General features: G+C 62.2%; 52 protein-coding genes, 1 tRNA gene and 2 pseudogenes (2 of these 55 only partly in view). 42 read left to right on the top strand and 13 right to left on the bottom strand.

Annotated elements, in window-relative coordinates; translation table 11 throughout:
• From smc to def, 4 genes are all read left to right on the top strand, one after another.
• A protein-coding gene (gene smc / locus RBRH_RS06400; protein ID WP_041753478.1) for a chromosome segregation protein SMC crosses the window boundary here: on the top strand, positions 1–2,902 show its 3' portion. The gene continues 617 nt to the left of window position 1, outside the view; 2,902 of the gene's 3,519 nt are visible here — the last part of the coding sequence; its start codon lies off the left edge, out of view; its stop codon occupies positions 2,900–2,902.
• Positions 2,903–2,941: 39 nt separating this feature from the next.
• Entirely contained in the window at positions 2,942–4,165 is a 1,224-nt protein-coding gene (locus tag RBRH_RS06405; protein ID WP_013435244.1) for a cell division protein ZipA C-terminal FtsZ-binding domain-containing protein, read from the top strand.
• A gap of 192 nt (positions 4,166–4,357) precedes the next feature.
• Positions 4,358–6,403 carry an NAD-dependent DNA ligase LigA gene (gene ligA, locus RBRH_RS06410; RefSeq protein ID WP_013435245.1) on the top strand — a complete coding sequence of 682 codons (2,046 nt, stop codon included), beginning with the start codon at positions 4,358–4,360 and terminating at the stop codon, positions 6,401–6,403.
• Complete coding sequence (def, locus tag RBRH_RS06415; RefSeq protein ID WP_013435246.1) at positions 6,400–6,933, top strand: peptide deformylase; 534 nt, start codon at positions 6,400–6,402, stop codon at positions 6,931–6,933. Before ligA ends, def begins: the two co-directional genes overlap by 4 nt.
• Before the next feature lie 34 nt (positions 6,934–6,967).
• On the opposite strand, the gene RBRH_RS17140 is transcribed toward def, so the two are convergent.
• The 3 genes from RBRH_RS17140 to map all read right to left on the bottom strand — a co-directional run bounded on the left by RBRH_RS17140 (position 6,968) and on the right by map (position 12,061).
• Positions 6,968–8,479, bottom strand: coding sequence for a pseudouridine synthase (locus RBRH_RS17140; protein ID WP_332414908.1), 1,512 nt, complete (start codon positions 8,477–8,479; stop codon positions 6,968–6,970).
• 62 nt (positions 8,480–8,541) lie between these two features.
• Complete coding sequence (locus RBRH_RS06425; protein ID WP_041754253.1) at positions 8,542–11,115, bottom strand: [protein-PII] uridylyltransferase; 2,574 nt, start codon at positions 11,113–11,115, stop codon at positions 8,542–8,544.
• 139 nt (positions 11,116–11,254) lie between these two features.
• Positions 11,255–12,061: a type I methionyl aminopeptidase gene (map, locus tag RBRH_RS06430; protein WP_041753480.1), complete on the bottom strand. Its 807-nt coding sequence runs from the start codon at positions 12,059–12,061 to the stop codon at positions 11,255–11,257.
• A 451-nt stretch (positions 12,062–12,512) separates the two neighbouring features.
• Between map and RBRH_RS06435 the strand changes: the two genes are divergently transcribed.
• From RBRH_RS06435 to RBRH_RS06515, 17 genes are all read left to right on the top strand, one after another.
• Positions 12,513–13,745, top strand: a complete 1,233-nt coding sequence (locus tag RBRH_RS06435; RefSeq protein ID WP_157864365.1) for an F-box domain-containing protein — start codon at positions 12,513–12,515, stop codon at positions 13,743–13,745.
• Positions 13,746–13,974: 229 nt separating this feature from the next.
• On the top strand, positions 13,975–14,721 hold the full coding sequence (rpsB, locus tag RBRH_RS06440; RefSeq protein WP_041753484.1) for a 30S ribosomal protein S2: 747 nt from the start codon (positions 13,975–13,977) through the stop codon (positions 14,719–14,721).
• Between the two features lie 196 nt (positions 14,722–14,917).
• Positions 14,918–15,799, top strand: coding sequence for a translation elongation factor Ts (tsf, locus tag RBRH_RS06445; protein ID WP_013435252.1), 882 nt, complete (start codon positions 14,918–14,920; stop codon positions 15,797–15,799).
• Positions 15,800–16,042: 243 nt separating this feature from the next.
• Positions 16,043–16,756, top strand: coding sequence for a UMP kinase (pyrH, locus tag RBRH_RS06450; RefSeq protein ID WP_013435253.1), 714 nt, complete (start codon positions 16,043–16,045; stop codon positions 16,754–16,756).
• Positions 16,757–16,834: 78 nt separating this feature from the next.
• Positions 16,835–17,395 (top strand): ribosome recycling factor, encoded by a 561-nt coding sequence (gene frr / locus RBRH_RS06455; RefSeq protein WP_013435254.1) that lies wholly within the window; start codon positions 16,835–16,837, stop codon positions 17,393–17,395.
• Positions 17,396–17,465: 70 nt separating this feature from the next.
• Positions 17,466–18,248 (top strand): isoprenyl transferase, encoded by a 783-nt coding sequence (locus RBRH_RS06460; protein ID WP_041753486.1) that lies wholly within the window; start codon positions 17,466–17,468, stop codon positions 18,246–18,248.
• Complete coding sequence (locus tag RBRH_RS06465; protein WP_013435256.1) at positions 18,242–19,057, top strand: phosphatidate cytidylyltransferase; 816 nt, start codon at positions 18,242–18,244, stop codon at positions 19,055–19,057. Before RBRH_RS06460 ends, RBRH_RS06465 begins: the two co-directional genes overlap by 7 nt.
• 8 nt (positions 19,058–19,065) lie before the next feature.
• Positions 19,066–20,292 carry a 1-deoxy-D-xylulose-5-phosphate reductoisomerase gene (locus RBRH_RS06470; RefSeq protein WP_041753488.1) on the top strand — a complete coding sequence of 409 codons (1,227 nt, stop codon included), beginning with the start codon at positions 19,066–19,068 and terminating at the stop codon, positions 20,290–20,292.
• 54 nt (positions 20,293–20,346) lie between these two features.
• Positions 20,347–21,711 (top strand): RIP metalloprotease RseP, encoded by a 1,365-nt coding sequence (gene rseP / locus RBRH_RS06475; RefSeq protein WP_013435258.1) that lies wholly within the window; start codon positions 20,347–20,349, stop codon positions 21,709–21,711.
• 66 nt (positions 21,712–21,777) lie between these two features.
• Positions 21,778–24,081, top strand: coding sequence for an outer membrane protein assembly factor BamA (bamA, locus tag RBRH_RS06480; protein ID WP_041754255.1), 2,304 nt, complete (start codon positions 21,778–21,780; stop codon positions 24,079–24,081).
• 22 nt (positions 24,082–24,103) lie between these two features.
• Positions 24,104–24,637 carry an OmpH/Skp family outer membrane protein gene (locus RBRH_RS06485; protein ID WP_013435260.1) on the top strand — a complete coding sequence of 178 codons (534 nt, stop codon included), beginning with the start codon at positions 24,104–24,106 and terminating at the stop codon, positions 24,635–24,637.
• Between the two features lie 17 nt (positions 24,638–24,654).
• Positions 24,655–25,770, top strand: coding sequence for a UDP-3-O-(3-hydroxymyristoyl)glucosamine N-acyltransferase (lpxD, locus tag RBRH_RS06490; RefSeq protein ID WP_041753492.1), 1,116 nt, complete (start codon positions 24,655–24,657; stop codon positions 25,768–25,770).
• A gap of 41 nt (positions 25,771–25,811) precedes the next feature.
• A complete protein-coding gene (gene fabZ / locus RBRH_RS06495) occupies positions 25,812–26,276 on the top strand; it encodes a 3-hydroxyacyl-ACP dehydratase FabZ (protein ID WP_013435262.1) in 465 nt (154 codons plus the stop codon).
• A 43-nt stretch (positions 26,277–26,319) separates the two neighbouring features.
• Positions 26,320–27,108 carry an acyl-ACP--UDP-N-acetylglucosamine O-acyltransferase gene (gene lpxA / locus RBRH_RS06500; protein ID WP_013435263.1) on the top strand — a complete coding sequence of 263 codons (789 nt, stop codon included), beginning with the start codon at positions 26,320–26,322 and terminating at the stop codon, positions 27,106–27,108.
• A 10-nt stretch (positions 27,109–27,118) separates the two neighbouring features.
• Positions 27,119–28,297, top strand: a complete 1,179-nt coding sequence (gene lpxB, locus RBRH_RS06505; RefSeq protein WP_041753494.1) for a lipid-A-disaccharide synthase — start codon at positions 27,119–27,121, stop codon at positions 28,295–28,297.
• Positions 28,294–28,992, top strand: coding sequence for a ribonuclease HII (gene rnhB / locus RBRH_RS06510; protein WP_013435265.1), 699 nt, complete (start codon positions 28,294–28,296; stop codon positions 28,990–28,992). Before lpxB ends, rnhB begins: the two co-directional genes overlap by 4 nt.
• Positions 28,993–29,022: 30 nt before the next feature.
• Complete coding sequence (locus RBRH_RS06515; RefSeq protein ID WP_041753496.1) at positions 29,023–29,802, top strand: TrmH family RNA methyltransferase; 780 nt, start codon at positions 29,023–29,025, stop codon at positions 29,800–29,802.
• Positions 29,803–29,812: 10 nt separating this feature from the next.
• Here the strand turns inward: RBRH_RS06515 and ppsR are convergent, their stop codons facing one another.
• Positions 29,813–30,631, bottom strand: a complete 819-nt coding sequence (ppsR, locus tag RBRH_RS06520; RefSeq protein WP_013435268.1) for a posphoenolpyruvate synthetase regulatory kinase/phosphorylase PpsR — start codon at positions 30,629–30,631, stop codon at positions 29,813–29,815.
• Between the two features lie 372 nt (positions 30,632–31,003).
• On the opposite strand from ppsR, the gene ppsA reads away from it, so the two are divergent.
• The 3 genes and pseudogenes from ppsA (at position 31,004) to RBRH_RS06535 (ending at position 34,951) form a co-directional block, all read left to right on the top strand.
• The gene (ppsA, locus tag RBRH_RS06525) at positions 31,004–33,409 is read left to right on the top strand and encodes a phosphoenolpyruvate synthase (protein WP_041754258.1); all 2,406 of its coding nucleotides are present in this window, start codon (positions 31,004–31,006) and stop codon (positions 33,407–33,409) included.
• A gap of 145 nt (positions 33,410–33,554) precedes the next feature.
• A complete protein-coding gene (locus tag RBRH_RS06530) occupies positions 33,555–34,016 on the top strand; it encodes an NfeD family protein (protein ID WP_013435270.1) in 462 nt (153 codons plus the stop codon).
• Positions 34,017–34,030: 14 nt separating this feature from the next.
• Positions 34,031–34,951, top strand: a pseudogene (locus tag RBRH_RS06535) (SPFH domain-containing protein).
• Between the two features lie 131 nt (positions 34,952–35,082).
• Here RBRH_RS06535 and RBRH_RS19815 read toward each other — a convergent pair.
• On the bottom strand, positions 35,083–35,427 hold the full coding sequence (locus RBRH_RS19815) for a hypothetical protein (RefSeq protein ID WP_013435273.1): 345 nt from the start codon (positions 35,425–35,427) through the stop codon (positions 35,083–35,085).
• Between the two features lie 187 nt (positions 35,428–35,614).
• Here RBRH_RS19815 and RBRH_RS06545 point away from each other — a divergent pair, with 187 nt between their 5' ends.
• Positions 35,615–35,887 carry a type II toxin-antitoxin system Phd/YefM family antitoxin gene (locus RBRH_RS06545; RefSeq protein WP_013435274.1) on the top strand — a complete coding sequence of 91 codons (273 nt, stop codon included), beginning with the start codon at positions 35,615–35,617 and terminating at the stop codon, positions 35,885–35,887.
• On the top strand, positions 35,884–36,210 hold the full coding sequence (locus tag RBRH_RS06550) for a type II toxin-antitoxin system RelE/ParE family toxin (RefSeq protein ID WP_013435275.1): 327 nt from the start codon (positions 35,884–35,886) through the stop codon (positions 36,208–36,210). The genes RBRH_RS06545 and RBRH_RS06550 overlap by 4 nt, the downstream gene beginning before the upstream one ends.
• Positions 36,211–36,339: 129 nt before the next feature.
• Here the strand turns inward: RBRH_RS06550 and RBRH_RS16725 are convergent.
• Both RBRH_RS16725 and smpB read right to left on the bottom strand, forming a co-directional pair.
• Positions 36,340–36,768, bottom strand: a pseudogene (locus RBRH_RS16725) (transposase).
• Between the two features lie 226 nt (positions 36,769–36,994).
• Positions 36,995–37,444 (bottom strand): SsrA-binding protein SmpB, encoded by a 450-nt coding sequence (gene smpB, locus RBRH_RS06560; protein WP_013435278.1) that lies wholly within the window; start codon positions 37,442–37,444, stop codon positions 36,995–36,997.
• 135 nt (positions 37,445–37,579) lie between these two features.
• Here smpB and RBRH_RS06565 point away from each other — a divergent pair, with 135 nt between their 5' ends.
• Together RBRH_RS06565 and RBRH_RS06570 are read left to right on the top strand one after the other, a co-directional pair.
• A complete protein-coding gene (locus RBRH_RS06565) occupies positions 37,580–38,017 on the top strand; it encodes a type II toxin-antitoxin system RatA family toxin (RefSeq protein WP_041753499.1) in 438 nt (145 codons plus the stop codon).
• A 31-nt stretch (positions 38,018–38,048) separates the two neighbouring features.
• Entirely contained in the window at positions 38,049–38,372 is a 324-nt protein-coding gene (locus tag RBRH_RS06570; protein WP_041754260.1) for an RnfH family protein, read from the top strand.
• 44 nt (positions 38,373–38,416) lie between these two features.
• Here RBRH_RS06570 and RBRH_RS06575 read toward each other — a convergent pair whose 3' ends face one another.
• The gene (locus RBRH_RS06575) at positions 38,417–39,406 is read right to left on the bottom strand and encodes a DMT family transporter (RefSeq protein ID WP_041754262.1); all 990 of its coding nucleotides are present in this window, start codon (positions 39,404–39,406) and stop codon (positions 38,417–38,419) included.
• Between the two features lie 296 nt (positions 39,407–39,702).
• Here RBRH_RS06575 and guaB point away from each other — a divergent pair, with 296 nt between their 5' ends.
• From guaB to RBRH_RS18775, 4 genes are all read left to right on the top strand, one after another.
• Positions 39,703–41,166 carry an IMP dehydrogenase gene (gene guaB, locus RBRH_RS06580; protein WP_013435282.1) on the top strand — a complete coding sequence of 488 codons (1,464 nt, stop codon included), beginning with the start codon at positions 39,703–39,705 and terminating at the stop codon, positions 41,164–41,166.
• A gap of 8 nt (positions 41,167–41,174) precedes the next feature.
• On the top strand, positions 41,175–41,843 hold the full coding sequence (locus tag RBRH_RS06585) for a hypothetical protein (RefSeq protein ID WP_065757420.1): 669 nt from the start codon (positions 41,175–41,177) through the stop codon (positions 41,841–41,843).
• A gap of 119 nt (positions 41,844–41,962) precedes the next feature.
• A complete protein-coding gene (gene guaA, locus RBRH_RS06590; RefSeq protein ID WP_013435284.1) occupies positions 41,963–43,546 on the top strand; it encodes a glutamine-hydrolyzing GMP synthase in 1,584 nt (527 codons plus the stop codon).
• The gene (locus tag RBRH_RS18775; protein WP_041753501.1) at positions 43,543–43,833 is read left to right on the top strand and encodes a hypothetical protein; all 291 of its coding nucleotides are present in this window, start codon (positions 43,543–43,545) and stop codon (positions 43,831–43,833) included. The genes guaA and RBRH_RS18775 overlap by 4 nt, the downstream gene beginning before the upstream one ends.
• An 86-nt stretch (positions 43,834–43,919) precedes the next feature.
• On the opposite strand, the gene RBRH_RS06600 is transcribed toward RBRH_RS18775, so the two are convergent.
• Positions 43,920–44,828, bottom strand: coding sequence for an AraC family transcriptional regulator (locus tag RBRH_RS06600; RefSeq protein WP_041753502.1), 909 nt, complete (start codon positions 44,826–44,828; stop codon positions 43,920–43,922).
• Between the two features lie 298 nt (positions 44,829–45,126).
• Between RBRH_RS06600 and RBRH_RS06605 the strand changes: the two genes are divergently transcribed.
• Positions 45,127–45,888 (top strand): SDR family NAD(P)-dependent oxidoreductase, encoded by a 762-nt coding sequence (locus tag RBRH_RS06605; protein WP_013435287.1) that lies wholly within the window; start codon positions 45,127–45,129, stop codon positions 45,886–45,888.
• Positions 45,889–46,067: 179 nt separating this feature from the next.
• Positions 46,068–46,217 carry a hypothetical protein gene (locus tag RBRH_RS18780; RefSeq protein ID WP_232509275.1) on the top strand — a complete coding sequence of 50 codons (150 nt, stop codon included), beginning with the start codon at positions 46,068–46,070 and terminating at the stop codon, positions 46,215–46,217.
• Positions 46,218–46,239: 22 nt separating this feature from the next.
• On the opposite strand, the gene RBRH_RS06615 is transcribed toward RBRH_RS18780, so the two are convergent.
• Entirely contained in the window at positions 46,240–47,142 is a 903-nt protein-coding gene (locus RBRH_RS06615) for a LysR family transcriptional regulator (RefSeq protein WP_013435290.1), read from the bottom strand.
• Positions 47,143–47,241: 99 nt separating this feature from the next.
• Between RBRH_RS06615 and RBRH_RS16210 the strand changes: the two genes are divergently transcribed.
• The 5 genes from RBRH_RS16210 (at position 47,242) to RBRH_RS06640 (ending at position 51,801) form a co-directional block, all read left to right on the top strand.
• Entirely contained in the window at positions 47,242–47,796 is a 555-nt protein-coding gene (locus RBRH_RS16210) for a DoxX family membrane protein (RefSeq protein ID WP_049786378.1), read from the top strand.
• A gap of 96 nt (positions 47,797–47,892) precedes the next feature.
• A complete protein-coding gene (gene wrbA / locus RBRH_RS06625) occupies positions 47,893–48,492 on the top strand; it encodes an NAD(P)H:quinone oxidoreductase (RefSeq protein WP_041753503.1) in 600 nt (199 codons plus the stop codon).
• A gap of 231 nt (positions 48,493–48,723) precedes the next feature.
• Positions 48,724–49,122, top strand: a complete 399-nt coding sequence (locus RBRH_RS06630; protein WP_013435293.1) for a nuclear transport factor 2 family protein — start codon at positions 48,724–48,726, stop codon at positions 49,120–49,122.
• Between the two features lie 1,352 nt (positions 49,123–50,474).
• The gene (locus RBRH_RS06635; protein WP_041753504.1) at positions 50,475–50,657 is read left to right on the top strand and encodes a hypothetical protein; all 183 of its coding nucleotides are present in this window, start codon (positions 50,475–50,477) and stop codon (positions 50,655–50,657) included.
• Positions 50,658–50,670: 13 nt separating this feature from the next.
• Entirely contained in the window at positions 50,671–51,801 is a 1,131-nt protein-coding gene (locus RBRH_RS06640) for an NAD(P)-dependent alcohol dehydrogenase (protein WP_013435298.1), read from the top strand.
• 264 nt (positions 51,802–52,065) lie between these two features.
• Here the strand turns inward: RBRH_RS06640 and RBRH_RS06645 are convergent.
• Positions 52,066–52,156 (bottom strand) — tRNA-Ser (locus tag RBRH_RS06645).
• 208 nt (positions 52,157–52,364) lie between these two features.
• Positions 52,365–54,722 (bottom strand): heavy metal translocating P-type ATPase, encoded by a 2,358-nt coding sequence (locus RBRH_RS06650; RefSeq protein WP_157864368.1) that lies wholly within the window; start codon positions 54,720–54,722, stop codon positions 52,365–52,367.
• Between the two features lie 80 nt (positions 54,723–54,802).
• Here RBRH_RS06650 and cadR point away from each other — a divergent pair, with 80 nt between their 5' ends.
• Positions 54,803–55,234: a Cd(II)/Pb(II)-responsive transcriptional regulator gene (cadR, locus tag RBRH_RS06655; protein WP_013435300.1), complete on the top strand. Its 432-nt coding sequence runs from the start codon at positions 54,803–54,805 to the stop codon at positions 55,232–55,234.
• A gap of 177 nt (positions 55,235–55,411) precedes the next feature.
• Here the strand turns inward: cadR and RBRH_RS06660 are convergent, their stop codons facing one another.
• A complete protein-coding gene (locus tag RBRH_RS06660; protein ID WP_041753505.1) occupies positions 55,412–56,086 on the bottom strand; it encodes an HAD family hydrolase in 675 nt (224 codons plus the stop codon).
• A 342-nt stretch (positions 56,087–56,428) separates the two neighbouring features.
• On the opposite strand from RBRH_RS06660, the gene RBRH_RS06665 reads away from it, so the two are divergent.
• Positions 56,429–57,406, top strand: coding sequence for a hypothetical protein (locus RBRH_RS06665; RefSeq protein WP_065757421.1), 978 nt, complete (start codon positions 56,429–56,431; stop codon positions 57,404–57,406).
• Positions 57,403–57,531, top strand: the 5' portion of a protein-coding gene (locus RBRH_RS06670; RefSeq protein WP_013435303.1) for an MFS transporter. The gene runs 1,140 nt beyond the window's last position; 129 of the gene's 1,269 nt are visible here — the first part of the coding sequence; the start codon lies at positions 57,403–57,405; its stop codon lies beyond the right edge, outside the window. The genes RBRH_RS06665 and RBRH_RS06670 overlap by 4 nt, the downstream gene beginning before the upstream one ends.

Below are 57,531 nucleotides of genomic sequence, written 5' to 3' on the forward strand. Positions count from 1 at the left end.
CAAGCTCGAGGGGCAGGCCATGATCGCGCAGCAGTTCAAGGCGTTGCAGGCCGAGGGCGAGGAAAAGCAGCGCCTGCTGTGGCTGCTGCGCAAGAACGAGGCGCAGGCCGAGCAGGAGCGCCAACAGCGGGCGATCGGTGCCGCGCAGGTCGAGCTTGAGGCGCAGATGGCGAGGCTGCGCGAAGTCGAGGCGCAACTGGAGACGATGCGCGTCGCGCACTACGCGGCCAGCGATGCGATGCAGGGCGCGCAAGGGACGCTGTACGAGGCCAATGCCGAGGTCAGCCGGCTGGAAGCGGAGATCAAATTCATCGTCGAGTCGCGCAATCGTGCGCAGAACCAGATTGCGGCGCTCACCGCGCAGCGGGATCAGTGGCAGAGGCAGGCCGAGCAGGCACGCGACGAACTGGCCGACGCGCACGCGTTGCTGGCCGAGGCCGAGGAGCGGGCGGCGCGCACGCAGGACGACGCGGCTGCGCAAAACGATGCGCTGCCGGCGTTGGAAGCGCGGTGGCGCGATGCGCAGGCCAAGCTCAATGACGAGCGGAGCGCGATCGCGCAAACGGAACAAGCGTTGAAGCTGGAGGCGGCGCATCAGCGCAACGCTGACCAGCAGTTGCAGCAGTTGCAGGTGCGGCTGGAGCGCCTGAGGAGTGAGCGGCAGGGGCTGGATGCGCCGGACGAGGCGCAACTTGAAGAACTGCGCATGCAGTTGGCTGAGCATGAGCAGATGCTGGACGATGCGCAGCAACGGCTCGCCGACGCGCAACAGCAGGCGCCGCAGCTAGACGAGGCGCGCCGCGCCGCGCAGGAGCGCGTGCAACAGGAAAACGCACGGATCCACCAGCTTGATGCGCGCTTGGCCGCGCTCAAGCAGTTGCAGCAAAATGTGCAGACGCAGGGCAAGCTTCAGCCGTGGCTGGACAAGCACGAACTGGCTGCGCTGCCGCGCCTGTGGAAGAAGCTGCACATTGAGCCCGGCTGGGAAATGGCGCTGGAATCGGTCTTGCGCGAGCGACTGGCCGCGCTCGAGGTCTCGAATCTGGATTGGGTCAACGCGTTTGCCACCGACGCGCCGCCGGCCAAACTCGCGTTCTATGCGCCCCCGCCGGCCGGCAAGCCGCTGCAGACGCCGGCTGGACTGCGGCCGTTGCTGGCGCTACTGCGCATCGATGACCCGGGACTGCGCGCGGTGCTCGGCGACTGGCTCGCCAATGCGTTCGTAGCCGACGATCTCGGCCAGGCACTGGCCGCGCGTGCCCAGCTGCCAGATGGCGGATGCTTTGTTGTCCAGGCCGGCCATCTGGTCACCCGCGTCGGCGTGCAACTGTATGCAGCCGATTCCGAGCAGGCCGGCATGCTTGCACGGCAACAGGAAATCGACAATCTCGGGCGCGAGGTCCGCGCCCAGGCGCTATTGGCGGATGAAGCGCGCGGCGCCGCGGTGCGCGCCGAGGCCGCGCATACGCAGGCGACGCAGGCGTTGGCCGACGCGCGGGCACAGGTCGAACGCGCGACGCAGCGGGTCCATGCATTGCAACTGGACGTGCTCAAGCTGACCCAGGCGCACGAGCGTTACACGCAACGCAGCGTGCAGATCGGCGAGGAACTCGATGAGATCGCCGCGCAGATCGACGAGCAGCGGGCCCTGCGCAGCGAGTCCGAGAGCAATTTCGAGCGTTTCGACACCGAGCTGGCTGAACTGCAGGCACGCTTCGAAGAAGAGCAGCTGGCGTTCGAGGCGCTCGACGAAACCCTGGCCGACGCACGCCAGAAGGCGCGGGAACTGGAGCGCGCGGCTCAAGATGCGGTCTATGCGCAGCGCGATGTCGCGGCCCGCATCGAGGCGCTCACGCGCAGTATCCAGGTCGCGCTGGAGCAGGACGCGCGCGTCGCCGGCGCGCTGCAAGAGGCGCGCGCGGAACTGGAAACGATCAACGAGCAAACGGCCCATACCGGGCTGCAGCAAGCGCTGGCATGGCGTAGCGAGCGTGAGAACGCGCTGCAGGCCGCGCGTGCCGAACTCGATGCGCTGACCGGCCAATTGCGGCAGGCCGACGAGCAGCGCCTGGCCGCGGAGCGCTCGCTGCAGCCGCTGCGTGACAAGATTACCGAGTTGCAGCTCAAGGAGCAGGCGGCACGGCTCAATCGCGAGCAGTTCGTCGAGCAACTGGAGGCAGCCGGCGTCGATGAGACGGCGCTGCAAGCCAAGCTCGGCGCGGACATGAAGCCATCGTACCTGCAGGGTGAGGTGACGCGAATCAATAACGCCATCACCGCGCTGGGCCCGGTGAACATGGCGGCGTTGGACGAATTGAGCGCGGCCCGCGAACGCAAGCAGTTCCTGGATGCGCAGTCGGCCGACCTGCAGCACGCGATCGAGACGCTCGAGGACGCTATCCGCAAGATCGACGAGGAGACGCGGGCGCTGTTGCAAGGCACCTTCGATGAAGTCAACCGGCATTTCGGCGAACTGTTCCCACGGTTGTTCGGCGGTGGACAGGCCAAACTAATCATGACGGGCGCGGAGATCCTCGATGCCGGCGTACAGGTGATGGCGCAGCCGCCGGGCAAAAAGAATTCGACTATCCACCTGCTGTCCGGCGGCGAGAAGGCGCTGACCGCGACGGCGTTGGTGTTTGCGATGTTCCAGCTCAATCCGGCGCCATTTTGCTTGCTGGATGAGGTCGATGCGCCGCTGGACGACGCCAATACCGAACGCTTCGCGAACCTGGTACGGGCGATGTCGGACAAGACGCAGTTCCTGTTCATCTCGCACAATAAGATCGCGATGGAAATGGCCCAGCAGTTGATCGGCGTGACGATGCAGGAACAAGGCGTGTCGCGAATCGTCGCGGTCGATATGGAAACGGCCGCGGGTTTCGCGCAGAACGCCGGGTAATGGACAGCAACACGAATAAGCATTGCTGATGGAGTCTGCATGGATGAATTGACGCTCGGATTGATAGGTGCGGGCGCAGTGGTGGTGACCGGCGTGGTCGCGTACAACGCGTGGCAGGCAGCCAAGGTACGGCGCAGAATGCCCCGGCCGATGCCGGACGATGCGGCGGCGGAGCTGGCGCGCGCACCCGATGCGAACGAGGAACGGCCGTTCATCGAGCCCGTGGCCCCGGGTTCACGCCATGAGTCCGGTTTTGGCGCGAACCAGGCCGGGGCACGCCGCGAACCGAGTTTCGGACCGTCGGCGGCGCCCGATACGCCGGTCGATTTGCAGGCGGAAGGCGTCGGCGATGGGGTCGGCGTCGCGCAGGCCGAGCCGTGCCCCGCGCATGATGGGCAGCAGGAGCCGATCATGCCGGCTGCGACGACGATCAACGCCGCACCACCGGCGCTCGTGGATCGGCGTATCGACTGCGTCGTGCCGATCCGCATCGCAGCGCCGGTCGCCGCTGAGAAGGTGCTGCCGCTCGCGCAACGGTTGCGGCGTGCTGGTGGCAAGCCGGTGTTCATCGAGGGCAAGGCCGAAGGCGGCGAGCACTGGGAGTGGCTGCAGGCGGGCGGGCGGTACCACGAGTTGCGTGCAGCGGTGCAACTGGCCAACCGCAATGGGCCGCTGAACGAGTTGGAATTTTCGGAGTTCGTGTCCGGCGTGCAGGCTTTCGCCGATGCGCTGGATGGCGCGCCCGAGTTTCCGGACATGATGGAAACGGTGTCGATGGCGCGCGAACTGGACGGGTTCGCCGCGCAATGCGATGCCCAATTGTCGGTCAACGTGTTGTCTGACGGCGCGCCGTGGTCGGCCAATTATGTGCAGGCCGTCGCATCGCAGGACGGATTGTTGCTGTCGCGCGACGGCACGCGGTTCGTCAAGCTCGACGCCAAGCAAAATCCGGTGTTCATGTTGCAGTTCGGCGACACCAATTTCTTGCGTGACGACCTGACATACAAGGGCGGCACGATGATCACGCTGCTGTTAGACGTGCCGGTGGCCGACGAAGACATCTTGCCGTTCCGGCTGATGTGCGACTACGCGAAATCGCTCGCGCAGCGCATCGGCGCTCGGGTCGTCGACGACCAGCGCCGGCCACTGCCCGAGACGGCACTGGCGGCGATCGATACGCAACTGATGACGCTGTACGCGAAGCTGGAGCAGGCGGGTATTCCCGCCGGCTCGCCGGCGACCCGACGGCTGTTTAGCAATTGACCGACCCGGCGCGCCGGCGGCCGTTGGCCGTTGGCGGCCGCCAGTCGATGATGGGGTGCTCGGTGCGGCACCTGCGCGAGCCCGGTGCATGGCGCCGGGTTTTTTTGTGCTGTCCGTCCTGTCATAGCGCTTCCGGCGGATGCCGCCGCATGCGGCTTCCTGCGATAATTTCACCATGAACGACCGATTTGCATGTCACGCATGATGTTTCCGCCATCCGCAGACCGCCCGGCCGAGCGTGCCGCCTGGCTGCGCACGGAGCTTGATCGCGCCAATCACGCGTATTACGTGCTCGATCGACCGGAGATCCCGGATGCCGAGTATGACAAGCTGTTCAAGGAACTCGAGCAGATCGAGGCGGACCATCCAGATCTGATCACGCCCGACTCGCCCACGCAACGTGTCGGTGGTGCGGTCGCCGAAGGCTTTGCGCCCATCGTTCACGACGTGCCGATGCTGTCGCTGAACAATGGGTTCGAGGACAGCGACGTCGACGCGTTCGACAAGCGCGTCAGTGATGTGCTGCAGCACGGTGACGTCGAATACGCATGCGAGCTAAAGTTCGATGGCCTGGCAATCTCGCTGCGGTATGAGAACGGCCGCTTCGTGCAGGCTTCCACGCGTGGCGACGGCACGACTGGCGAGGATGTGACCGCGAACGTGCGCACCATTCGGTCACTGCCATTGACACTCAACGGCAACGCGGTGCCGAAAGTCATCGATGTGCGCGGCGAAGTGCTGATGTTCAAGCGCGATTTTGAGCGACTCAACGCGCGGCAGCGCGAGGCGGGCCAGCGTGAATTCGCGAACCCACGCAACGCGGCAGCCGGCAGTCTTCGGCAGCTTGATTCGAGAATCACCGCGAAGCGTCCATTGTCGTTTTTCGCGTACGGCATCGGCGTACTCGACGGCGTGCCGATGCCGGACACGCATTCGGCGCTGCTCGACTGGTACGTCAACATGGGCTTGCCGGTGAACAAGGAACGGGCGGTGGTCCGCGGTGCAGCAGGCCTGCTCGTGTTCTTCCGCGGCGTGGGCGCGCGCCGCGCGTCGCTGCCATATGACATCGACGGCGTCGTCTACAAAGTCAACCGGCGTGACGAGCAGGACCGGCTCGGTTTCGTGTCTCGTGCGCCGCGCTTTGCGCTGGCGCACAAGTTTCCGGCCGAGGAAGCGCTGACCCGGCTGCTGGCGATCGAGGTGCAGGTCGGCCGTACCGGCGCGATCACGCCCGTTGCGCGGCTCGAGCCGATCTTCGTCGGTGGCGCCACGGTGACCAATGCAACGCTGCACAATGAGGACGAGGTACGTCGCAAGGATATCCTGATCGGGGACACCGTCATCGTGCGCCGCGCCGGCGACGTGATTCCGGAAGTGGTCGGTGCTATCAAGGAGCGCCGGCCGGTCGATGCGCGGCCTTTCACGATGCCAACCCACTGTCCGGTCTGTGGTTCCGCGATCGAACGGCTGCCGGACGAGGCGATCGCGCGATGCACGGGCGGATTGGTCTGCGCCGCGCAGCGCAAGCAGGCGTTGTGGCATTTCGCGCAGCGGCGCGCACTCGACATCGATGGGCTCGGCGAGAAGATCATCGATCAATTAGTCGAGCAGAGCCTGATTCGTACGCCCGCCGACCTGTTCAGCCTCGGCTTTGCGACGGTGGCGCAACTGGACCGTTTCGCGGACAAGTCTGCGCAGAACCTGATCGACTCGTTGGAGCGCGCGCGCCATACGACGTTGCCGCGGTTCATCTATGCGCTGGGCATTCGACACGTAGGCGAGGCGACCGCAAGGGACCTGGCCCGGCATTTCGGCTCGCTCAATGCGTTGATAGACGCCAGCGAGGAGGCGCTGCTCGAGGTCAACGACGTTGGCCCCGTGGTCGCGGAGGCGATCCGCCATTTCTTCTCGGAGCCGCATAACCGGATGGTGATCGAGCAACTGCGTGCAGCCGGCGTGCAGTGGCCCGAAGGGCCGCCGGCACCCCGGAAACCGGCCGGGCCGCTTGCCGGCATGACGGTGGTGCTGACCGGCACGTTGCCGACCCTATCCCGCGAGGCAGCGAAGGAGAGGCTGGAGGCCGCTGGTGCGAAGGTCGCGGGATCGGTGTCGAAGAAGACGAATTACGTGGTGGCCGGAGCCGACGCGGGCAGCAAGCTGACGAAGGCCGAGGAGTTGGGCATTCCGATTGTTGACGAAGAAGGGATGCGTAGGCTTTTAGAGGGTGAACAGCAATGATTCACGAAATTCTCAAAATGGGCGACCCGCGTCTGTTGCGCATGGCGAAACCGGTGGACAGGTTCAATACGCCGGAATTGCATCAACTGATCCAAGACATGTTCGAGACGATGCGCGCAGCCAACGGCGCGGGATTGGCCGCGCCGCAGATCGGCGTGGATCTGCAAGTCGTGATCTTTGGCTTCGGGCAGAACGCGCGCTATCCGGATGCGCCGGCCGTACCGGAGACCGTGCTGATCAACCCGATGATCACCCCCGTTTCGCTGGACATGGAAGAAGGATGGGAGGGCTGCCTGTCGGTGCCGGGACTGCGGGGCATTGTCAGCCGCCTGTCGATGATCCGCTATGAAGGTCATGACCAGTACGGCCAGCCGATCGACCGTATCGCCGAGGGGTTTCATGCGCGGGTAGTGCAGCATGAGTGCGATCATTTGATCGGCAGGCTGTATCCGATGCGCATTACCGATTTTTCGAACTTCGGTTTCACCAAAGTGCTGTTCCCGGACCTGGATCCTTTGTCCGACGATTGACACAGGCCCGCGTCGCCGGCGGGTACCGGCTGCCTCAGAAGTGTTCGTCCGCGCGCAAATAGCGCCATTTACCGGACGGCAGCGCGCCAAGCACGAGTTGGCCTATTCTGACGCGTTTCAGGCCGACGACCTCCAGGCCGACTAATTCGCACATGCGGCGGATCTGGCGTTTGCGGCCCTCGCGCAGCACAAAGCGTAACTGCTCGCCGTTTTGCCAATCGACCTGCGCCGGCTTGAGCCGCACGCCGTCCAGCGACAATCCTTCGCGCAGTTGCGCTAGCTTATCGATGGGGAAATAGCGTTCCACCTGCTGCGTGTGCGTGCCGTAGCGCACGCGCACCAAGTATTCCTTTTCCACCTCGGACTGTTCGCCAATCAACTGCTTGGCGATACGGCCGTCCTGCGTGAGCACGAGTAAGCCGGTCGAATCGATGTCGAGCCGGCCAGCAGGCGCTAGTGAGCGCAGATGGGTAGCGGAAAAGCGCGTAGGCGCGGGATCGTCGCTCCAGCGATTGGCCGGCGTGATGAGCGCGACGGCGGGAGGATAGTCGCCTTCCGGCTGGCCGGAGACGTATCCGACCGGCTTGTTCAGCACGATCGTCACTTGCCGTGCTTGGGCTGCGCGTGCGTTGGGTAGCACGTCGATGTGCTGCGCGGCGGTGACCTTCGCGCCGAGCGTGTCGACAATCTGCCCGTCGACGCGGACCCAGCCCTTCTCAATCCATTCGTCGGCTTCGCGGCGCGAGCACAGGCCGAGTTCGGACATTCGCTTCGACAACCGCATCTGGCCGGGCACATCGGCCTCGATCCCGCGGTGGATGTCGTGGCGCGGCAGGCCCGCATCAGCGCGCGGACGCGACGCACGCGTCCAGTCCATTGGCGCGCGCTTGACCTGTTGTGTGCCGCCGCCACGCTCGCGGGGACTGCGTGCCGGACTCCGCTCGGCAGTGCTTCGCGCACCGATGCGCTCGGCCAGGGCCTGTGCCGGCGATTGGCGCGGCTTGCGACCGGCATGGTCGGGCTTGTCGCGACGTGCCGGCGCTTGTGCCTGCGTACGCTTGCCGGCACTCGCGCCGCGCTCGCGACCGCCGCGATCCGTGCCTTGGAACGGCTCACCGGCGGCTACCTCGTCTTGCCGCTTGGTGCGACGCGCTTGCGTCGGTGCGGTGGCGAGACGGCGCGCTGACGTGCGTCGTCGATCCGGTGAGGGCGAGGTCGATGATGACGTGGAGGTTGGCGTGGGCATCGACGCAGCGCCCGGCAGGCGAGGCGCGCGCCTTGCGTCGCGCGCGTCAGATCGGTCGCCCGAGTCCGCGCGGGCAGGCGCCCCGGCCGCCGTTCGGCGCGGCACGACGGCGTTGCCTGGCGTGTCGGCGCGCACGCTCCCATGGCGCTTGCTGGCTGTAGTGGTGTTACCGCCGGCGGGCGTGGCCGGGTGGGGGGTGGGGCGACGTCCAGCCGGCGCACGCTGGTCGGCGTCGCGGCCTTCCCGCGGTGCCTGCGCGGCGCTGCGCCGGGTTGCGTCGCGCTTCGCGCCGGGTCGCACCGGCTGTCGCGACGGCGAGTCTGGTCGAGGATGTTTCGCGGTAAGCTTTACGCGCATAAGATTTAAACTGCGATCGCGCGCAGTAGTTCGGTTTCAAGTTGGATCTGCTTGCGGCTGTCAGCCAAGCCATTGCCATCAAGCAGGAAAACGTCCTCGACTCGCTCGCCGAGCGTGTTGATCCGGGCGGCCCGCACACCGACGCGATGGTCGGCTAGCACGCGCGCGATCCCATACAGCAGCCCAAGCCGGTCGTTGGCGGAGATCGATAACAAATAGTACTGCCCCCGTTCGTCGGCGCGAAGATCGACGCGCGGCGTGATCGGGAAGGTACGCGACAGGCGTGACAGGCGGCCCTTGGCGGGCTTCGGCAACAAGTCGGGCGAGGTGAGCCATGCGGCGAGTTGTTGCTCGACGAGGTTGACGATGTCGCGGTAGTGCACGCCTTCGTTAGTGCTGACCACCAGGAAGTTGTCTAGCGCGTAGCCATGCCGCGTGGTGTTCACCCGCGCATCGAGCACGGACAGGCCGCTGCGTTCGAAATACGCGCAAATGCCGGCGAACAGGTCGGGCCGGTCCTGCAAGTAGACGAGCACCTGTAATCCGTCGCCGATCGGCGATGGGCGCGCCCGCACAATCGGGGTAGCGCAGTGGACGTGCCGGTAAAGCACGCGGGTCTGCCATGCGATGTCGGCCGCATCATGACGCAGAAAGTAGCCGACGTCGAGTTGGTCCCACAGCGCTTGATGCACGCCGTCCGGCACCGTTTGCAGCCTCAGCAGCGCGAGCGCTTCGTCTTTGCGCGTGCGCAGCTCGGCGTGCTGGTCCGGCCGGGCGCCCCCTAGCACGTTTAGCGTGACCCGGTACAGGTCTTCGAGCAGTTTGCCTTTCCACGCGTTCCAGACCTTTGGGCTGGTGCCGCGGATGTCCGCCACGGTCAGCAGGTACAGTGCGGTGAGCCGGCGCTCGTTACGCACGAGGGCGGCGAAACGGCCGATTACGGCCGGGTCGGACGTGTCTTGCTTCTGGGCAACCTGGCTCATCGTCAGATGATGTTCGACGAGCCATACGACCAGCGCGGTATCTTGCGGGTCAACGCTGTGCTCGCGGCAAAAGCGTTGGGCGTCGGCCATGCCCAGCTTCGAATGATCGCCGCCGCGGCCTTTCGCGATGTCGTGAAATAGCGCGGCGATATACAGCACCCACGGTCGCTCGAAGTTGGCGAACAGCTGGCTACAGAACGGGTACTCGTGCGCATGCTCTGCAATTGAGAAGCGCCGGATATTGCGCAGCACCATCAGGATGTGCTGGTCGACCGTGTACACGTGATACAGATCATGCTGCATTTGGCCGACGATGCGGCGGAAATTGAGCAGGTAGCGCCCGAGCACGCTCGTCTGGTTCATCAGCCGTAGTGCGTGCGTGATACCTTCCGGCTGTTTCAGAATCTCCATGAACAAGCGGCGGTTTTGCGGGTCGCGGCGCCAGTTCCGGTCCATGACCTCCCGCGCGTGGTACAGCGCGCGCAGTGTCCGGGCGGACAGACCTTTGACCCCTCGCACCTGCTCGTACAGTAGGAATGCCTCTAGGATCGCGTTGGGTGCGCGCTGGAACACGTCGTCATCGACGATTTCCAGCATGCCCTGTTTCTCGATGAAGTGCTCGGACAATTGGCGTGTGACACCGCTGGTCCGCGGGAACAGTTGTGCCTCGATGTTCTGAATCAGGATCGTGGCCAGTTGCGTGACTGCCTTGGCGGCCCAGTAGTAGCGCCGCATCAATTGCTCGCTGGCGCGCTTCTCGCGCGTGCACCGGTAGCCGAATGCCTCGGCCAGCGCGGTCTGCAGGTCAAACGCGAGAACGTCCTGGCGTCGTCCGGCGAGCACGTGTAGCCGGGCGCGCAACGTTTTCAGAAATTGTTCGTTGCGCCGCAGCTCGCGGCTTTCGCGCACGGTGATCAGCCCGCGCGCCTCGAGCGCCTGCCAGCTGTGACCGAAGCCGGCGGCGCGCGTGATCCATAGGATCAACTGCAAGTCACGCAGCCCCCCGGGACTTTCCTTGCAGTTCGGCTCGAGACTGTATGGCGAATCTTGGAATTTCGCGTGCCGCTGGCGCATCTCGAGCATTTTTGCAGTAAAGAATGCGCGCGGATCGAGCGTTTCGTAAAAGCGTGCGAGGAACGCCTGCTGCAGCGTGATGTTGCCAACGATCCAGCGAGCTTCGAGCAGCGACGTTTGCACGGTGACGTCCTGACGCGCCTCGTCGATGCACTGCTCGACGGTGCGCACGCTACTGCCTAGTTCAAGCCCCAGGTCCCACGCCAGCCGAATAAAGCGCTCAATACTGGCCCGCAGGTTTGCGTCGGGCTCGTCGTTGAGCAGTACCAGGATGTCGATGTCGGAATGCGGCGCAAGCTCGTCGCGCCCGTAGCCGCCCACAGCAAGCAGCGTCAATGCTGGCGGCATCGCACACGCCTGCCACGCCTCGACGAGCACGCCGTCGACCCGCCGCGCGAGCGAGCGCATCAGCGTGTCGACGTTGCCGGCATGCGCAAACCGTTTAAGCAATTGGGCCTTGGCTGCCTTAAATTCGTTTTTCAGCGACGAGGGGGGCTCGGTGACCATAGCGCAGGCACTCATGGGCAGGCCTGTTTCATCAAATCGGGCGCGGCGGGTGACGCTGCGCGTGGCCGGCATGCCGACGCCGTATGATGACGCGAGGCAGGCAGCGTGTGACGGCACATCGGTGTGGCAGCCGGTGTGGGTCGGTACGCTAAACTCACGCGGTGACGGCAATCGTCGGCTTGGCTGGCGTGCCGGCCGATACGGTTAGTACTTCGTAGCCGGTTTGCGTAACCAGCACCGTGTGCTCCCATTGAGCGGACAAACTGCGATCGCGCGTCTTGACGGTCCACTTGTCCGGCATCGTGCGGACGTCGCGGCGCCCCGCATTAATCATCGGCTCGACCGTAAAGATCATGCCCGGCTGGATTTGCACGCCTGTGCCGGGGCGACCGTAGTGCAGGATCTGCGGATCCTCGTGGAACGCAGTGCCGATGCCATGGCCGCAATATTCGCGCACGACGCTGTAGCCATGCGCTTCGGCGTGACGCTGAATTGCGTGCCCGATGTCGCCCAGATGCGCGCCGGGCTGCACCTGTTCAATGCCGAGCCACATGCATTCATACGTGACCTGCACAAGCCGCTTGGCCAAGATCGATCCTTCGCCGACGATGAACATACGGCTCGTGTCACCAAAGTAACCGTCCTTGATCACCGTGATGTCGATGTTCAACGTGTCGCCGCTCTTTAATGACTTGTCGCCGGGGATACCGTGGCAAATCACATCGTTCACGGAGATGCAGGTTGCTTTCGGATACGGCGGATAGCCGGGCGGCTGGTAGTTCAGCGGCGCGGGCACGGTGTGCTGCTCATTGAGCATGTACTCGTGGCAGAGCCGGTCGAGCTCGCCGGTGGTGATGCCGGGCTGGATGAAAGGCGTGATGTAATCAAGTACCTCACTCGCAAGGCGGCAGGCGACGCGCATCTTTGCGATGTCGTGTTCGGTTTTAATCGTGACGGTCATAGGGGACCACGCTGGATAAATGGCATGAAGTTGCGCCACATTATCGCATTTTCGCTGCGCGCCCACAGGGGCTCGCACGCACGGCGCAGCGTCGTCATCGGCAAAGTGGGGCAGGATGTCGAGAAATGCTGCAGCGCTAAGATCGGCCAAGGGATGTGCTAGCGTATGCGTGATGTTTGGGCGATGGCTATGACGTGGGTCTGAAGCGCCTGGGTAGTCCTTTCCATGCCCGTCCTCAATGCATAACCGAGTGAGCTTGCCAATGGATTACGATTCGAACTCCACGATTAACAGCGTTCAAACCGCTTTATATGCCACGGAAAGTCGGCAAGCCGGTCGTCCTACCACAGCCGCACCGCCTCATCCGCCTGGCCTGACGGTACCTGCGAGCGCAGGTGGGCAGCCAAGCTCGACGACCGGTGCGGCGGCTGGCTCGGCAAGCCGTCCGACGATGCATTGGGCGACGAATCGGACAAGCCGTCCGACGACGTACCACGACCTGCCGCCCGAGATCATTCAGCAGTTGGCCGCCCACCTGCCTTTCAACGATATTGGCAACTTGGCGACGGTGGACAGGCGGACATACCGCGGATTGCAAGAAAGGCGGCTGAGTTGGCTTTGCTGTCGGCGGGCACACTATGCCCGTGAAATGGATCTGGCGTCGATGCAACAACTGCTCGCTGAAATCGAGCGTATTCACGCCGAGCCGATGTTGCGCGCCGAGCCGCTTGACGCATTGTGGCCGCGGTTATCGGATCTGCCGGAAGAGCAGCAGCTAGGCGCGTTTCAACGATTTTTCGAGGCCGCAGGCCGTGTGCCGCGGCAAGGCTTACCAATACAAAAAGACATGATCCGGTCCATACTCAATTTTTCCGACCGGCTGCAGCGTCCTTTATATGAATTTGCGTATGCAGACGCCGAACGACGCAGCCGTGAACAAGGAAGCACTTGGGCCGCTGTGGCATCGTTGCTTAGATGCGGGTCAATTGGTGGGGCGCGGTACGAAAACGAATATCAAGCTTTTCTGGGCCGGCTTCCCGCGTTGGACGCAGCTGGCCAGGCCGATCTGCTCGTGGAATTGACGAAACTACTGCCTGGCCTCCGCCGCGATGCGCATGCGCAGACGAAAACCATCGAGTATTACCGAATATTGCAGCAATGGGTGCAACGCCTACCCGCGTCACACCGAGGTGCAGTGATCGGCATGCTAGCTAACATGATATGGGCGTTGCCCGCCGAGCACAGAGCCGTGCACTATGCCGATCTGCGGCACTTGACGCTATCGCTGCCCGATCACCAATTGGGCGAGGCACTACACTACCTGCCGTCCGCGCTCGCGGTATTGCCGACAGAACAACAAGCGCATGAGTTATCGCTACTCGAGCCGGCCATTCAACGCGCGTTACCCGAGCATCGCATATGGGTGGCACTCGGGCTGCTCGAGAGCACGACGAAGTTGAATGAAGCGCTGTCAAGCCAGTTATGGCAGCGGGGACTGCGTCTGCTTGACGGCGGTGATGAAACGGATGTGCTGCTTGTACTCGAGGAAATGGACGACCGGTTTATCCCGTTCTTGCCTGCGCAGCAATGGGAAAACGCAAAAAACGAGATCCTGGCATTCGTTGAACGCAATCCGCTCAGCGAGGACGCTCGCGCCGAATTGCTGGAATACCTGGAGGAATAACATCGGCATGCGAAGCGGGCTACGGCAAAGCGCGCACATGATCCGAATGCGCTGATTACCGTGCTCGTGCAACCAGTGTGCTTGAGGGGCACCATATACGCGTGCTACAATATCGGGCTAGTCGGCTTGTAATCGGCTAAATCACAAACCGGTGCGTCCAAGGGTGTTCGCGCGATATAGGCGCGGATGCGGCAACCGGTTTCAGACTCAACCCTTCGTGGAGAATTTCATGGCAGTTACGATGCGTCAGATGTTGGAAGCGGGTGTGCACTTCGGTCACCAGACCCGCTTCTGGAACCCGAAGATGGCACCGTTCATCTTCGGTCACCGCAACAAGATCCACATCATCAACCTCGAAAAGACGTTGCCGATGTACAACGACGCGCTGAAGTACGTGCGTCAGTTGGCGGCGAATCGGGGCACGATCCTGTTCGTTGGCACGAAGCGTCAGTCGCGTGACACGATCGCAGAGGAAGCGGCACGCGCTGGCATGCCGTACGTGAACAACCGCTGGCTCGGCGGGATGTTGACGAACTTCAAGACGCTGAAGACGTCGATCAAGAAGCTCAAGGACATGGAAGCGGCGATCGAGTCCGGCGAAGTCGAGAAGATGAGCAAGAAGGAAGCGCTGATGTTTGAGCGCGAAATGGCAAAGCTGCAAAAGTCGATTGGTGGCGTGAAGGACATGGGCGGCATTCCGGACGCGATCTTCGTGATCGACGTCGGCTACCATAAGATCGCCGTCACTGAGGCGAAAAAGCTCGGCGTGCCGGTTATTGCGGTCGTCGACACGAACCACTCGCCAGATGGCGTTGACTATGTGATTCCGGGTAACGACGACGCGAGCAAAGCGGTCGTGTTGTACGCGCAGGGGGTCGCCGATGCGATTCTCGAAGGTCGCGCGAATGCGTTGAACGATGTTGTGCAGTCGACCCGTGGCGACGACGAGTTCGTCGAGGTCAACGAGCAGGCCTAACCCTGCATCAGCGACCAGCCAGACAAGGGGCTTCACTGAGCCCCTTTTTTTTAGCTGGTGCGGTTCCCGGCCCAGGTGCCGCCGCGATGCGCGGCTTGCGCGAGCGGCGTAGTGGGACAACGGATCGTGGCCGCGCGCGGTGTCCGCGCGGCGTGTAGACAACCGGAATAGTCCGACAGATTGACAGGAGCGAACAATGGCGGCAATTACCGCAAGTATGGTTGCAGAACTGCGCGCGAAGACCGATGCGCCGATGATGGAATGCAAGAAGGCGTTGACCGAGGCCGACGGCGACATGGCCCGCGCCGAGGAGTTGCTGCGTGTAAAGCTCGGCAATAAGGCGAGCAAGGCGGCGGCGCGCGTGACCGCGGAAGGCGTGATCGTGTCGTTCATTGGCAATGGCGCCGGCGCGTTGGTCGAGTTGAACTGCGAAACGGACTTCGTCGCAAAGAACGAAGATTTTATCGCTTTCTCAAAAAAGGTCGCGGAACTGGTTGCCACGCAGAATCCGGCCGACGTCACTGCGCTGTCCGCGCTGTCGCTGGACGGCTCGACGGTGGATGCGGTGCGGACTGCACTGGTCGGCAAAATCGGCGAAAACATGACGATCCGCCGCTTTTCGCGCTTTGAGACCGCGCGTAAACTGGCGTCGTACCTACACGGCACGCGCATCGGTGTGCTGGTCGAATACGACGGCGCCGACGAGCAGGTCGGCAAGGACGTTGCGATGCACATCGCCGCGATGAAGCCGGTGTCGCTGTCGTCGGCCGACGTGCCAGCCGAGCTGATCGCGAAAGAGCGCAGCATCGCTGAACAGAAGGCGGCCGAGTCGGGCAAGCCGGCCGAGATCGTCGCGAAGATGGTCGAAGGCAGCGTGCAAAAGTACCTGAAGGAGGTGTCGCTGTTGAACCAGCCGTTTGTGAAGAACGATAAGCAGACCGTCGAGCAGATGCTCAAGGCCGCGAATACGACGGTGCAGCGCTTTGCGCTGTTCGTCGTCGGCGAAGGCATCGAAAAGCGCCAGGATGACTTCGCGGCCGAAGTGGCCGCGCAGGTCGCCGCCGCGCAGAAGCAGTAAGCCGTTGCGGCAACGGTAGCGCGCCCATCCAGGCGTGGCGCCGTGCTTGCAGCGAGGCCGTGTTGCCGGGGCCCCGCCCACGCGGGTGTCCTTCGGCCGGCGAGACGATCCGCTGCCGTGCCGGCGCATCGCATGCGTCCGGGTGAGCGTCGGACGGCGCGATGCGTTTTTGCAGTGCTTGATCCGCAACGCATTTCCCTCATACAGTTCTGAAGTCCTTTTCGGCGCGAACGGATACCTTTCATGTCAACTGTCTACAAACGCCTGCTGCTCAAACTCTCCGGCGAAGCCCTGATGGGCGATGATGCGTTTGGCATCAATCGCATGACGATCGAGCGAATCGTCGCGGATATCGTCGACGTGGTGAATCTGGGTGCCCAGCTCGCCGTCGTGATCGGCGGCGGCAATATCTTTCGGGGCGTAGCGGGTGGCGCGGCAGGCATGGACCGCGCGACGGCGGACTACATGGGGATGCTCGCGACGATGATGAATGCATTAGCGTTGCAGGATGCGATGCGCCATGCAGGCATCGAGGCGCGCGTGCAGTCCGCGTTGCGGATGGATCAAGTGGTCGAGCCCTATATTCGGCCGCGTGCGATTCGGCAGCTGGAGGAAGGACGCGTCGTCATTTTTGCGGCTGGCACTGGCAATCCATTTTTCACCACGGACACCGCCGCCGCGCTGCGCGGCGCGGAGATCGGCGCGGAAGTCGTGCTCAAGGCCACCAAGGTTGATGGCGTCTACTCCGCCGACCCGAAGAAGGACCCGACGGCCACGCGTTATGCGATGATCAGCTTCGATGAGGCGATCAGCCGCAATCTGCAGGTGATGGATGCGACGGCGTTCGCGCTGTGCCGCGACCAGAAGTTGCCGATCCGGGTGTTCTCGATCAATAAGCCCGGCGCCCTGAAGCGCATCGTGCAAGGCGATGACGAGGGCACGCTGGTGCACGTGTAAACTTGCAGGGTGGGCGAATGCCCGGCGTGGCCAATTCGCACACGGCCGGCATCCGACCACATCGTTTCGGAGGTTTGAATGACTGTCGCAGACATCAAGAAGGGCGCGGAGCAGAAGATGCAGCGCTCGTTAGAGGCGTTTAAGAGCGATCTGGCGAAGATCCGCACGGGGCGCGCCCATACCGGCTTGCTTGACCATATCCAGGTCGACTACTACGGCTCGAATGTACCGATCTCGCAGGTCGCAAACCTGACACTGGTCGATGCCCGTACGATTGGCGTGCAGCCGTGGGAGAAGAAGATGGTCGCGGTCGTCGAGAAGGCGATTCGCGAGTCGGATCTTGGTCTGAACCCGGCGACGCAAGGCGACTTGATCCGTGTGCCGATGCCGGCGCTGACCGAAGAGCGTCGCCGCGAGCTGACCAAGGTCGTGAAGTCGGAAGGCGAAAGCGCGAAGGTGGCAGTGCGTAACCTGCGCCGCGACGCGAACGATCAGTTGAAAAAGCTGCTGAAGGACAAGGACATCTCCGAGGATGATGAACGTCGGGCGCAAGACGAAGTTCAGAAGCTGACCGACAAGTTCGTCGCTGAGATCGAGAAGTTGGTTCAGACCAAAGAAACGGAAATCATGACGGTGTGACGCGACGGCGGTGCCTTGGGCGCCGCCGCTTGCTTTGCATCGTCGCTGGCCAAGGCGCAACGACGAGACAATGACCTATACCAGTTCCACTGTGTGCACCCCGAGCGTCACGGACGTGCCGCGGCATATCGCGATCATCATGGATGGCAATGGCCGCTGGGCGCAGCGCAGGCGGCTGCCGCGCGTTGCGGGTCATACGAAGGGGCTCGATGCGGTGCGCACGATCGTCGAGGCGTGCGCGGCGCGTGGCGTCGAGTTCCTGACGCTGTTTGCGTTCAGTTCCGAGAACTGGCGGCGGCCGGTCGACGAGGTATCGTTTCTGATGCGTCTGTTCATCAGCGCGCTCGAGCGTGAAATTGCGCGCTTGCATACGAATGGCATCCGGCTGCATGTGGTTGGCGACTTGTCGATGTTCGAGCCCCGGATTCAGGAACTCGTGCGTCGCGCGCAAGCCAAGACGGCAGCCAATACCGGTTTGACGCTGACCATCGCCGCCAATTATGGCGGCCGGTGGGACATCTTACAGGCCACGCGCAAGATTGCGCAGCAATGCGTGGATGCAGGTGCGATGCAGAATGTGGACGAGGCGAGCTTCACGCAACACTTGGCGATGGCGTATGCGCCGGAGCCGGACTTGTTCATTCGCACCGGCGGGGAGCAGCGCGTCAGCAATTTTCTACTGTGGCAACTAGCTTATACCGAATTGTATTTCACTGACGTGTTCTGGCCGGACTTTAATGACGCGGAATTGAGTAAGGCGATCGCTTCGTACCGCGAGCGCGAACGGCGCTTCGGGCGCACCAGCGCGCAACTCAGCCGGCAGTCGCAAAACGTCGATTCGCTTTCATGCTAAGAACCCGTGTCGTTACGGCGATCGTCCTGCTGGCCGTTTTACTGCCCATTACGCTGTTTGCGCCGTTGGGCGTTTTCGGCGCACTGATCGGCTTTGTGCTGGTGTTTGCCGCATGGGAATGGGCCAGGCTATTGAAGCTGCCGGGCGTCTGGCCGTTCGCCTATGCGGCGCTGGCCGGCGTGGTGCTGCTCGCCTATGTGTTCGCGGGTGCGCCGCGCGGTGACGCGGTATCGCGGGCGGCCGCGGTGTTCTGGGTTGCCGCTGCGCCGTTCGCGCTGCTGCGCAAACCAGCGCTGGCCAGTGGCGCGTGGCGCGGTTTCCTGCTGGCGGCCGGCCTAGTGCTGTTCGTCGCGTGCTGGCATGCGTTGGTAGTCGCGCGCGCGACCGGCGTCGTATTCGTACTGTCGCTGCTGCTGATCGTCTGGCTTGCCGATATCGGCGCATATTTCGTGGGCAGGCGCTTTGGCCGGCACAAGCTGGCGCCGGCGATCAGTCCGGGTAAGACATGGGAAGGAGCGATCGGCGGATGGCTATCGGTCATCGTGGTCGCGGCGTTTGCGCTTGCCGCGCATCTAGGCGAGCCAACCGTGGCTGGCGTGCTGGTTGGGCGCCTCGGCGTGGTGGGCGCGGCGCTCGCGCTGAGCATGCTGGTCGCCTGCAGCGTTGTCGGCGACCTGTTCGAGTCGCTGTTGAAGCGCCAGGCCGGCGTGAAGGATTCGAGCCAGTTGCTGCCCGGCCATGGCGGCGTGCTGGACCGGATCGACGCGCTGCTGCCCGTGCTGCCGCTGGCAATGCTGCTTTTGAGCTGAAATCATTGATGACGCAACATTGTGTGACCCTGCTGGGCTCGACGGGCTCGATCGGCGATAGCACGCTGGACGTGATCGCCCGGCATCCGGATCGATTCTCGATCCACGCGTTGACTGCGCACCGCAACTGGGAAAAACTCGCTGAGCAATGCGTGCGCTTCGCGCCACACGTCGCGGTGGTCGGCGATGCGCGAACGGCCATGCAGTTGCAGGCGCGGCTGCGCGAGGCGGGCTGTGCGACGCGCGTTGACTACGGCCGCGACGCACTGGCCGCCGCCGCGTCGGACGCCGCTTGCAATACGGTGGTCGCCGCTATTGTGGGTGCGGCCGGGCTGGAGCCGACGCTGGCAGCGGCGCGTGCCGGCAAGCGGATCTTGCTCGCGAACAAGGAGGCGCTGGTGATGTCCGGCGCATTGTTCATGGACGCAGTCTATGCCAGTGGCGCTGCGCTGCTACCCGTTGACAGTGAGCACAACGCCATTTTCCAGTGCTTTCCGCGCGAGCCTGGTTTGCGCGGCGCCGTGACCCGGATCCAGCTGACCGCGTCCGGCGGTCCATTCCGGCTGCGTGAACCGGCTACGCTGGTTGACGTGACGCCGGAGCAGGCGTGCAAGCATCCGAACTGGGTCATGGGGCGCAAGATCTCGGTCGATTCGGCCACGATGATGAACAAGGGCCTCGAGGTGATCGAGGCGCGCTGGCTGTTCGATCTGCGGCCCGAGCAGATCGATGTGTTGATCCATCCGCAAAGTGTGATCCATTCGCTGGTGTCGTATGCGGATGGCTCGACACTCGCGCAACTGGGCCATCCCGATATGCGCACGCCGATCGCTTATGCACTGGCGTTTCCGACGCGGATCGTGTCGGGCGTCGAGCCGCTGGATCTGGCGCAGGTGGCGACGTTGACCTTTGAGCCGCCCGACTACGAGCGCTTTCCGTGTCTGGCGCTCGCGCTGCAGGCATTGCGCGACGGCGGCTCGGCGAGCACGGTATTGAACGCGGCGAACGAAGTCGCGGTCGAAGCGTTTCTTGCGCGACACATCGGATTTACCGCGATCGCGGCAGTCGTCAGTGACGTGCTCGAGCAAGTCCAGGCTGATATTGCCACGACGCTGGATGCGGTGCTCGACGTCGATGCGCAGGCGCGCCGTGCGGCACAAGAGGCGCTGGCCCGTCACCGTACGCGTGACCGGTCTAGCGTGCGTGGCGGGGCGGCGGCTAGCCAGCTGGGCTGATACACGCGTTCATTCGGCGGGCCGTCACGTGCGGCATATTGCAGCGAGGGTCGCATGAGTTTGTTGATTCAACTGGTTTCGTTCATTGTCGCGATCGGCATCTTGGTCGTCGTGCATGAATTCGGCCATTATCTGATCGCACGCGCCGCTGGCGTCAAGGTGTTGCGCTTTTCCGTCGGCTTTGGCCGGCCGCTGCTGCGCCGGACCAGCCCGATCACCGGCACCGAGTGGACACTCTGCGCGCTGCCACTGGGCGGCTACGTGAAGATGCTCGACGAGCGCGATACCGATACGCGCATCGCTGCGCAGGATCTACCGCACGCATTCAACCGCAAGCCCGTCGGCTGGCGCTTTGCCATCGTCGCCGGCGGACCGCTCGCCAATTTTCTGCTGGCGATCATGCTGCTGGCGGGTGTCTACGCGGGCGGTGTCGAGGAGCCGGTGGCCACGCTGGCGGCTCCTGCCGTCGATTCGGTCGCGCAGCGCGCCGGCTTCGTCGGCGGCGAGACCGTGGTGGCAGTGCGGGCGCCGGATGGGACCACCGAGTCGGTGCGCTCCTGGAGCGATTTGCGCTGGAAGCTGCTCGATGCGCAGTTCGACCAGCGCAACATCGTGCTGCTGGCCAAGATGGGTAACGATACGCTCGATTACCCAGTCGATTTGTCGCGGGCAACGCGCGCGGAACAGGACGAGGATGTCATCGAGCGCCTGGGTTTCGAGCCGGGCGGCAAGTTGCGGGTGGCCAGTGTGGAGCCGGACAGCGCGGCGCAGCGCGCGGGGCTGGCTGCGGGCGATGTGGTCGTCGCGCTCGACGGCAAGGCAGTGCAGGGCGCACAGGCGTTCATTGCGACGATCCAGGCGCATGCGCTCAAGCATTTAACGATCACGGTCGAGCGCGACGGCGCGCGTCGCAACATCGAGGTAGTGCCCGACGAACGGCTTGATGTGGCCGGCGGCCAGGCGGTCGGCCGCATCGGTGCGGCGATGGCCACGCAGGTGCAGACTGTGGACGTGAAATACGGTTTAACGGAAAGCCTGCAGCTAGGGGCGCGGCGCACGTGGGATATTTCGACCTATTCAGTGCGCATGTTCTGGCGGATGCTCAGCGGCCAGGCTTCGCTGAAGAACCTGTCCGGGCCGGTCACGATCGCCGACTACGCGGGCAAGAGCGCGCAACTGGGCGTTGCGTCGTTTGCGTCGTTTCTGGCGCTGGTGAGTATCAGTCTCGGCGTGCTGAATCTGTTGCCGATTCCGGTATTGGATGGGGGGCATCTGTTATATTATCTGGTTGAAGCCGCGACGGGCAAGGCTGTTTCGGAACGCTGGCAACTGATTTTACAAAGGGCAGGTCTCGTGTGCATCGTTGCATTGTCCGCGATCGCGCTGTTCAACGACTTGTCACGTCTGATTCATTTCTAAGTCGATGCCATGTGCGCGCGGGTGGCGCGGCATGCATCGCAACAGCAAAAACATTGGGGAAGCAAGTTGTTCAAACATCACCGCTTTGTTCCTAAGACGGTTGCGGCTGCGATGCTCGCGGCACACGGGATAGTTGCGCATGCTACGGTGCCGTTTGTCGTCAAGGACATCCGCCTCGAAGGACTGCAGCGGGTGGAGCCGGGCACCGTGTTTGCCTACTTGCCGATCAAGCAAGGCGATACGTTTATCGACGACAAGGGATCGGAAGCCATCCGTGCATTGTATGCGACCGGCTTCTTTAGTGACGTCAAGATCCTGGCGCAAAACGACGTCGTAGTCGTTAACGTGCAGGAGCGTCCGGCCATTGGCTCGATCGACTTCGCCGGCATCCACGAGTTCGACAAGGACAATCTGACCAAGGCGCTGCGCGCGGTCGGCCTGTCCAATGGGCGCTATTACGACAAGGCGCTGGTCGACAAGGCTGAGCAGGAACTGAAGCGGCAATACCTGACGCGCGGCTACTACGCAGCGCAGGTAAAGACGACGGTCACGCCGATCGACCGCAATCGCGTGTCGATCCTGTTCTCGGTCGTCGAGGGGCCAAGTGCGAAAATTCGCCAGATCAATTTCATTGGCAACAAGACGTTCTCGACCAGCACATTGCGCGACGAGATGCAGTTGTCCACGCCGAACTGGTTCTCGTGGTACACAAAGGCCGACCTGTATTCAAAGGAAAAGCTGACAGGCGACCTGGAGAATATCCGCTCGTACTACTTGAACCGCGGCTATCTCGAGTTCAATATCGACTCGACGCAAGTGTCGATCTCGCCGGACAAAAAAGATATGTACCTGACGGTCACGCTGCATGAGGGCGAGCCGTACAAGATATCGAGCATCAAGCTCGCCGGCAACGTGCTCGACAAGGAGGCCGAACTTGCGAAGCTCGTGCAGTTGAAGCCGGGCGACCGGTTTTCCGCAGAGAAGTTGCAGGCGTCGACCAAGGCGATCGTCGATAAGCTGGGTGAGTATGGCTACGCGTTCGCCAGTGTGAACGCGCAGCCGGACATCGATCAGGCGCACCATACGGTCAACCTGATTCTGCAGGTTGATCCGAGCCAGCGCGTCTACGTTCGCCGCGTGAACATCACGGGCAACAACAAGACGCGCGACGAGGTGATCCGCCGCGAGATGCGGCAATTCGAGAGTTCGTGGTTCGACAGCCGCCGGCTCACGTTGTCAAAGGATCGGGTTAACCGGCTAGGCTACTTCACTGACGTGGACGTGACGACGACACCGGTGGAGGGCACGAACGACCAGGTTGATGTCGACGTGAAGGTGACCGAAAAGCCAACCGGCGCGATTACACTTGGCGCAGGCTTCTCGTCGACCGACAAGGTCGTGCTGTCGGCCGGCGTGTCGCAGGACAACGTGTTCGGCTCCGGCACGAGCCTGTCGGTGAACGTGAACACCGCTCGTACGTACCGCACGCTGGCCGTCACGCAGGTTGATCCGTACTTCACGATCGACGGCATCAAGCGGATCACCGATGTTTACTATCGCACGTACCAGCCGCTGTATTATTCGACCAATTCGAGCTTTCGGATCATCACCGCGGGCGGCGATCTAAAATTCGGTATTCCGTTCTCGGAAGCTGACACCGTGTATTTCGGTGCCGGCGTCGAGCAGAACCGCCTGGACATCGACTCGGCAACGCCGCAGAGCTACATCGATTACGTGAACCAGTTCGGCCGCGTGTCGAACAACGTGCCGGTCACCGTCGGTTGGTCGCGTGACGCGCGCGACAGCGCGCTGGTGCCCAGCCGCGGCTACTACACGCAGGCGAACGCTGAATACGGCACGCCGATCGGCAAGGCGCAGTACTACAAGGCCGATCTGCAGGCGCAATACTATTACTCGTTCGCCCGCGGCTTCGTGCTGGGCTTGAACCTGCAAGGCGGCTATGGCAACGGGCTCGGCGGCAAGCCGTATCCGATTTTCAAGAACTACTTTGCCGGCGGTATCGGGTCGGTGCGTGGCTACGAGCCGAGTTCGCTGGGTCCGCGCGACAAGGCGACAACCGATCCGATCGGGGGCTCGAAGATGATCGTGGGCAACATCGAGTTGACGTTCCCACTGCCCGGGACGGGCTACGATCGAACTTTGCGCGTGTTCACGTTCCTCGACGGCGGTAACGTATGGGGGACCGAAGGCAACAGTATCGGCGCGAACGGCTTGCGCTACGGCTACGGCTTGGGCTTGGCGTGGATCTCGCCGATTGGACCGTTGAAACTGAGCCTGGGCTTCCCGCTGGTCAAGCATAACGGCGATCAATACCAGAAATTCCAGTTCCAGATCGGTACGGCATTCTGACGAACATTCATCGGCTTAAGAGGTGACTTTGCTGACTAGAAAATTTTCCCGCTATATCGCAATGGGCGTGCTCGCAATGTCCGCGGGCACCGCCGCAGTGACCGCCTATGCGCAAGAGGCACGCATCGCGGCAGTCGACTCAGACCGCATCCTGCGCGAGTCGGCGCCGGCCAAGTCCGCGCAGTCCAAGCTCGAGCAGGAGTTCTCCAAGCGCGACCGCGACCTGCAGGGGATGGCCCAAAAGCTCAAGGCGATGTCCGACAACCTAGATAAGAATGGTGCGTCGATGTCCACGTCCGAGCGGCAGCAGCGGCAGCGCGACCTCGCGCAGCTCGATACGGACTTCCAACGCAAGCAGCGCGAGTTTCGCGAGGATCTGAACCAGCGTCGCAACGAGGAACTGGCTGGCGTGCTGGATCGGGCCAACAAGGTGATCCGGCAGATCGCCGAGCAGCAGCACTATGATCTGGTGGTGCAGGAGGCAGTCTACGTGAGCCCGCGCATCAACATCACAGACCAGGTGCTGAAGGCGCTCGCCAACGGCACGTCGAATTGACCAGGGTATCGCCGCGCATGTCGATGACGCTAGCCCAGTTGACGCAACGCTACGGCGGCACAGTCGTGGGTGACGCGGGCCGCACGATCGCGGGTCTCGCGCCGCTGGACAGCGCGGGCCCCGGCCAGCTTGCCTTTGTCGCCAATCCGAAGTATTTATCGCAGGCCAGCTCGACGCGTGCGGCGGCGGTATTGATCAGCCAGCCGGATCTGACCAAGCTGCAAGCCGAGCACGAGGGGACCGGCGCCGCGCCTGGGCCGGCCTTCGTCGTGACGCCGAACCCGTACGCGTATTTTGCGCGCGTTGCACAACAGTTCGCAGCGCAGGCGCTGCCGACTGCGCTGGCCGGCATTCATCCGGGTGCGGTGGTGGACCCCGCCGCGAAGGTGGCGGCCAGCGCGACGATCGGCCCCCACGTGACGATCGAGGCGGGCGCGGTAATCGGCGAGCGCGTGCGCATCGACGCGCATGCTTTCGTCGGCCATGGCGCGGTGATCGGTGACGATTCGCGCTTGTACCCGAACGTGACCGTGTACCATGGCTGTCAGCTTGGCGAGCGTGTGGTCGTGCATTCAGGTGCGGTGATCGGCGCGGATGGCTTCGGCTTTGCGCCGGACTTCGTCGGCGAAGAGGACGAGCAGACCGGCGAATGGGTGAAGATACCGCAGGTCGGCGCGGTGACGGTTGGCTCGGACGTCGAGATCGGTGCGAACACGACAATTGATCGCGGCGCGATGGCTGACACGGTCATCGAACAGGGCGTGAAAATCGACAACCTAGTGCAGATCGGGCACAACTGCCGGATCGGCGCCTACACGGTGATCGCCGGTTGCGCGGGTATCGCTGGCAGCACGACGATCGGTCGGCACTGCATGATCGGTGGCGCAGTCGGCGTTGCCGGCCACGTTACGCTCGCCGATCGTGTGATCGTGACCGCGAAGTCCGGGGTCTCCAAATCGCTACTCAAGCCGGGCATCTATACGAGCGCGTTTCCCGCCGTGCCCCACGGTGACTGGAACAAGAGCGCAGCGCTGCTGCGCAACATTGATAAGCTGCGCGAGCGCATTAAGACGCTCGAAGCCGCGCTTGACGCGGGGCATACGCCGCGCGGCGATGCCGGCGAGCGGCCGTAACACACTGCACGCAATGCGCGACCCAGTCGCGCCGAAACACCATGAGCACTGAAACAATAAACCTGGACATCCACAAGATTTTCACGCTGTTGCCGCATCGCTATCCGATTCTGCTCGTTGACCGCGTGCTGGAGCTTGAACCGCATAAGCGCATCAAGGCACTGAAGAACGTGACGATCAACGAACCGTATTTCATCGGCCATTTCCCGACGCGGCCGGTGATGCCAGGCGTGCTGATCCTGGAGGCGCTTGCGCAGACCGCTGGGTTGCTCACGTTTTCCGAGGAGCCACACGATCCGGACACGACGCTATATTACTTTGTCGGCATCGATAACGCGCGTTTCAAGCGTGTCGTTGAACCAGGTGATCAGCTGATTCTGAATATTTCGTTCGAGCGCTACATGCGTGGCATCTGGAAATTTAAGGGGCGCGCGGAGGTCGAAGGGTCGCTGGCGGTCGAAGCTGACTTGATGTGCACGGTCAAGCAGACGGATTCCGCCGCCTAAGTGCGGACGTTTTCGCAACGCAAAACGAAGCAAGGGCGAAGGTATGACTCGTATCCATCCCACCGCGATTATCGAAGCGGGCGCGAGCCTGGACGACACCGTCCAGATTGGCCCGTATGCGGTTATTGGTGCGCACGTACGCATCGGCGCGCGCACGACGGTTGGTTCGCACACGGTCATCGAAGGCCATACGACGATCGGTGAGGACAACCAGATCGGTCATTTTGCGGCGCTCGGCGGTGCGCCGCAGGACATGAAATACGCCGGCGAGCCGACGCGGCTCGAGATCGGCGATCGCAACACGATTCGCGAATTCACGACGATTCACACCGGTACTGCGCAAGACAACGGCGTCACCCATATCGGCGACGACAATTGGATCATGGCGTACGTGCACATTGCTCACGACTGCCGGGTCGGCAACCATACGGTATTTTCGAGCAATGCGCAGATTGCCGGGCACGTCGACGTCGGCGACTGGGCGATTCTTGGCGGCATGTCCGGTGTACACCAGTTCGTGCGCATCGGCGAACACGCGTTTCTCGGTGGCGCGTCGGCGTTAGTGCAGGACTTGCCGCCGTATGTGATTGCGGCCGGTGAAAAGGCCCAGCCGCACGGCATCAACATCGAGGGGCTGCGCCGTCGCGGCTTCACTGCCGATGCGATTTCCGCGTTGCGGGCCGCGTACCGGGCCGTCTATAAAAATGGTTTATCGCTAGACGAGGCGAAAGCGCAGTTGCGTGAGTTGGCGGCGCAGGGCGGTGATGGCGATGAGCCGGTCACAACGTTCCTGCGGTTCATCGAGACCGCCAAGCGCGGCATTATTCGCTGATGCATCGACGATGACGTTACATTCGAGTCCTGTCAAGCTCGCGATGGTGGCGGGTGAGCCGTCCGGCGACCTGTTGGCGGCGTCGTTGCTCGCCGGGCTCGCCGCGCGTCTTCCGGCTGGCACGCAGTACTATGGCATTGGCGGTGCGCGGATGGCCGCCCACGGGTTTGACGCGCACTGGCCGATGGACAAGTTGTCGGTGCGCGGGTATGTCGAGGCACTGCGCCATATTCCGGAAATCCTGCGCATCCGCGGTGAATTGAAACGGCAGCTGTTGGCTGAGCCGCCAAGCGTGTTCATCGGCGTCGATGCGCCGGATTTCAACTTCTCGCTCGAGGAGACGCTGCGGCATGCGGGTATCCCGACGATCCACTTCGTTTGCCCATCGATCTGGGCGTGGCGGGGCGGGCGTATCAAGAAGATCGTCAAGGCGGTGGACCACATGCTGTGCGTGTTTCCGTTTGAAACGGCGATCCTGGACAAGGCCGGCGTGGCGTCTACGTATGTCGGACATCCGCTGGCTGACGCGATTGCGATGCAGCCGGATAGCCTGAGCGCGCGGCGCGCAAGTGGCTTGCCGGATGAGGGGCCCGTTGTCGCGGTGCTGCCGGGCAGCCGCCGTTCCGAAATCGAGTTGATCGGCCCGACGTTCTTTGCGGCGATGGAGCTGATGCACCAGCGCGAGCCATCGTTGCGCTTTGTTGTGCCCGCGCCGAACGCGGCCATCCGCGCACTGCTGCAGCCGCTCGCGGACCGCTACCCGGCATTGCCGCTGACGCTGACCGAGGGCAATGCCCAGTTGGCAATGACGGCAGCCGACGCGGTGCTGGTCAAGAGCGGCACCGTTACGCTGGAAGCCGCGTTGCTGAAAAAGCCAATGGTGATCTCTTACAAGGTGCCATGGTTGACCGGGCAGATTATGCAGCGGCAAGGCTATTTGCCGTACGTTGGTTTGCCGAACATCCTGGCCGGCCGGTTCGTCGTGCCCGAGATCCTGCAGCACTTCGCGACGCCACAGGCGCTTGCCGATGCGACGCTGCTGCAACTGAACGATGAGGCGAACCGTCGCATGTTGGTCGAACTGTTCACCGAGATGCACGAACGTTTGCGCTGCAACACCGCCGAGCGTGCCGCGGAAGTGGTGGTCGATGTCATCGACTCGGGCCCGTCGGGCAGGAGGTTTCGATGACCGGGCGCCGTATGCGCACGCCCGGCTGCGGTGGCACGCCTGCCGTTGTACAGCGCGGGCTGGACTTCGACGATCCGGCTGACCTCGTTTGCGGCGTCGATGAAGCGGGGCGCGGGCCGCTGGCGGGTCCGGTGGTGGCCGCCGCGGTGATTCTCGATCCCGCCGCACCTCGCATTCGTGGGCTCGATGACTCCAAGGCGCTGAGTCCGGCGACGCGCGAAAAGCTGTTCGATCGGATTGTTGAGCGCTCGCTGGCCTATTGCGTCGCGTCGGCGAGCGTCGAGGAAATCGATACGCTCAATATCCTGCACGCGACGATGCTGGCGATGCAGCGCGCGGTGCAGGGCCTTGCGCTCACGCCTGCGTTGGTCAAGGTCGATGGTAACCGCTGCCCGGTGCTGTCGGTGCGATCCGAGGCGGTGATTGGGGGCGATGCACTGGTGCCGTCGATCTCCGCCGCGTCGATTCTGGCGAAGGTCACGCGGGACCGGATGATGCATGCGTTGCATGATGAGTTTCCGCATTATGGGTTTGACGCCCATGTAGGCTATGGCACGCCGCGGCACTTGGCTGCGCTGCGTATCCATGGGCCGTGCGTGCACCACCGGCGCTCGTTTGCGCCGGTGCGCAAAGCCTATTTGAGCTTCGGGCTGGACGCGATGCCTGTGAGCGGGGTGGACGCGCCGCCATGCTGAGCCGTGCGACACTGCCCGCCGGCTGAGCCGATGAAAACCATCACATCGCGGGACAATCCGCTATTCAAGCACCTCAAGGCGCTGACAGTCCCTGCACAGCAGAGAAAGCGTGGCCAGGCACTGCTCGAGGGCCTGCACTTGGCCGAAGCCTATCTCGATTCGGTCGGCCAGCCGGCGCATTGCGTGCTGACCGAGTCGGCACTGGCGCAGGTGCAGACCGCGCAGATCGTCGCGCGGCTCGATCCATCCCGGGTCGTGCGGTTCAGCGACGTGCTGTTCTCGCAGTTGTCGACGCTCGTCAATGGGATTGGCATTGCCTTCGTGGTGGATGTGCGGCCACGGCCACTGCCCGAACGCGTCGAGGCCACTTGCGTGGTGCTCGACGGCGTGCAGGACGCCGGCAATGTCGGCTCGATCCTGCGCAGTGCCGCTGCGGCTGGGATCGGCGACGTGTTCTGCTCGCCTGGCACGGCGCACGCGTGGTCGCCCAAGGTATTGCGTGCCGGCATGGGCGCGCAATTTCTGCTGCGCGTGCACGAGCAGGTGGAGGCCGCCGACTTGTTGGCACGGCTCGCAGTGCCGGTGTTTGTCACCGATTCGCATGACGCACAGGCGCTGTACGATGTCGACCTGAGCGGGCCGCTTGCATGGGTGTTCGGCAACGAGGGCGCCGGCGTGTCGGCCGAGTGGCGTGCCGCGGTGAGCCGGCGCGTGACCATTCCGCAGCCCGGCGGCATGGAGTCGTTGAACGTCGCTGCCGCCGCCGCCGTGTGCTTTTTCGAGCAATGTCGGCAACGGCGTGTCGCGTAGCGGCGCGCGCTCAGTATGATTGCCGCTCGAGCTTGATTTCCTGCAAGATCGTCGTCGCGATCTCCTCGATTGACTTGTGCGTCGACGACAGCCATTTGATGCCTTCGCGGCGCATCAGCGCCTCGGCCTCGTTGACCTCGTAGCGGCAGTTTTCTGGCGCAGCGTACTTGCTGCCTGGGCGGCGTTCGTTGCGGATCTCAGCGAGCCGCTGCGGATCGATCGACAGTCCAAAGATCTTGTTGCGATGGGCACGCAGCGGCGTCGGTAGTTTGCCGCGCTCGAAGTCTTCCGGGATTAACGGGTAATTGGCCGCCTTCACACCGTACTGCATCGCCAGATAGAGGCTGGTAGGCGTCTTGCCGCTGCGCGACACGCCGACCAGGATCACGTCTGCGTCCTGCAAATTGCGGTTGCTCTGGCCATCATCATGCGCGAGCGAGAAATTGATCGCCTCGATCCGGTTCTTGTACTCCTCGGTATCGGCGGCCTGGTGGCCACGGCCGATCGCGTGGGTCGATTGGGTTTGCAATTCCTGCTCTAGCGGCTCGATAAAGGTCTGGAACATGTCCATGACCAGCGCTTTCGAGCGCTTGACGATCTCGTTTGATTGGCTATCGACGAGCGTCGTAAAGACGACCGGGCGGCGCCCGTCCAGCGTGGCCGCTTCATTGATTTTCTGGACCGTGGCGTAAGCCTTCTCCGACGAGTCGATGAATGGCACGCGCACGAGGCGGAATTTTTGGTCGAACTGGGACAGGATCGAATGCGCGAATGTTTCCGCAGTGATGCCGGTGCCATCGGAGACGATGAATACAGTCGGTGCAGGCATGATGCTTGTTTAGTAGAGCGCCGCGCGGGCAGGCTCGGATTTCCGTCGGTCAAAGGGCCTGAGCGGGGATTCTGGGATTTTTTGCAGAGTAGCACGGTAGAATAGCGGCAACTTGTTTGACAAGCAATTGCAGGCGATGTCCGTGAACCGGCGGCAAGCTTTGTCCCATAAAACTTTGCAGGTCAGCGGCGGATGGGTGGGGTGTCGCACGGTGAGCACATGGCCCCCCGCGGCACGGGGCGAGGCGATCCTCGCGGCGCCCGCGATGGCTTGTCAAACAGGTTGTGCGAGGTGCGTTGCGGCTTCCAATGGAGCCGCGCGCACGGGCCCCACTCGCGCATGCCGGAAATTTTCTACCACTTAGGGGCTTTCATGTCTAACGCAGCACATAACGGAGCATACGTCCTACCGTTCGAAGCATTACGAATGACAGATGTCGACTCGGTCGGCGGAAAAAATGCATCGCTGGGCGAGATGATCAGCCAACTGGCTGCGGCAGGCGTTCGCGTGCCGACCGGTTTCGCGACGACCGCGCACGCGTTCCGCGAATTCCTCGCGCACAATGACTTAACCGGGCGGATCGCTAAGCGCCTTGAGACGCTCGATGTCGATGACGTGAAGGCGCTGGCCGAGGCCGGCAAGGACATCCGCCAGTGGATCATCGACGCGCCGTTGCAACCGCGCCTGGATGCGGAGATTCGCGAGCAGTTCGACAAGCTGCAGGCATCCTCGCCCCAGGAGCTGTCGTTTGCAGTGCGCTCGTCAGCCACGGCCGAGGACTTGCCAGACGCGTCGTTTGCCGGCCAGCAGGAGTCGTATCTGAACGTCGTGGGCATCGACGACGTGCTGGATCGCATCAAGCATGTGTTCGCGTCGCTGTATAACGACCGCGCGATTTCATATCGCGTGCACAAGGGCTTCACGCACGCCGAGGTGGCGTTGTCCGCCGGCGTGCAGCGGATGGTGCGCTCGGACGTCGGCGCGGCCGGCGTAATGTTCACGCTGGATACCGAATCGGGTTTTCGCGACGCCGTGTTCATCACCTCCAGCTACGGACTGGGCGAGACCGTGGTGCAGGGCGCGGTGAACCCGGACGAGTTCTATGTGTTCAAGACGACGCTCGCGCAGGGGCGGTATCCGATCATCCGCCGCTCGATTGGCTCCAAGCTGATCAAGATGGAGTTCACGCAGCCGGGCGAGTCGGGCCGCGTGAAGACGGTTGACGTGTCGGCGGAGCAGCGCAATCGCTATTCGATTACCGATGAGGATGTGATCCAGCTTGCCAAGTACGCGGTGATCATCGAGAACCACTACCAGCGTCCGATGGACATCGAGTGGGGCAAGGACGGCCGCGATGGCACGTTGTTCATCCTGCAGGCGCGCCCCGAGACGGTGAAGAGCCAGGCGGCCGGCAAGATTGAGCAGCGCTTCAAGCTGAAGGGCCAGTCGCAGGTGCTTGCGACCGGTCGGGCAATCGGTCAGAAGATTGGTGCCGGTCCGGTGCGCGTGATCCACGATCCTTCCGAGATGGAGCGTGTGCAGCCGGGTGATGTGCTGGTGGCGGACATGACCGATCCGAACTGGGAGCCGGTGATGAAACGCGCGTCGGCGATTGTCACAAACCGGGGCGGCCGTACCTGCCACGCGGCGATCATCGCGCGCGAGCTTGGCGTGCCGGCCGTAGTCGGCTGCGGTGACGCGACTGACGTGCTGAAGGACGGTGCGCTGGTGACGGTATCGTGCGCGGAAGGCGACGAGGGTAAGATCTACGACGGCCTGCTTGAGACCGAGGTGACCGAAGTGCAGCGCGGCGAGTTGCCGAAGATCCCGGTCAAGATCATGATGAATGTGGGCAATCCGCAACTCGCGTTTGATTTCGCGCAGTTGCCGAACGCCGGCGTCGGGCTGGCGCGGCTCGAATTCATCATCAATAACAACATCGGCGTGCATCCGAAGGCGATTCTCGAGTATCCGAATGTTGACCAGGATTTGAAAAAAGCCGTCGAGAGCGTGGCGCGTGGTCACGCGTCGCCTCGTGCGTTCTACGTCGACAAGCTGACCGAGGGCGTCGCGACGATTGCCGCGGCGTTCTATCCGAAGCCGGTGATCGTGCGGCTGTCGGACTTCAAGTCGAACGAGTACAAGAAGCTGATCGGCGGTTCGCGTTACGAGCCGGACGAAGAAAACCCGATGCTCGGCTTCCGGGGCGCGTCACGCTACATCGCCGACGATTTCGCGGCCGCGTTCGAAATGGAGTGCCGTGCGCTCAAGCGCGTGCGTGACGAGATGGGCCTGACCAACGTCGAGATTATGGTGCCATTCGTGCGTACGCTGGGGCAGGCCAAGCGGGTAGTCGAGCTGCTCGCCCAATTCGGGCTCAAGCGCGGCGACAACGGCTTGCGACTGATCATGATGTGCGAAGTGCCGTCCAACGCGATTCTGGCCGAGCAGTTCCTGGCGTATTTCGACGGCTTCTCGATTGGCTCGAACGATTTGACGCAGTTGACGCTAGGCTTGGACCGGGACTCGGGCATGGAATTGCTTGCCCACGACTTCGACGAGCGCGATCCGGCAGTGTGCTTCATGCTGTCGCGCGCGATCGAAACCTGCCTGCGGTTGGGCAAGTATGTCGGCATTTGCGGCCAGGGCCCGTCGGACCATCCGGATTTTGCTGCGTGGCTGACGAAGGAAGGTATTGCCTCGATCTCGCTGAATCCGGATACCGTGATCGACACTTGGCAGGCGCTCGCGCAGGCAGACGACGCGAAGGCGGCATGACACCGCGTCCGTTGGCGGGTCGGACGATACGCCGGCCGCCAGAAACCGGGCGCTGACGCGCGGCCGGTTCGCGGCGCGAGCTGGCTTCGTGCTATAAGACACCTCGGTGACGGCACCGAGGTGTTTTTTTATTTAGGGGATCGCGATGGTGGGTTCGGGACTTATTTGGTGGATCGCGACCGGTGCGCTGTTGGTAGTCGAGCTGACGAGCGGCACGTTCTATCTATTGATGATTGCGCTGGGCTGCGCGGCGGGCGGTATTGCGCACGGAATCGGCATGCCGGTGGCCGCGCAGCTTGCGCTGGCCGCACTGGTCGCGCTGGCCGCCGTGACGGTGCTGCGGCGTTCCCGCTACGGTCATCGGCGGCGCCGCGACGTGCGGGACGTCACGCGGGACGCCGATGTGCTACTAGACATCGGCCAGACGGTGTGCGTTGAACGCTGGGATAACGGCCGGGCACGCATCAACTATCGTGGTGCGCAATGGGATGTCGAGCTTCAGCCCGGCGAGAGCGAGCATGCGCACTGGTATTTGATTCGCCAGGTGCGCGACAACCGGCTCATCGTTGCCGCCCGACCGGCCGCTCGCTCTTCTTCTACAGCCTGATGGGATACTACGCCATGGATCTTTTGATTATTGCACTAGTCTTGTTCGTCGTCGTAGTGGTGATCGCGACACAATGCGTGAAGATTACGCCTCAGCAGCATGCCTGGGTGCTCGAGAGGCTTGGCCGTTATCATGCGACGCTGACGCCGGGCCTGAACATCGTGCTGCCATTCGTCGATCGCGTCGCGTACAAGCATTCGCTGAAGGAGATCCCGCTCGACGTGCCGTCGCAGGTCTGCATCACGCGCGACAACACGCAACTGCAGGTCGATGGCGTCTTGTACTTTCAGGTCACCGATCCGATGAAGGCCTCGTACGGCTCGGCGAACTACGTGATGGCGATCACGCAGCTTGCGCAGACGACGTTACGCTCGGTCATTGGCAAGATGGAACTGGACAAGACGTTCGAGGAGCGCGACCTGATCAACCACAGCATCGTATCGGCACTTGACGATGCAGCAGCGAATTGGGGCGTGAAGGTGCTGCGCTACGAAATCAAGGATCTGACGCCGCCTAACGAAATCTTGCGTGCGATGCAGGCGCAGATTACGGCCGAGCGAGAGAAGCGGGCGCTGATCGCGTGCGTCCGAGGGCCGTAAGCAAGAACAGATCAACCTGGCGTCCGGCGCGCGCGAGGCGGCGATTCAGCAATCCGAAGGGGAGAAACAGGCCGCGATCAACCAGGCCCAGGGGCAGGCTGCCGCCATTCTCGCTGTGGCCGACGCGAATGCGCAAGCGATCCAGAAAATCGCCGATGCGATTCAGTCGCGTGGCGGCATGGATGCGGTGAATCTGAAGGTTGCCGAACAATATGTCAGTGCTTTTGGCAACCTGGCCAAGCAAGGCAATACACTGATTGTCCCGGCCAATTTGGCGACATGAGCACGATGATCGCCTCCGCGCTGAGCATCGCACACGCCAAGCGTGACGTGTAGCCGAAGTAGGGTGTCGCCAAGCGGCCAGGCGCACGTGTCGGCTCGTAGTGGTCAGCGACACGTGACCCAGATTGTCGCGCACCGTGCGCAGACCGAGCCGCCATCGGCCTGATGTGACCCGGCGGTATGCCTCAGCCAGTCTCAGTTAGTGCCGACGTCCAGTTCATCGGCGCGCTCGATGAACTGGACCGCGCGCACGCAGCCATGTCGCGGTACGGCTGAATATGTTTTTGATTTGCGTCACGCAAAACCGAGCGTGACAGACAGCGGTGCGGGCCTTTAAAGGGCATGACCAGCGGCGTGGTGCTGGCTCGGCCGGCCAGCGAGGGCAGGCCACACGCTTGTTGATAGCGGGTCAGCTCGACGATCAACACCGGCGACGCCGGCACGATCCGCGCGCGTTTTTCATTGCCGACGATTTCGAGCCACCATTGGTCCCGCCCCTGCGCCCTCAAGCGCCGCGAGAAGTCGTCCATGGTCCCGCTGGTGACCTCGGCAATGCGCAGGTTTTGCAGGTAGAAAAGCGTTGTCTGCCAGCGGCAGCGCGCATAGTACGCCTGCCGCGCCGCTGTTTTGTGGGGCAGCTGCCCAAACGAACTGTACGAAGGGCCGAATTTGATCTATATTTAGTCTTGTCGCCAGTCAGCAAGCTAGGAATGCGTCGTGAAATTCTCAACTCAAATTAAGCCTATCAGCTACCTTAAGAGCCACGCAGCCGACATCATTAAGAATATTTCCGAGTCCCGGGAGCCAATGCTGATCACCCAAAATGGGGAAGCCAAGCTTGTGGTCATGGACGTTCGCTCTTACGAGCAGCAGGAAGATACCCTTGCCCTTCTAAAAATTCTTGCCATGGGTAATCAGGAAATTTCTCAAGGCCGCTTCCGCGATGCGGATGACGTCTTTGCCGACTTGGACAAGGAAGACCGCGGGTGAAAGTTGTTTTCCTTGAAGGTGCCGAAGAGGACTTAAAGGAGCTTCGTCGCTACATCATTAAAAACTTTGGCCGATCAACTTGGCAAGAGACTTATCAACCAATCAAGTATTCTGTTCGAGACATTTTAGTTTTCCCCCAAAGCGGCGTTATCCCTGAAGAGCTTGTTGACTGTAATCCTCAACAGTACCGCCAAGTTATTTCTGGCATGAATCGCATTCTCTATGAGATTGGGGACACAATTATTTACATCCACATCATTTGTGACATTCGCCGCGACATGAGAACACTTCTTTCCCGCCGGCTGCTACGCGTGATCAAATAGTGGCGCCGTTAAGAATCAGACGGCAATGCCAAAATCGGCTCCAGGGTAAATGCGCGCCCGCGTACCGACTGCGCCATAGCGCGAGCTTCCATAGGGGACGACGTCCACTGAACCTGCGCCTAGGGCGTGTTAGGCCCTTAATGGGACAGCATGAATGAGCATGAGCATAGCGGAGACGACGAAATGCAGGCCGGCTAGCGTTTCGGGCAAGCGCTCGTAGTTGCGAGCGCGTCGCCTGAACCGGTTGAGGTAGCCGAAGCTGCGCTCGAGCACCCAGCGGCGGGGCAGCACTGAGCGCAAATCATGGATCATAGCTTTGAAGCAACCCGCGTTCAGCCAATGCTGCGTTTGCTGCTAGACCTGTTCCCACGGCGGGAAGTGGGTCAGAAGCATACGCCACGAGGCACTCGCTCGCGCTATCCAGCGCAGTGCGTTGAACATTTTGCGCAACTCATATCGACGCTGCGGTGCAGCTTTATTCATTAAAGTCAGGTAGGGAGCAGCAAAGCTCCATGCCTCGTTCGATACATCCATCGAGTAAGGCTTGCGTTCTGTTATACCAATAGAGTAACAACGCTGACCCAAAGTGCCTAACATGCTCTGGGGTTGACTCGTCAGAAGGGCTAACGCTTACGAACTCGGGGTGGGCTAGCGAAGGCTGTTCTGGATGTCTGACAGCCATCCAGTACTCCGACGGTCCGGCAATCCGCTACGCGCTCGCGATCCTGCCATTGTTGGCGAAACCAGAAGTAGAGGGGGCGGGCGGCGTCGCGGCGGCACGCCGCTAGCGCGTGGTGTTTTTCAGCAGCTGTGCCTTCTCGCGTTGCCAGTCGCGCTTCTTTTCGGTCTCGCGCTTATCGTGCAGCTTCTTGCCCCGGGCCAAGCCGATTTCACACTTCACTCGTCCATTCTTGTAGTGGAAGTTCAGCGGCACCAACGTATAGCCGCGCTGCTCGACCTTGCCAATCAGCTTGCGGATCTCATCGGCGTTGAGCAGCAACTTGCGGGTGCGCACAGGATCCGCGTGCACGTGCGTCGAGGCGGTCTGCAACGGGCTGATGTGCGTGCCGATCAGGAACAGTTCACCGTTGCGAATCACAACGTAGCCTTCCTTGATTTGGCCGCGCCCGGCGCGCAGTGCCTTGACCTCCCAGCCCTCAAGCACGAGCCCCGCCTCGTAGCGTTCCTCGATGAAGTAATCGAAGAATGCTTTCTTGTTGTCGATGATGCTCATGAATGGGTTTTGACCAACTCGGATAAAATTATGATTTTAGCAAAGCGACCCGGCGCCGAAGGCCGCGTCGCGTCCGCGCGTGCTCCGGGCTCGCCGCGACGCGCGCGGCGCCACGCGCCTCTTCGATGCCCTTTTATGGCAGACGTTCAGAAAACCGTCCTGATTCGTTATTCCGCCGAACGCATGTTCGACCTTGTGACTGATGTCGCCGACTACCCCAACTTTCTGCCTTGGTGCGGTGGCGTCGAGATCCGGCACCAGGACGAAACAAGCATGGAAGCACGGATCGACATCCGCTTCAAGGGGATTCATCAGCATTTCGCCACCCATAACACGCAACGGCGCCCGGAACGGATCGATATGGAGTTCACCGAAGGGCCTTTCAAGCGGTTCACCGGCTATTGGAACTTCATCCCGCTGCGGGACGATGCGTGCAAGGTCGAGTTTGCGTTGCACTATGAGTTTTCCAGCATCATCTTGGAGAAGCTGATCGGACCGGTGTTCAATCACATCGCGAACACGTTTGTCGAATCGTTCGTCAAGCGGGCCGGGGAGCGCTATGGCAAGCGTTGATCCAGCGGCGCTGGGCGGCGGCGCCGGGGCCATGATCGAGGTGCAAGTTTGTTATGCGCTGCCCGACACGCAAACGCTCGTCGCCTTGCGACTGCCAATCGGTGCGACGCTGCGTGAGGCCATCGAGGCTAGCGGGATCGTCGCGATGCATCCGCAGATCGACCTGGCCCAGCAGCGCGTCGGCGTGTTCGGACGCATCCGCGCGCTGGACTCGGTGCTCGAGAATGGTGATCGCGTCGAGATCTATCGGCCGTTGACCGTCGATCCGAAGCTCGCGCGACAGCGCCGCGTCGCCAAAGCTCGCCACAGCGGCTCGCTCGAAGGACGCAAATGGCGCGCGAAAGACGCCCGCTGAAGTAGGCCGCGCATGGTGCGCCCCCGTTAACGGCCGTTGGCACGTCAGTGCGCCGAGATTGGCGCGTCCTCCTCGATCGCGTGCCGAGACTTGCCCGGGCGCGACGGCTGACTCGCGTGCTGGCGCACTGACCAGCTCACGCCCGCAACGAGCAGCATGATCGCGCCCCATTCGAGCGCGCGCGGCCAGCGCTGCGCGTAGATAAACCCATACACGAGCGCGAACAGCGTCTCAAACACGATCAACTGGCCCGACAGCGTTAATGGCAGGCGTTTCGCCGCAGCGTTCCACAACGCATTGCCCCACCATGAACAGCCGATGGCGATGGCTAGGTTGAGCGCCCAGAACAGTTGCCAGCGTTCGGCATCGAGCGCTGGCCGCCCAACTGCGCTGCTTGGCACCAGCAGCAGCCCGGCCCATAGCAGTGCGCCGAGTACACCGGTGACAATGCCCGATGCAATCGACCATTCGTTGCTGTCGAAATGTCCTGACTTGCGCAGATAGCGCGCATTGGCGACGGCGAACCAGGTCCACGCCACCAGAGCGCCCGCTGCGCACAACACACCGGCGATCCGGCTCGCGATCGTGCCGTGCGTGGCAAACGATGCCGTGAAGACGTCGAGGTTGATGCAGGCGATGCCGGCGACAATCATCAGCAGCGCAAGCGTAAGCCGCCGCAGTGGAACCGCGTCGTGATCGGCGCGTCCGGCCAGCGTGATGGTCAGCGGCAGCACACCGACGATCAGCGACGATGGCGCGACGCCGACCAGTTGTACCGCTGCGGCGACCAGAATGTAATAGACAATGTTGCCTGCGAGCGCGAGCCAGATGAGCACCACGAGATCCGCGCGCGTGAGCTTGGATAGCAGCCGACGCGCGTTGGGCAGCGCGACGACGACCGACACCAGGCCGTACAGCAGATAGCGTCCGGCGGCCAGCAGCAACGGCGAAAAGTCCGGCAGCAGGCACGGGCCGAGAAAGACGAAGCCCCACACTGCGCCCGCTAGCAGGCCGTACATCACCCCACGTTGCATTGCCGACTCCCTGTCATCGTTGGCTGTGCCGCGCCGTGCCCGAATTGCGCACGGCTGCCACGCCGCATACCAGCGGCGTGTGCGAGGCGGCTGGCATGCGGCGGCGGGCGCGGCGGCAATTAAAGGCGCGCAGCATAGCACGCGCTCCATTCATCGCGCTTGTCGAATCCTGTAATCGGCGCAACACCACGTCGCCCCGGGCTATAAAACGGGGACATATGTGTAACTGGCTGTTCAGGCAGTGAAAATCCAGGAAACTATCGGTATAATCCGATTTTGCGCCTATAGGATTTGCCATGCGTCTGATCCAAAAAGCACTCACATTCGATGACGTGCTCCTCGTGCCAGCGTACTCGAACGTACTGCCGCGTGACACCAATCTCAAAACCCGCCTGACTCGCAATATCTCGCTAAACATGCCGCTGATTTCGGCGGCGATGGATACGGTTACCGAAGGGCGGCTTGCGATTGCGATGGCGCAGCAGGGTGGAATCGGCATCGTGCACAAGAATCTAACACCGGCTGAGCAGGCGCGTGAAGTTGCGAAGGTCAAGCGGTTCGAGTCTGGCGTGCTGCGCGATCCGATCACCGTGCCGCCCGATATGAAGGTGCACGACGTGATTGCGCTGTCGCGCCAGCATGGCATTTCCGGCTTTCCAGTCGTCGATGGCGCGAAACTCATCGGCATCGTGACGAACCGTGACCTGCGTTTCGAGGAGCGGCTGGGCGAGCCGGTGCGCGCGATCATGACGCCGCGTGAGCGGCTGGTCACGGTCAGCGAGGGGACGTCGCTCGCGCAAGCCAAGGCGCTCATGCACCGCCACCGCCTGGAGCGTGTGCTGGTCGTCAACGAGGCGTTTGAGCTGCGCGGATTGATGACGGTCAAGGACATCACGAAGGCGACCGAGCACCCGGACGCCTGCAAGGACGAGCACGGCAAGCTGCGGGTCGGTGCTGCCGTCGGTGTCGGTCCGGAGAATGTGGCGCGCGTCGAAGCGCTCGCGGCGGCGGGTGTCGACGTGATCGTCGTTGATACCGCGCACGGGCACAGCCAGGGCGTGCTAGAGCGGGTGCGCTGGGTCAAGCAGCATTTTCCGCATATCGATGTGGTGGGTGGCAACATTGCGACGGCCGAAGCGGCCAAGGCGCTGGTCGAGCACGGCGCCGACGGTGTGAAGGTTGGCATCGGCCCAGGTTCGATCTGTACCACGCGGATCGTCGCGGGCGTCGGTGTGCCGCAGATCACCGCGATCGCGAACGTGGCTGATGCGCTGCGGGGCAGCGGCGTGCCGGTGATCGCCGACGGCGGCGTGCGTTACTCCGGGGATGTCTCGAAGGCATTGGCCGCGGGCGCCGACGCGGTGATGATGGGCAGCATGCTGGCCGGCACCGAAGAATCGCCTGGCGACGTGTTCCTGTTCCAGGGACGCCAATACAAATCGTATCGCGGCATGGGTTCGGTTGGCGCCATGAAAGATGGCGCGGCAGACCGCTACTTTCAGGAAGACAATTCGGCCAACGTTGACAAGCTGGTGCCGGAAGGGATTGAAGGCCGCGTCGCGTACAAGGGGGGTGTCAGCGCGATCCTGTTCCAATTGATCGGCGGGGTGCGCGCGAGCATGGGCTACTGTGGTTGCCGCACGATCGAGGAGTTGCACGAAAAAGCCGCGTTCGTCGAGATCACGGCGGCTGGCGTCCGCGAATCGCACGTGCATGACGTGCAGATCACGAAGGAAGCGCCGAACTATCACGTCGAGTGAGTGGACGCATGAAAGCCCTGTTGCGCGCGGTACTGATCGTCGATGCGCTGGTGACGGCGGCATTCGGTCTGTTGATGATCGCGACCCCATGGCGGTCGCTGTACGACACGCTGCAGTTGGTGCAAGTGTCACCAGCGATGGTGGGGCAGTTGTTCGGCATCGTGCTGTTGGCGCTGGCCGGATTGCAATTGCGCGCGGCGATTCATGGTGCACTGACCGCGCTGGTTGCCGGCGCCAGTGGCCACGCGCTGTGGGCCTGCGGCGTGCTGATGCTCGTCTGGCTGGTTGCGGTGCGCTCGCCGTCGCTGGCCGGCCTCGGCCTGTGGATCGGACCGCTGGTGGGTGTCGCGTTGCTGCTGTATGGGCTGATCAACGTCCGGCTGGCCGCCGCGGTACGGCGGCGTGACCGGGCGGCCGCGCAAGGGGCGGCCTCCGCGGAGCGTGCGCGCGAACGTGCCGCCGCGACGGCGCCGATGACACCGGCTCAGGCCGCAGACGTGTCGACCAGTCAGGCGAAATCAGCCGGCCGGACGCCGGCGGCGCCGGCGACGACGCGGCACAGTGCATCGGCATCCAACGCATCACCATCCACCGCGTCGATACCCGAGCGCGGCGCCGAGGCCGACGAACGTCGCGAGCCGTTCGTGCGCGGCGACGACGACACGGACCGCGGTTGAACGGCGCCTCGATACCCGCCTAGAACGCGCCTCCCGCCGTATTGCGCGTTGTGCTGCCGTCGGCTCCGCGCACAGCGCGGCTCGTCCCGTTTTCATTCTATTGAGATTCACCCATTGCCATGCATGACAAAATCCTGATCCTCGACTTTGGCTCCCAGGTCACGCAGTTGATCGCGCGCCGTGTGCGTGAGGCGCATGTCTACTCCGAGGTTCATCCATACGATGTGGATGACGCATTCGTGCGCGAATTCAAGCCGAAGGGCGTGATTTTGTCCGGCGGTCCGAACTCGGTCACCGACACGGATGCGCCACGCGTGCCGCAGGCCGTGTTTGATCTAGGCGTGCCGGTACTGGGCATTTGTTACGGCATGCAGGCGATGGCGTTGCAACTCGGCGGCAAGGTCGAACTCGGCCACGTGCGCGAGTTCGGCTACGCCGAGGTACGTGCGCGCAACCATACGAAGTTGCTGGAGGCGATCGAGGATTTCACGACGCCGGAAGGTCATGGCATGCTGAAGGTCTGGATGAGCCACGGTGACAAGGTGGTTGAGATGCCGCCCGGCTTCAAGCTCATGGCGTCGACCGAATCATGCCCGATTGCGGCGATGGCCGATGAGGATCGCCGGTTCTACGGGTTGCAGTGGCATCCGGAGGTCACGCATACGATCAAGGGCCGTGACATGCTGAATCGGTTCGTGCTCGAGTTGTGTGGTGCGACACCGGATTGGGAAATGGGGCACTACATCGCCGAGGCGGTAGAGCAGATCCGTGCGCAGGTCGGTAACGAGCGGGTGATCCTCGGATTGTCTGGCGGCGTTGATTCGTCGGTTGCGGCGGCACTGCTGCACCGTGCGATCGGCGACCAGTTGACATGCGTGTTCGTCGACCACGGCTTGCTGCGGCTCAACGAAGCGGAGCAGGTCATGGAGACGTTCGGGCGGCACCTTGGAGTAAAGGTGATTCACGTCGACGCCAGCGACGCATTTATGAGCAAGCTTGCCGGCGTGACGGATCCAGAGCACAAGCGCAAGATCATCGGTGCGGAATTCGTCGAGGTGTTCCAGAACGAGGCCCGCAAGCTGACCGACGCGAAATGGCTTGCACAAGGCACGATCTATCCGGATGTGATCGAGTCGGCTGGCAAAGGCAAGAAGGGCGCGCATACGATCAAGAGTCACCATAACGTGGGCGGATTACCGGAAACGTTGAATCTGAAACTGCTCGAGCCGCTGCGCGAGTTGTTTAAGGATGAGGTACGCGAGCTTGGCGTCAAGCTCGGCTTGCCGTCATCGATGGTGTATCGGCACCCATTCCCTGGGCCGGGGCTGGGCGTGCGGATCCTGGGCGAGGTCAAGCGCGAGTTCGCCGATCTACTGCGCAAAGCCGATGCGATTTTCATCGAAACGCTGCGCACGACGATTGATCCGGATAGCGGCAAGTCATGGTATGAGTTGACCAGCCAAGCGTTTGCAGTTTTTCTGCCGGTGCGCAGCGTTGGCGTGATGGGCGATGGCCGCACGTATGACTATGTTGTCGCGTTGCGCGCGGTGCAGACGCACGATTTCATGACCGCGCATTGGGCACATTTGCCGTATGAATTGCTTGGGCACGCGTCGAATCGCATCATTAATGAGGTGCGGGGTATCAATCGCGTTGTGTACGATATTTCGGGCAAGCCGCCGGCGACGATTGAGTGGGAGTGAAACCGAGTCCTGCGGGGGCTATTGCCCCAGCTATCGGCAGTAGCCACGCCCGGCAGTCCACGTATCTGGCCCAGGCGCTGCAAACCCTGTTTTACGTGAAGCCCCGGCAACGAGGTGTCGGCTTCGATCACCAGGCATTCGCGCGCATGTATCCGGGAACTTGTCGCTCCACACGCCGTGCAGTGCGCAACGAGGCCTTTATGTTTCAGTGCAACGATGAGCCGATTGCTGATCATTTCCCATTCGACAATACGCATCATGGGCAAACTTTGACGACCGGCTCGTAGCCAGCGAGCGAGTGCGGCTGATACGGCGGAATCTCCAAATGCCATCAACCTTCCTTCACATCCTGATCCATCGACGGGCGTTCCCGTCAGTTGGACGCGGCGAAATCGTCGAGTTGAGTCGCGGGTGACAGGGCGAACGAAGCTCGCATGTCCCGAGCCTCATCGACGGGCGATCGCCCGAAAAACCGCTTGAACTCCCGGCTGAACTGGGATGGGCTCTCGTAGCCCACACGCGCTGACGCGGATGCAGCCGTCAAGCCGTCGCGGATCATCATCAGCCGAGCCTGATGCAAACGTGTCGATTTGATGTATTGGATCGGCGAGGTGAGCGTGACGGCGCGAAAGTTGGCATGGAAAGCTGGCACGCTCATTCCAGCCTCTTTCGCGAGAGCACTGACATCCAATGGTTGGGCATAGTCGGCGTGGATCCGGCGCAGCGCCTTCGCCACTCTCCCAAATCGACCCTGATGGGCGAGTGCCGCCCTCAGTGCCGCGCCTTGCTGCCCGACCAGTACCCGATAACAGATTTCACGCACGATCGCGGGCCCTAATACCTGTGCATCGAGGGGGGACGTCAATGCCCGAAGCAGGCGTAAGGTGGCGTCGGCCAGATCGCCGTCCAATGGTGTCGATAAGATTCCGAGCGGCGCGCCTTGCTGATGGCAACCTGACTGATCGATCGTCAGAATGAGGTCGGCCAACTCGGTCAAGTCGAGCCGCAGCGATACGGCCAGCATTGGCTCCGACTCGCTCGCCTCGGTTTCCGTGGAGAACGGTAATGGCACCGACAAAACTAGGTAATGCTGCGCATCGTACACATAGATTTGATCGCCGAGGAATCCCAGTTTGCGCCCCTGGCAGACGATCACGATGCTCGGCTCATATAGCACGGGCGTGCGCCCTAACGGCCGGTTAGATCGCATGAACCGCACGCCCTCCAGGGCGGACTGCGTGTATCCCTCGTTCGGCGCCAGGCGCTCGAGCAGGTTCACCATCTTTACGGAAATCGGATCGTCAGTAACTGTCACGAGGGCTTCTTTTCTGGCGGATAAGGCGAAGAAATTGTAACCGACCCGATCGACGGCACATCTCTACTTCGATAGGAATAGGCAACACTGTCATCGTCACGTGTATTTGCGTCCGCGCCTGCGGTTCATAAGATTGGTTATCGGCTGCACGGTTCAGCTCAAGTGCCGAAAGACGTCGCAACCGCTATCTCGTCTGTTCATGGAGATCGTGGTGCGCCCGACCGCAAGCCCTTATTGAACTGTCTATCTCGTTAGGAGCGTTTTTATGACTTTACAAGCTTCCACCAATCAGTCTTTCGACGGCAAGATCGCTATCGTCACCGGTGCCGCCAGCGGCATTGGGCTCGCTACCACGGAATTGTTGCATACTCAAGGCGCCAGCGTGATTGCCGTCGACCGGAGCGCCGATGTCGAGGCGTTGGCCAGGCCGGGAATCGTCCCGCTCGTTGCCGACGTCGCGCACGAGGAAAGTGCGCGACGCGCGGTGGCCGCCGCAATGCAGCAGTTTGGCAAACTCGATATTCTGGTCAATAATGCCGCGATCATCATCAATAAACTCGTTGTCGACATGACGCTTGAGGACTGGAACCGCGTGCAGGCCGTGAATTCCACGGGTGCATTCCTGTTCTCGCGTGAGGCCATGCGCGCGATGATGCCGGCACGCACAGGCGCCATCGTCAACGTGGGTTCATACGCGTGCTATCAGGCGTTTCCGCTTATCGCTGCGTACGCAGCGTCCAAAGGCGCGCTTGCCCAGTTGACGCGTGCCATGTCGCTTGAGGCGATCGATCACGGCATTCGCGTCAATGCGGTAGGGTCCGGCGACGCGGTAACAAATATCACAAACCACATCCACGAGGATGGTCCTGCATTTCTCGCCGAGCATGGCAAAAACGCGCCGATCAGACGCGCGGCACAGCCGCGCGAAATTGCCGAAGTGATCGCCTTTCTGGCGTCCGACAAAGCCAGCTATATCGTCGGCGCAGTCGTGATGGCGGATGGTGGAATGAGCGTAGCTCTCCAGTAACCATAGACCTCGAGCCCCATTTCATGGCTGCTTGAATGTCATTTCGTATAACTTATGTCGTAGCGCGGCTTGGCAGCGCCCGGTGACGGACGCTGCCTTAGTAGCAATGCATCGCAAAACTCAAGTGTGTGGTTGCCGATTAGTCGATGGCTAGCCGCCATCATTTGTTTGTCCTTGCCATGCAGCAAGCCGCGATCGACTGGATCCGGTCGGAACGCCGCCTAATCCGACATCAAGGCGACGGCAGGCTCGTCGCGGAGGACGAGATGTTCGACTTGCACGAACGCATGATGCGGCGGCGTTATTTGGCGGATGAGCCGAACCACTAGCGCCACGCGACGCTGAAAGATGTTACGCGACGCTGGAAGAATGCTTGAGCCGATCAAGAAACCAGCGGCCTGCGAAACCCGGCGGCGTGTCCTTGCGGTAGATTGCAAACATCGCGATCGGCGGGGTGTGTGGCTGAAAATGCTCGATTCGCAGCGGTACCAACTCGCCGGAAACGATATCGTCATGCACCATGGGCACCGGCATGTGCCCCCATCCGAAGCCCGCGCGCAGAAACGCGTGCTTGGCACCAAGATCGGCGAGTCGCCAGGTCAGCGGCGACAGTACGCCAAACGTCTTGCCCTCGGTCAATGTCGTACGATCAGTCAACACAAGCTGCACGTGTTCTTCAAGCTCGCGCAGTCGAATCACCCGCTTGATCGACGCCAACGGATGTGCTGGAGCCGCGACAGTGACCATTGGGACATCAAGCAGTTTTTCAGCATCCACCATTTTGGGCACGGCCGGCATCGAACCGCTGATACCGAGCCGACACTCGCGATCGAGCACCGGCCGCATCACCGCGCCCAGCGCCTCCACGTAGAGCCGCAATGGTGTGTGGGGAAACGCATCGCGGAACTCGCCAACGGCGGCCGTCAGCGAGGCCATCGGATACATGACGTCCACTACGACCGACAGCTCGGGCTCAAGTCCCTGCGCAATGGCTCGCGCCTTCGACTTGAAATCGTCCGCTGCGCTGACAACGAGGTGTGCCTGCACAAGCAGCGCAGTGCCTTGCTCAGTCAAGCGCGGATAGCGGCTGCTCCGGTCGAACAACTGCACATCGATCTGGTCTTCGAGGTTGGCGAGTGTCTGGCTCACGACGGATTGCGCGCGGCGCAGCCTTCGGCCGGCGGCGGAGAAGCTGCCTTCGTCTGCTGCCGCAATGAAAGTGCGCAACTGATCCAGGGATACGCCGTCCAGCATATATCGATTCCTTAGATGGTTTTTATCGAGAAATATAGGCTTCCGCGAAAGCTGTCAAGAATTTAACCTTTTCCCATGCCATTACCGAAAGAGATGTCCATGGAGCACGCCCCAGACAGCGTCCGGCAACGGGCAACTCGAACGATTGCGTTGCGCACCCATGGCCAACCGCACGGGCCACTTACGCGGCGGGTGAGCCCCGCGGGCATCGGTGAGCTGATCAAATCGTTCGTCTTTCTCGATGACTTCGACATCACGCCTTTCGGCTACACATCGTTTCGGGTGCACTCTCACTCGGGCATCGCGACGATCACCGTCTTGCTTAACGGTGACCTGCGTTACGCAGGCACAACCGGCGGCTTACCCACCCCGATACTCGGTTACATCGGTTCGATGACTCTCGAACTCGCGGCGAGCGTGCTACTAACCGTCGGTTACCACAGGCGGTTCATCGCGGCGTTGCGGGCCGTGTACTCGATCGTTACTGCATTGATCTTCCACCATGCGCTGAGTGATCAGAACCCGATGTTCCATTTCCTCAAGAACGTCGCAATGTCCGCAGAATTTTTTCAGGGGCGTGCGTTCGGAGCCGGCGCGTATAGTTTTGACAACCGCGAGAAGGCGTCCGACGTCGCCATCGCGTTGGCGCAGTAATGCAAGTCAGAACGCCGCCCGGCGTTTCGCGGGCCCTCTCACAGTTTCAACCCATGCGGCGCCCACATGGCACGCTTTATTACTCAAGGAGTTGCAATGGCTAAGGTCCTGGTTCTCTATTACTCTTCGTATGGCCACATCGAAGCGATGGCCGAGGCTGTCGCGCAAGGCGCACGTAACGCAGGTGCTCAAGTGGATATTCGCAGGGTGCCGGAGACGGTTCCCTCCCAAGTAGCGGTGAACGCTCACTTTAAATTGGCTCAGGTCGCGCCGGTCGCCAGCGTTGCTGAACTGGAGCACTACGACGCGATCATTGTTGGCACCGGCACGCGCTTTGGCCGTATCTCGTCACAAATGGCTGCGTTTCTTGATCAGGCCGGTGGGCTATGGGCTCGCGGAGCGCTGAACGGGAAGGTGGGCGGCGCGTTCACCTCATCGGCCACGCAACACGGCGGCCAGGAAACGACGTTATTTTCAATCATTACCAATCTGCTTCACTTTGGCATGACAATCGTGGGCCTTCCGTACAGCCATCAAGGGCAAATGAGTGTCGCTGAGATTGTCGGCGGTGCACCATACGGCGCCACGACCATCGCCGCCGGTGATGGGTCGCGTCAACCCACGGAAATCGATCTCGCAGGCGCCCGCCATCAGGGCGAACTGGTCGCCAGGACCGCTGCGAAGCTGTTCGGATAAGCCAGCGGCACGCATGGGCCCCGTTATTAGCCCAATCCGCGGGTTGCGCTTTCCCAATACGTATCACTAACCATTCGCTACCCGGACGTGCCGGGACAAGGAGAAGCCAAGGCTACGGAATTCGACGCAAAGGTCCGCCACATGCTCGCAGTGGGCGGGGGGATGACCCTTGGCAGCTTCGAGATTTAATCAATTTTTGACTGAGGAAATACCATGAGCACCGCTTCATAATTGCTACAGCAGCACTTCCATCTACTCGTTGACGACAATGCTGCGTGGCAGAAGCTGATTGCCGACGACATAGTGTGGGAATTGCCCTACGCAGCTGGTATCGGACATCCGACCCGGCTTAATGGCCGGGAAGAGGTTTTGAGCCACGTTTCCTGGTTCGTTAGCGCGGTCGCTGATTTCCGTTTCTTTGAACTGCGTATCGTCGCTGGGGCGAACCCCCAGCAGGCAGTTGCGCAGGTATGCGCCGAGGGCTTGATCAAACCGACCGGCCGAATGTACCGGCAGGAGTACGTGGTATTTTTGGATGCGCGGGCAGGCAAGATCGCACATCTGCGCGAATATTTTGATCCGATACAGGCCGCGAAGGCGCTCGATGCTGCCATTGTCGGCCTTGACTGAACAGCGTATTTATCACCTTTGGAGAAGCCTCGTGAAAGCTATTCGTGTTGCCGCCTACGGCGGTCCAGAATTGTTCTTACTATAGAGCATTGAAAGCCGCGTGCCGGCAACAGAGGTACTGATCGACATGGCCGGCACTTCGGTCAACCCGGTCAACTAGAAGCCGGATACAAAGCGCGGCCAAGGCGTCGGCGCCATCGGCACGCATTTCGCCACGCGGTCCGACGGCGCTCGGTTGTCTGCGACCGCGTTGCTTTATGAATCAGTATGACTAATCATTGATATGGACTACGTGTATCCGCTTGCCCGTGCCAGCGAAGCGATGGCAAGAAGCATGGCGCGTCATGTCCGCGGGAAGATCGTTATTCAGGCGACCCGTTGAGGTCGTGCAATCATTGAAACCATTTTGATTGAGAATCGGAGTGCATAAGCAAACCGATTATGCACGCTTATCCTGCAGTCGGTCGTGCTCAACGAGGACCAGAATCATGGCGTTTTTCTATTTGGAACTTGAGCAACCAACTCGTGTTTGATTCAAGCCAGTGGACGAGCGCGGCTATCGCTGATCGCTTGGCAGCGGCACGCAAAGCGTACGTTAGACGTCTGCGCTTAATTCGCAAAGAAGGGGAAAAACAGTATGCGACAACCAGCGGTTCCATTTGGGTGCGTAAGACGCCGCCCGCTAATTGCGTTGCGAACGACCGTTCATGACTGAACCGGGACGATCGTTTCGTATCCGCGATTTGCTTTCCCGCTTGCCGTACCGACCTTTCGTCATCGACTCGAAGGGACAAGCAGCTTTCTCCGGAGCGGACATTCATGACGATCCGGGACAAAGCCGCACAAGTCGAACTTGCAATCGGATTTTCGTCAACACATGAGTTTTTGTGCCTCTTGGACCGAGTTGGCCAAATTTTGACGTCCTGTGACTGTTTTTTAGTAACCGGGCCAGCCGGCGTCTAGTAAATTTTTTCGGAGGAGCGCGTACATCGTCTCGAAAAAGCGCGTGCATTGTCTTTATCGTAAAGCAGGGGCTCGCTGTGCGGCGCCGTCATCGGCGCCACGGCTGTATGGGACCCTTCACAAACATCCACATCGGTTTCTACTCAGACATTGATTAGATCTGGTTAGAATTGTATGCCACTTTTCGTATGCGATATGCTTGCCATGCAAGTTGTCATGCCTGCAACTCCCGAAGGCCTGCACACATTGCTGTGCGCTAACCACGGCGGTTGTTCGGCGCCGGGGACGGCGAAGAGATGGAGCAATCACAACTCAACTGGTAGGAGGTGGCCTAGTCCGCCCAATGTAAATAACATGCTGCCGCAGCCGTGCATGTCGAGGCGATATCTATGAACCAACAGCAAGCATTGCTTCCTTCGAAGATATGGAATGGACATCTGTTCGACGGCCAGTGGCGAGCAGGCAGTGCCACCGCGGCTGGGGTGGCGCCGGCGAGCGGCGCCGAATGGGAAGCGTTCACTCAATGGCAGTGGCTGATCGTCAAGGGGCAGGCACCTGCCTACCCACTCTGAAGAGGACTAGACCATGAATGCGTCGACAGAATTGCACGATATCACGGTGGCGGTGGTACGCGCTCCACAACAGCCTTTCACCATCGAACCGGCGCGTATTCGGGGACCACAGGGAGACGAAGTGCTGGTGCGCGTGGTCGCCACCGGCCTGTGCCACACTGACCTAATCATGCGTGACCAGTACTATCCTGTGCCGCTGCCAGCGGTACTCGGCCATGAAGGCGCGGGGGTCGTTGAGCAGGTCGGTCCGAATGTCAAAAACTTGAAGGCCGGTGACCATGTGGTGCTGACCTACGGCGCCTGCGGTCATTGCAACCCGTGCGCCAGCGGCCATGAAGCCTACTGCAAGGATTTCTATCCGCTTAACTTCGGTGGCAGCGATGCCCACGGCCATACCGCGCTGCAGACACCCGAGGGCGAAACACTACACGATCATTTCTTCGCCCAGTCCTCTTTTGCCACCTACGCACTCGCTCGTGAGCATAACGCCATCAAGGTGCCTACCGATGCGCCGCTGGAGTTGCTCGGTCCCCTGGGATGCGGCATCCAGACCGGCGCAGGCGCGGTGATCAATTCGATGAAGGTGCGCCCGGGCAGCAGCTTTGTCGCGTATGGCGCCGGTGCGGTGGGATTGAGCGCGGTGATGGCTGCGCGCGTGGCAGGTGCGACCACCCTCATTGCCATTGATGTCGTGCCTTCGCGGCTGGAATTGGCGAGGGAACTGGGGGCCACGCACACGGTGAACAGCCGAGAGGCCAATATCGTCGAGGCAGTACGCGAGATAACCGGTGGCGGTGCCGATTTCGCACTCGAATCCACTGGAACACCGGAAGTGCTCGAAGCCGGCATTGAGGCGCTGGGTGGCTTGGGTACCATCGGTATTGTCGGCGCGCCAAAGCTTGGCACCCGGGCCAGCTTCGACGTCAACAACTTGCTGCTAGGCGGGCGCAGCATCCGTGGCATCGTCGAGGGCGACAGCGTACCTCAGGTGTTCATCCCGCAGCTGGTCAAGCTCTATCAGCAGGGCCGGTTCCCATTCGACCGCCTGGTCAAGTTCTATCCTCTGGAACAAATCAATCAGGCCGCTGAGGACAGTATCAAGGGGATTACCCTGAAGCCCATCCTGCGCATGGCCGCGAACTGAGCAGTCCATGATGGCATTGAATTTCCCAATTGGGCGGGTTATGACTCAACCCGTGCGGCACGGGCAACCACCGGTTCCTCGGTGTTCAAGGTCACGCGCCGCTCCTTGCGACGATCGTGCTCGGTGTAATGCGGGGAAGTCGTAGACGCCGTACCGTAATCTTGCGACGTGGCAGAAATGCTCATGGCGCGGATGTCCCAGATGAGGGGCACCATGGCGAGATTTGATTGAAAACGCCCTTTAGATCAATCAATTATGTGTCGGTGGCGGAGAGAGGGGGATTCGAACCCCCGATAGGCTATTAACCTATACACGCTTTCCAGGCGTGCGACTTAAACCACTCATCCATCTCTCCGGGAACAGGGAAGTTTACCAGCAACGGAAATGCTAGACAAGGAGGTGGTGTCGTGAGCCCATGAATTGTCCGGGTTTGTAGCACGTCATGTGTCCATGCACCCCAAGTTCATCGTGGTGGGCTGCACCACGCATCCGGTCGAGCAACGCGAGGGCGGCAGCGGGATTGTGTCGCAGCCCCGCGTCAATGAAGTTGCATTGCGGTGCGCCTAGCGACGCAACAGCCTGAGCCCGTTGCCCACGACCAACAAACTTGCACCGACATCGGCGAACACGGCCATCCACATCGTACCGTAGCCGGCCAGCGTGAGCGCCAGAAATGCGCCCTTGAGCCCCAGTGCGACGACGATGTTCTGCGTCAGGATGCGACGCGTGGCCTTCGATAGCCGGACGAATACGGCAATCTTGCGCAGGTCATCGTCCATCAGGGCGACGTCGGCGGTCTCGATCGCGGCGCCAGCGCCCAATGCGCCCATGGCAAAGCCAATATCGGCGCGTGCGAGCGCAGGCGCATCGTTGATGCCATCGCCCACCATGCCCACCGCATGGCGCGCTCCGGCCAGTGACTCAATCGCGTGGCGCTTGTCGTCTGGTAACTGGTTGCCGCGAACCTCGTCGATGCCGGCCTGGGCCGCGATGGTCTGTGCGGTATGCAGATTATCGCCACTCAGGATGAGCGTGCGCACGCCGAGCTGATGCAACTGCGCCACGGCCTCACGACTAGTGGGCTTCAAGGTGTCGGCGAGCGCGAACAAGGCGAGAATGCGGTGTTCGTCCATTAGCATCACGACCGTCTTACCTTGCCGCTCTAAGCTGTCTAGCTTCGCGTCGAGCTTCGCATCGCAGCATCCGAGCGTTTCAGCCAGGCGGCGGTTGCCGAGCCAATAGCGCACGCCGTCGATAGTGCCGTGCACGCCGCGCCCGGGTAGTGCGCCGAAGTCGTCGACGACCAAGGGTTGCGAGCCGGCGGCACCGGCGGCAACGATCGCGGCGGAGACAGGATGGTCCGAGCGGGCGGCAAGGCTCGTCGCCAACTGGCGACAGCGCGCGGCATCGACTGCCGCACAAAGCTCGAAATCGGTTTGCTGCGGACGCCCCACGGTCAGGGTGCCGGTCTTGTCCAATGCGAGCCATGCCAGGCGGTGCCCTTGCTCTAGGTAGCGGCCGCCTTTGACCAGGATGCCGTGGCGGGCGGCCACCGCCAGCGCGCTGACAATCGTGACAGGGGTGGAGATGACCAGCGCGCATGGGCAGGCGATCACCAGCAGCACCAGTGCCTTATAGACTGACGCCGTCCACGCGGCTTGGCCAAGCAGCGGCGGCACGGCCGCGACCAGCAGCGCCAACGCCAGCACGATTGGCGTGTACACGCGCGCAAAACGGTCGACGAAACGCTGGGTCGGCGCCTTGGACGCCTGCGCCTGCTCAACCGCTTGCACAATGCGAGCTAGCGTGCTTTGCGTGGCGGGGAGGGTGACGCGATAGTCGAAAGACCCCGATGCATTGAGGGTTCCGGCATATACCGCGTCGCCGACCTGCTTGTCCACCGGCAGGCTCTCGCCGGTGATCGAGGCTTGATCCACCGCTGAGCGGCCGAACACGATACAGCCATCCAGCGCGATTCGCTCGCCTGGCTTCACGCGCACCCGTGCACCGGTTGGCACGGTGCGCGCGTCCACGACGCGCCAACTGCCGTCGGCTTGCTGCACAGTCGCCTTGTCGGGTGCGAGCGCAACCAGACGCTCGATCGCGCGCCGCGCGCGCTCCAGCGAGCCAGCCTCGATGCGTTCGGCGATCGCAAACAGCACCATCACCATGGCGGCTTCCGGCCATTGGCCCAGCGCGAAGGCGCCGGTCACCGCCACGCTCATCAACGCGTTGATGTTCAAATTGCCGTGGCGGATCGCGATCCAGCCCTTGTGGTATGTGCGTAGGCCGGCGCCGAGCACGGCGAGTGCTGCGAGTGCCGCCGTGATCCAGCCGGGCGCACCGAGCCAGGTTACCGTTTCGGCCGCCAGCGCGGCGGTGCCGGCCGCCACGAGCGGCCAGTGCCGTGCCGTATGCGTTGGCACCGGTGGTGGCACGGTGCGCGTGTCGTCGTGAGGTTGTACCTCGGGGGTGAAGCCGAGTGAGGCGAGCGCGGCGACGATGTCGTCCAGCGCGTCGCTCGGGTGCTCGACGGTCAATACCCGTTGCAACAGGTTGAACTCGAGTCGTTCGGCGGGAACGATCTTGTGCAGCTTCGAGCGGATCAATGTTTCCTCGGTCGGGCAGTCCATTTGTCGAATATGGATCCGCGTGCGTACCGTGTCGGTAGCAGCCATCTCGCCGCCGTTGCGCGCGCGCGCCGCCGAAGACGACTCTGCGCCTGGGCTGTACGCTGCCTGCGCAAGGGCATCGGTATGGCGACTATCGGCGTGTGGCAGGTTGCCGCCGTGCGGGCCGGCACAGCATGTGTCGTGCTTCCGGGTGGCGGCATGGGCGTGGCACGGCGCTTGCGAACGGCGCTCATGTTCGATATCGACTGACGTCGCTTGTGTGCCTCTAGCGGAATAGCGGTCGGCCATGCTGGTTTCCTCAGGTGATTTATGCTGTAGTACACACCTTAAAGCCACTTCAAGGTCAAGCTGACCAATGCGGGACAACGATGAAAATTGGCGAATTGGCAAAGCGGGTCGGATGCACGCCTGAAACGGTCCGTTTCTACGAGAAAGAAGGGTTGCTGCCGATGGCAGCGCGCACAGGCGCCAATTACCGCGCCTATGGTGAAGCGCATTTGGACCGGTTGCGCTTCGTGCGCAACTGTCGGGCACTGGACATGACGCATGACGAGATTCGCGTGTTGTTGCAGGCCGCGGATGCCCCGGCGCGCGATTGTGGCGCGATCGATGCGTTGGTCGATGAACATTTGCGGCACGTCAACATGCGAATCGACGAGTTACAGCAGTTGCGCGCACAATTGAGCGCGCTCCGCGAACGGTGTCGTGGCGCAAGATCCGTCCAGGATTGCGGCATTATGCGCGGCTTGGCGGCCATGGACAGCCCTGCCCATGTCCCCAAGCAGACTCATCTGGGCTGAACGCGCAAGGTGCGAGTTGCAACTCGGCGCGGGCCACCGCACATTAACAGAACCTCGTGCGCGTAGGTTTTTCACGAGCGGAATCAGTCCGTATTCTGCGGGGGAGGCCGATGCTGCGGGGAAGCCGATGGAAAGAGAACGGCTATCGGGGCTCGACATTGGGGGGCGAGGTCGTCCTCACCGTCGTGCGGCCACCTCATCCAGGTGCCGTAGCAAATTCGCTGGGTCCTCGTACACGCGCAGCGCACCGGCGCGCTCCAGTTCGTCCTGACCATAGCCGCCCGACAGCAGTCCGACACCGAGCGCGCGGCAGCGCTGCGCGGCGAGCATGTCCCAAATACTGTCGCCGACTACGATCGACGTCTCGATAGGCACGCCCAGCCGTTCAGCCGCGGCAATGAACAAGTCAGGATCCGGTTTGGCATAGCGCACGTCGTCGCGCGTCACAACCGGCACGCGCGACGGATCGATGCCCAATGCGGCTAAATTCTGCGCCGCCGTCTCCATCCGGCCGCTGGTCGCGATCGCCCAGCGCATGCCACTGCGCGACAACTGCTCTAGCAGTTCGCGTGCGCCGGGCAGCGGGCGCACCTGTGCATGGCGGCGCTGGTACGCATGTGCATGGCGTTGCCGCAGCCGCTCGACGCGCTCGGCGCTAAAGTCGCCCCCCGTCTCGCGCAACAGTTGATTCATGAACAGGCCACCGCTCATGCCGATGCGGCGGTGAATGCGCCATACCGACAGCTCAATCCCTTCGCTGTCCAGTGCCTCCTTCCACGCCAGTACATGGTGATAGACGCTGTCGACCAGCGTGCCGTCCAGGTCGAACAGAAATGATGACTCGATTCGCATAAGCGTCGGATTCCGTGAGTGAACGAACACAAAGCGTAAGAGCGTGGTGCACCGGGCGCAAGCCGGCTGCGCACGGCGCCAGCGTGAACGGCCCCGCGTGCCATTCGGGCCCCCGCCCTGAACCCGGCTGGCCAAAGCCTCGGTTATTAGAGCGAAGAAGGTGGTAACGGGGCGCAAGTTAATAGTGGGGCGCAAGGGCTATTCCCGCGAATCTTGCCTCGCGGCGTGGACATCCGGTCCGGTGTGGACGCCGCGCCGGCCAACACCTCGTGCGTCACAAAGAGCCGGGGCGCCCCTGGTGTTACACTTCGGCCATCTGCGAGCCAATCTGTCCCGTCCCTGATGAGCGGTTTTCCCCGACGCGCTTGCCGCCCGAATCATCCCATTCCGATTCTACGTTGTCTGTGCCTGTTGATCATGCTGACGGCGCTTACCGCTTGCAGCACGTTCGATCAGCAAAGCCCGGCACCGATCGTCGAAGGCACGGTGCAGGCGGTGCCCATGCCTGAAGCGGCGCCGCCGGAACCGCTCGCGCCGCCGGCACAATCCGAGCCCGAGCTGCATGAGGCGAAGGCCGATAGTGACCGCGCGGCGCCGAAAAAGCCGCACCGGCCGCCACAACGCACCACGGTGGCTGCGCCTTCGCCGCCACCAGCGCAGCCAGCGCCGGCGCCGCTGATCGCCTCGCGGCTGCTGTATCCGGGCCAGGTCAAGGGCCTGCTTGATACCGAGGTGCAACGGCCGGATGGCAAGGCCATCGGCCATGCCGTGGACTTGGTGGTCGATGCCAACGGGGCGCCGCGCGAGATCGTCGTCAACCTGACGGGGTTCATGGGGGTCGGGGATCGCAAGGTCGATTTCCCGCTTGGCGCGCTGCGGATCAAGCCGGTGGGGCCGCGTGCGGCTGGGGCGTTGGAGCTGGTGCCATCGCGCACGCCGGCGCAAGTCGGCAGCGCGCCATCGGGCACTGTGCCGTTGATGGACGCCACCGTGCAGCGCACCAACGGCTCTAAGGTGGGGCGCGTCGTTGACGTGCTGGTCGATGCGGGGCTGCGGCCGCAGGCCGCGGTGCTCGAGTTGGGTAACTTGATTAGCCCGGACCGGCGGCGGATCGCTGCCGATTGGTCAGCGCTGCGCTTCGTGACCCGGGACAAGGCCATCCAGTTGCTGTTGGACCTGTCGGACCCGCAGCTGGATGCTTCGCCGTCGTATGCGGCCAATCAGCCGATCCGTGCGGTATCGCCCGCACCCACCGCCGCGCGCGGCACGCCGGCCACGGCACAACAGCCGGTGGCCCCGGCAGGGCGGGCCTCCCGATGAGCAAGACTGTCATACCGGATGCACGGAGCCTGCGTGCGCTAGATGGCCTGAACTTCTTCCTTGCGAACGTTCAGACGGGGTTCGGACCGTTCATCGCCGCGTACCTGGCCACGCACAAATGGACC

Origin of the sequence: Mycetohabitans rhizoxinica HKI 454, from assembly GCF_000198775.1 — a bacterium.
In the GTDB taxonomy this organism is placed as follows: Bacteria; Pseudomonadota; Gammaproteobacteria; order Burkholderiales; family Burkholderiaceae; genus Mycetohabitans; species Mycetohabitans rhizoxinica.

Bases quoted from the DNA above. Each gene is read 5' to 3' on its own strand.
- RBRH_RS06405 (WP_013435244.1), top strand. From the start codon at position 2,942: ATGGATGAATTGACGCTCGGATTGATAGGTGCGGGCGCAGTGGTGGTG.
- ligA (WP_013435245.1), top strand. From the start codon at position 4,358: ATGTCACGCATGATGTTTCCGCCATCCGCAGACCGCCCGGCCGAGCGT.
- def (WP_013435246.1), top strand. From the start codon at position 6,400: ATGATTCACGAAATTCTCAAAATGGGCGACCCGCGTCTGTTGCGCATG.
- RBRH_RS06425 (WP_041754253.1), bottom strand. From the start codon at position 11,115: ATGAGTGCCTGCGCTATGGTCACCGAGCCCCCCTCGTCGCTGAAAAAC.
- map (WP_041753480.1), bottom strand. From the start codon at position 12,061: ATGACCGTCACGATTAAAACCGAACACGACATCGCAAAGATGCGCGTC.
- RBRH_RS06435 (WP_157864365.1), top strand. From the start codon at position 12,513: ATGCATTGGGCGACGAATCGGACAAGCCGTCCGACGACGTACCACGAC.
- rpsB (WP_041753484.1), top strand. From the start codon at position 13,975: ATGGCAGTTACGATGCGTCAGATGTTGGAAGCGGGTGTGCACTTCGGT.
- tsf (WP_013435252.1), top strand. From the start codon at position 14,918: ATGGCGGCAATTACCGCAAGTATGGTTGCAGAACTGCGCGCGAAGACC.
- pyrH (WP_013435253.1), top strand. From the start codon at position 16,043: ATGTCAACTGTCTACAAACGCCTGCTGCTCAAACTCTCCGGCGAAGCC.
- frr (WP_013435254.1), top strand. From the start codon at position 16,835: ATGACTGTCGCAGACATCAAGAAGGGCGCGGAGCAGAAGATGCAGCGC.
- RBRH_RS06460 (WP_041753486.1), top strand. From the start codon at position 17,466: ATGACCTATACCAGTTCCACTGTGTGCACCCCGAGCGTCACGGACGTG.
- RBRH_RS06465 (WP_013435256.1), top strand. From the start codon at position 18,242: ATGCTAAGAACCCGTGTCGTTACGGCGATCGTCCTGCTGGCCGTTTTA.
- RBRH_RS06470 (WP_041753488.1), top strand. From the start codon at position 19,066: ATGACGCAACATTGTGTGACCCTGCTGGGCTCGACGGGCTCGATCGGC.
- rseP (WP_013435258.1), top strand. From the start codon at position 20,347: ATGAGTTTGTTGATTCAACTGGTTTCGTTCATTGTCGCGATCGGCATC.
- lpxD (WP_041753492.1), top strand. From the start codon at position 24,655: ATGTCGATGACGCTAGCCCAGTTGACGCAACGCTACGGCGGCACAGTC.
- fabZ (WP_013435262.1), top strand. From the start codon at position 25,812: ATGAGCACTGAAACAATAAACCTGGACATCCACAAGATTTTCACGCTG.
- lpxA (WP_013435263.1), top strand. From the start codon at position 26,320: ATGACTCGTATCCATCCCACCGCGATTATCGAAGCGGGCGCGAGCCTG.
- lpxB (WP_041753494.1), top strand. From the start codon at position 27,119: ATGACGTTACATTCGAGTCCTGTCAAGCTCGCGATGGTGGCGGGTGAG.
- rnhB (WP_013435265.1), top strand. From the start codon at position 28,294: ATGACCGGGCGCCGTATGCGCACGCCCGGCTGCGGTGGCACGCCTGCC.
- RBRH_RS06515 (WP_041753496.1), top strand. From the start codon at position 29,023: ATGAAAACCATCACATCGCGGGACAATCCGCTATTCAAGCACCTCAAG.
- ppsR (WP_013435268.1), bottom strand. From the start codon at position 30,631: ATGCCTGCACCGACTGTATTCATCGTCTCCGATGGCACCGGCATCACT.
- ppsA (WP_041754258.1), top strand. From the start codon at position 31,004: ATGTCTAACGCAGCACATAACGGAGCATACGTCCTACCGTTCGAAGCA.
- RBRH_RS06530 (WP_013435270.1), top strand. From the start codon at position 33,555: ATGGTGGGTTCGGGACTTATTTGGTGGATCGCGACCGGTGCGCTGTTG.
- RBRH_RS19815 (WP_013435273.1), bottom strand. From the start codon at position 35,427: ATGGACGACTTCTCGCGGCGCTTGAGGGCGCAGGGGCGGGACCAATGG.
- smpB (WP_013435278.1), bottom strand. From the start codon at position 37,444: ATGAGCATCATCGACAACAAGAAAGCATTCTTCGATTACTTCATCGAG.
- RBRH_RS06565 (WP_041753499.1), top strand. From the start codon at position 37,580: ATGGCAGACGTTCAGAAAACCGTCCTGATTCGTTATTCCGCCGAACGC.
- RBRH_RS06570 (WP_041754260.1), top strand. From the start codon at position 38,049: ATGATCGAGGTGCAAGTTTGTTATGCGCTGCCCGACACGCAAACGCTC.
- RBRH_RS06575 (WP_041754262.1), bottom strand. From the start codon at position 39,406: ATGCAACGTGGGGTGATGTACGGCCTGCTAGCGGGCGCAGTGTGGGGC.
- guaB (WP_013435282.1), top strand. From the start codon at position 39,703: ATGCGTCTGATCCAAAAAGCACTCACATTCGATGACGTGCTCCTCGTG.
- RBRH_RS06585 (WP_065757420.1), top strand. From the start codon at position 41,175: ATGAAAGCCCTGTTGCGCGCGGTACTGATCGTCGATGCGCTGGTGACG.
- guaA (WP_013435284.1), top strand. From the start codon at position 41,963: ATGCATGACAAAATCCTGATCCTCGACTTTGGCTCCCAGGTCACGCAG.
- RBRH_RS06600 (WP_041753502.1), bottom strand. From the start codon at position 44,828: ATGGTGAACCTGCTCGAGCGCCTGGCGCCGAACGAGGGATACACGCAG.
- RBRH_RS06605 (WP_013435287.1), top strand. From the start codon at position 45,127: ATGACTTTACAAGCTTCCACCAATCAGTCTTTCGACGGCAAGATCGCT.
- RBRH_RS18780 (WP_232509275.1), top strand. From the start codon at position 46,068: ATGCAGCAAGCCGCGATCGACTGGATCCGGTCGGAACGCCGCCTAATC.
- RBRH_RS06615 (WP_013435290.1), bottom strand. From the start codon at position 47,142: ATGCTGGACGGCGTATCCCTGGATCAGTTGCGCACTTTCATTGCGGCA.
- RBRH_RS16210 (WP_049786378.1), top strand. From the start codon at position 47,242: ATGGAGCACGCCCCAGACAGCGTCCGGCAACGGGCAACTCGAACGATT.
- wrbA (WP_041753503.1), top strand. From the start codon at position 47,893: ATGGCTAAGGTCCTGGTTCTCTATTACTCTTCGTATGGCCACATCGAA.
- RBRH_RS06635 (WP_041753504.1), top strand. From the start codon at position 50,475: ATGAACCAACAGCAAGCATTGCTTCCTTCGAAGATATGGAATGGACAT.
- RBRH_RS06640 (WP_013435298.1), top strand. From the start codon at position 50,671: ATGAATGCGTCGACAGAATTGCACGATATCACGGTGGCGGTGGTACGC.
- RBRH_RS06650 (WP_157864368.1), bottom strand. From the start codon at position 54,722: ATGGCCGACCGCTATTCCGCTAGAGGCACACAAGCGACGTCAGTCGAT.
- cadR (WP_013435300.1), top strand. From the start codon at position 54,803: ATGAAAATTGGCGAATTGGCAAAGCGGGTCGGATGCACGCCTGAAACG.
- RBRH_RS06660 (WP_041753505.1), bottom strand. From the start codon at position 56,086: ATGCGAATCGAGTCATCATTTCTGTTCGACCTGGACGGCACGCTGGTC.
- RBRH_RS06665 (WP_065757421.1), top strand. From the start codon at position 56,429: ATGAGCGGTTTTCCCCGACGCGCTTGCCGCCCGAATCATCCCATTCCG.